54 protein-coding genes and 1 other annotated feature (1 of these 55 only partly in view) are annotated in these 57,671 nt (G+C 41.6%); of the genes, 35 read left to right on the top strand and 19 right to left on the bottom strand.

Going from position 1 to position 57,671, the window contains the following annotated elements; translation table 11 throughout:
• Nucleotides 1–469: the 3' end of an HAAAP family serine/threonine permease gene (locus PTE_RS22390; protein WP_036850913.1), read on the top strand. Its footprint begins 830 nt before the window's first position; 469 of the gene's 1,299 nt are visible here — the last part of the coding sequence; its start codon lies off the left edge, out of view; its stop codon occupies nt 467–469.
• Between the two features lie 106 nt (nt 470–575).
• Here PTE_RS22390 and PTE_RS22385 read toward each other — a convergent pair whose 3' ends face one another.
• Nucleotides 576–1,397: a hypothetical protein gene (locus PTE_RS22385; protein WP_036850910.1), complete on the bottom strand. Its 822-nt coding sequence runs from the start codon at nt 1,395–1,397 to the stop codon at nt 576–578.
• A 902-nt stretch (nt 1,398–2,299) separates the two neighbouring features.
• Here PTE_RS22385 and PTE_RS22380 point away from each other — a divergent pair.
• From PTE_RS22380 to PTE_RS22370, 3 genes are all read left to right on the top strand, one after another.
• Nucleotides 2,300–2,614, top strand: a complete 315-nt coding sequence (locus PTE_RS22380; protein ID WP_036850908.1) for a hypothetical protein — start codon at nt 2,300–2,302, stop codon at nt 2,612–2,614.
• 815 nt (nt 2,615–3,429) lie between these two features.
• Nucleotides 3,430–3,759 carry a hypothetical protein gene (locus PTE_RS22375; protein WP_036850906.1) on the top strand — a complete coding sequence of 110 codons (330 nt, stop codon included), beginning with the start codon at nt 3,430–3,432 and terminating at the stop codon, nt 3,757–3,759.
• 560 nt (nt 3,760–4,319) lie between these two features.
• Nucleotides 4,320–5,174 (top strand): hypothetical protein, encoded by an 855-nt coding sequence (locus PTE_RS22370; RefSeq protein WP_036850904.1) that lies wholly within the window; start codon nt 4,320–4,322, stop codon nt 5,172–5,174.
• 114 nt (nt 5,175–5,288) lie between these two features.
• Here PTE_RS22370 and PTE_RS22365 read toward each other — a convergent pair whose 3' ends face one another.
• On the bottom strand, nt 5,289–6,491 hold the full coding sequence (locus tag PTE_RS22365; RefSeq protein ID WP_051477517.1) for a serine hydrolase: 1,203 nt from the start codon (nt 6,489–6,491) through the stop codon (nt 5,289–5,291).
• A 147-nt stretch (nt 6,492–6,638) separates the two neighbouring features.
• Between PTE_RS22365 and PTE_RS22360 the strand changes: the two genes are divergently transcribed.
• Nucleotides 6,639–7,259 (top strand): glutathione S-transferase family protein, encoded by a 621-nt coding sequence (locus tag PTE_RS22360; protein WP_036850902.1) that lies wholly within the window; start codon nt 6,639–6,641, stop codon nt 7,257–7,259.
• Between the two features lie 6 nt (nt 7,260–7,265).
• Here PTE_RS22360 and PTE_RS22355 read toward each other — a convergent pair whose 3' ends face one another.
• Entirely contained in the window at nt 7,266–8,093 is an 828-nt protein-coding gene (locus PTE_RS22355; protein ID WP_036850900.1) for an SDR family oxidoreductase, read from the bottom strand.
• Nucleotides 8,094–8,383: 290 nt separating this feature from the next.
• On the opposite strand from PTE_RS22355, the gene hisL reads away from it, so the two are divergent.
• The 10 genes from hisL to PTE_RS25910 all read left to right on the top strand — a co-directional run bounded on the left by hisL (nt 8,384) and on the right by PTE_RS25910 (nt 15,816).
• Nucleotides 8,384–8,431 (top strand): his operon leader peptide, encoded by a 48-nt coding sequence (hisL, locus tag PTE_RS25380; protein ID WP_109396654.1) that lies wholly within the window; start codon nt 8,384–8,386, stop codon nt 8,429–8,431.
• Nucleotides 8,407–8,532 (top strand) — a sequence feature (His leader region). (Overlaps the previous gene by 25 nt.)
• Nucleotides 8,533–8,558: 26 nt before the next feature.
• Nucleotides 8,559–9,458, top strand: a complete 900-nt coding sequence (hisG, locus tag PTE_RS22350; RefSeq protein ID WP_036850898.1) for an ATP phosphoribosyltransferase — start codon at nt 8,559–8,561, stop codon at nt 9,456–9,458.
• 5 nt (nt 9,459–9,463) lie between these two features.
• Nucleotides 9,464–10,783, top strand: a complete 1,320-nt coding sequence (gene hisD, locus PTE_RS22345; RefSeq protein ID WP_036850896.1) for a histidinol dehydrogenase — start codon at nt 9,464–9,466, stop codon at nt 10,781–10,783.
• 2 nt (nt 10,784–10,785) lie between these two features.
• A complete protein-coding gene (gene hisC / locus PTE_RS22340) occupies nt 10,786–11,889 on the top strand; it encodes a histidinol-phosphate transaminase (RefSeq protein WP_036850893.1) in 1,104 nt (367 codons plus the stop codon).
• Nucleotides 11,889–12,956, top strand: coding sequence for a bifunctional histidinol-phosphatase/imidazoleglycerol-phosphate dehydratase HisB (hisB, locus tag PTE_RS22335; protein ID WP_036850890.1), 1,068 nt, complete (start codon nt 11,889–11,891; stop codon nt 12,954–12,956). The genes hisC and hisB overlap by 1 nt, the downstream gene beginning before the upstream one ends.
• The gene (gene hisH / locus PTE_RS22330; protein ID WP_036850887.1) at nt 12,956–13,561 is read left to right on the top strand and encodes an imidazole glycerol phosphate synthase subunit HisH; all 606 of its coding nucleotides are present in this window, start codon (nt 12,956–12,958) and stop codon (nt 13,559–13,561) included. The genes hisB and hisH overlap by 1 nt, the downstream gene beginning before the upstream one ends.
• A 5-nt stretch (nt 13,562–13,566) precedes the next feature.
• Nucleotides 13,567–14,304: a 1-(5-phosphoribosyl)-5-[(5-phosphoribosylamino)methylideneamino]imidazole-4-carboxamide isomerase gene (gene hisA, locus PTE_RS22325; RefSeq protein ID WP_036850884.1), complete on the top strand. Its 738-nt coding sequence runs from the start codon at nt 13,567–13,569 to the stop codon at nt 14,302–14,304.
• On the top strand, nt 14,286–15,062 hold the full coding sequence (gene hisF / locus PTE_RS22320) for an imidazole glycerol phosphate synthase subunit HisF (RefSeq protein WP_036850881.1): 777 nt from the start codon (nt 14,286–14,288) through the stop codon (nt 15,060–15,062). Before hisA ends, hisF begins: the two co-directional genes overlap by 19 nt.
• Nucleotides 15,056–15,670 (top strand): bifunctional phosphoribosyl-AMP cyclohydrolase/phosphoribosyl-ATP diphosphatase HisIE, encoded by a 615-nt coding sequence (gene hisIE, locus PTE_RS22315; RefSeq protein ID WP_036850878.1) that lies wholly within the window; start codon nt 15,056–15,058, stop codon nt 15,668–15,670. Before hisF ends, hisIE begins: the two co-directional genes overlap by 7 nt.
• Nucleotides 15,671–15,672: 2 nt before the next feature.
• Nucleotides 15,673–15,816, top strand: a complete 144-nt coding sequence (locus tag PTE_RS25910) for a hypothetical protein (protein ID WP_152962803.1) — start codon at nt 15,673–15,675, stop codon at nt 15,814–15,816.
• Nucleotides 15,817–15,850: 34 nt separating this feature from the next.
• Here PTE_RS25910 and yiaY read toward each other — a convergent pair whose 3' ends face one another.
• Nucleotides 15,851–17,002, bottom strand: a complete 1,152-nt coding sequence (yiaY, locus tag PTE_RS22310) for an L-threonine dehydrogenase (protein ID WP_036850875.1) — start codon at nt 17,000–17,002, stop codon at nt 15,851–15,853.
• A gap of 418 nt (nt 17,003–17,420) precedes the next feature.
• Here yiaY and PTE_RS22305 point away from each other — a divergent pair, with 418 nt between their 5' ends.
• From PTE_RS22305 to PTE_RS22295, 3 genes are all read left to right on the top strand, one after another.
• Nucleotides 17,421–17,912 (top strand): YbaK/prolyl-tRNA synthetase associated domain-containing protein, encoded by a 492-nt coding sequence (locus PTE_RS22305; protein ID WP_036850871.1) that lies wholly within the window; start codon nt 17,421–17,423, stop codon nt 17,910–17,912.
• A 582-nt stretch (nt 17,913–18,494) separates the two neighbouring features.
• On the top strand, nt 18,495–19,115 hold the full coding sequence (locus PTE_RS22300; RefSeq protein ID WP_036850869.1) for a beta/gamma crystallin domain-containing protein: 621 nt from the start codon (nt 18,495–18,497) through the stop codon (nt 19,113–19,115).
• Between the two features lie 322 nt (nt 19,116–19,437).
• On the top strand, nt 19,438–19,770 hold the full coding sequence (locus tag PTE_RS22295; RefSeq protein WP_051477516.1) for a hypothetical protein: 333 nt from the start codon (nt 19,438–19,440) through the stop codon (nt 19,768–19,770).
• Nucleotides 19,771–19,868: 98 nt separating this feature from the next.
• Here the strand turns inward: PTE_RS22295 and gndA are convergent, their stop codons facing one another.
• Nucleotides 19,869–21,275: an NADP-dependent phosphogluconate dehydrogenase gene (gndA, locus tag PTE_RS22290; RefSeq protein WP_036850866.1), complete on the bottom strand. Its 1,407-nt coding sequence runs from the start codon at nt 21,273–21,275 to the stop codon at nt 19,869–19,871.
• Nucleotides 21,276–21,521: 246 nt separating this feature from the next.
• On the opposite strand from gndA, the gene PTE_RS22285 reads away from it, so the two are divergent.
• Nucleotides 21,522–23,093 (top strand): TerC family protein, encoded by a 1,572-nt coding sequence (locus PTE_RS22285; RefSeq protein WP_036850863.1) that lies wholly within the window; start codon nt 21,522–21,524, stop codon nt 23,091–23,093.
• Between the two features lie 109 nt (nt 23,094–23,202).
• On the opposite strand, the gene asmA is transcribed toward PTE_RS22285, so the two are convergent.
• From asmA to apbC, 4 genes are all read right to left on the bottom strand, one after another.
• A complete protein-coding gene (gene asmA, locus PTE_RS22280; protein WP_036850861.1) occupies nt 23,203–25,050 on the bottom strand; it encodes an outer membrane assembly protein AsmA in 1,848 nt (615 codons plus the stop codon).
• A 54-nt stretch (nt 25,051–25,104) separates the two neighbouring features.
• Nucleotides 25,105–25,686 (bottom strand): dCTP deaminase, encoded by a 582-nt coding sequence (dcd, locus tag PTE_RS22275; RefSeq protein ID WP_036850859.1) that lies wholly within the window; start codon nt 25,684–25,686, stop codon nt 25,105–25,107.
• Nucleotides 25,687–25,741: 55 nt separating this feature from the next.
• A complete protein-coding gene (udk, locus tag PTE_RS22270; RefSeq protein WP_036850856.1) occupies nt 25,742–26,383 on the bottom strand; it encodes a uridine kinase in 642 nt (213 codons plus the stop codon).
• Nucleotides 26,384–26,628: 245 nt separating this feature from the next.
• Complete coding sequence (gene apbC / locus PTE_RS22265) at nt 26,629–27,741, bottom strand: iron-sulfur cluster carrier protein ApbC (protein WP_036850853.1); 1,113 nt, start codon at nt 27,739–27,741, stop codon at nt 26,629–26,631.
• A 222-nt stretch (nt 27,742–27,963) separates the two neighbouring features.
• Here apbC and metG point away from each other — a divergent pair, with 222 nt between their 5' ends.
• From metG to PTE_RS22240, 5 genes are all read left to right on the top strand, one after another.
• Nucleotides 27,964–29,991 carry a methionine--tRNA ligase gene (gene metG, locus PTE_RS22260; protein WP_036850850.1) on the top strand — a complete coding sequence of 676 codons (2,028 nt, stop codon included), beginning with the start codon at nt 27,964–27,966 and terminating at the stop codon, nt 29,989–29,991.
• Between the two features lie 132 nt (nt 29,992–30,123).
• Nucleotides 30,124–30,552, top strand: coding sequence for a CidA/LrgA family protein (locus PTE_RS22255; RefSeq protein ID WP_036850849.1), 429 nt, complete (start codon nt 30,124–30,126; stop codon nt 30,550–30,552).
• A gap of 2 nt (nt 30,553–30,554) precedes the next feature.
• On the top strand, nt 30,555–31,250 hold the full coding sequence (locus PTE_RS22250; protein WP_036850847.1) for a CidB/LrgB family autolysis modulator: 696 nt from the start codon (nt 30,555–30,557) through the stop codon (nt 31,248–31,250).
• Between the two features lie 140 nt (nt 31,251–31,390).
• Complete coding sequence (cdd, locus tag PTE_RS22245) at nt 31,391–32,275, top strand: cytidine deaminase (RefSeq protein WP_036850846.1); 885 nt, start codon at nt 31,391–31,393, stop codon at nt 32,273–32,275.
• 340 nt (nt 32,276–32,615) lie between these two features.
• Nucleotides 32,616–34,313: an NAD-dependent malic enzyme gene (locus tag PTE_RS22240; RefSeq protein WP_036850845.1), complete on the top strand. Its 1,698-nt coding sequence runs from the start codon at nt 32,616–32,618 to the stop codon at nt 34,311–34,313.
• Nucleotides 34,314–34,895: 582 nt separating this feature from the next.
• On the opposite strand, the gene PTE_RS22235 is transcribed toward PTE_RS22240, so the two are convergent.
• Nucleotides 34,896–35,708, bottom strand: a complete 813-nt coding sequence (locus PTE_RS22235; RefSeq protein WP_036850844.1) for a 2OG-Fe(II) oxygenase family protein — start codon at nt 35,706–35,708, stop codon at nt 34,896–34,898.
• Nucleotides 35,709–36,399: 691 nt separating this feature from the next.
• On the opposite strand from PTE_RS22235, the gene sanA reads away from it, so the two are divergent.
• Nucleotides 36,400–37,140, top strand: a complete 741-nt coding sequence (gene sanA / locus PTE_RS22230; protein WP_036850843.1) for an outer membrane permeability protein SanA — start codon at nt 36,400–36,402, stop codon at nt 37,138–37,140.
• Here sanA and yeiB read toward each other — a convergent pair.
• The 3 genes from yeiB to PTE_RS22215 all read right to left on the bottom strand — a co-directional run bounded on the left by yeiB (nt 37,112) and on the right by PTE_RS22215 (nt 40,307).
• Nucleotides 37,112–38,257, bottom strand: a complete 1,146-nt coding sequence (gene yeiB, locus PTE_RS22225; RefSeq protein WP_036850842.1) for a DUF418 domain-containing protein YeiB — start codon at nt 38,255–38,257, stop codon at nt 37,112–37,114. The two genes, sanA and yeiB, sit on opposite strands and share 29 nt — an antisense overlap.
• A 21-nt stretch (nt 38,258–38,278) precedes the next feature.
• Nucleotides 38,279–38,938, bottom strand: a complete 660-nt coding sequence (gene folE / locus PTE_RS22220) for a GTP cyclohydrolase I FolE (RefSeq protein WP_036850839.1) — start codon at nt 38,936–38,938, stop codon at nt 38,279–38,281.
• A 175-nt stretch (nt 38,939–39,113) separates the two neighbouring features.
• The gene (locus PTE_RS22215) at nt 39,114–40,307 is read right to left on the bottom strand and encodes a YbfB/YjiJ family MFS transporter (RefSeq protein WP_387631377.1); all 1,194 of its coding nucleotides are present in this window, start codon (nt 40,305–40,307) and stop codon (nt 39,114–39,116) included.
• Between the two features lie 338 nt (nt 40,308–40,645).
• On the opposite strand from PTE_RS22215, the gene PTE_RS22210 reads away from it, so the two are divergent.
• The 4 genes from PTE_RS22210 (at nt 40,646) to moeB (ending at nt 44,169) form a co-directional block, all read left to right on the top strand.
• The gene (locus tag PTE_RS22210; RefSeq protein ID WP_036850836.1) at nt 40,646–41,392 is read left to right on the top strand and encodes an SDR family NAD(P)-dependent oxidoreductase; all 747 of its coding nucleotides are present in this window, start codon (nt 40,646–40,648) and stop codon (nt 41,390–41,392) included.
• A 151-nt stretch (nt 41,393–41,543) separates the two neighbouring features.
• Nucleotides 41,544–41,981, top strand: coding sequence for a GNAT family N-acetyltransferase (locus PTE_RS22205; protein WP_036850829.1), 438 nt, complete (start codon nt 41,544–41,546; stop codon nt 41,979–41,981).
• A 194-nt stretch (nt 41,982–42,175) separates the two neighbouring features.
• Complete coding sequence (gene moeA, locus PTE_RS22200) at nt 42,176–43,417, top strand: molybdopterin molybdotransferase MoeA (RefSeq protein WP_036850826.1); 1,242 nt, start codon at nt 42,176–42,178, stop codon at nt 43,415–43,417.
• The gene (gene moeB, locus PTE_RS22195; RefSeq protein ID WP_036850823.1) at nt 43,417–44,169 is read left to right on the top strand and encodes a molybdopterin-synthase adenylyltransferase MoeB; all 753 of its coding nucleotides are present in this window, start codon (nt 43,417–43,419) and stop codon (nt 44,167–44,169) included. Before moeA ends, moeB begins: the two co-directional genes overlap by 1 nt.
• A 65-nt stretch (nt 44,170–44,234) precedes the next feature.
• Here moeB and PTE_RS22190 read toward each other — a convergent pair whose 3' ends face one another.
• The 4 genes from PTE_RS22190 to PTE_RS22175 all read right to left on the bottom strand — a co-directional run bounded on the left by PTE_RS22190 (nt 44,235) and on the right by PTE_RS22175 (nt 49,122).
• On the bottom strand, nt 44,235–45,830 hold the full coding sequence (locus PTE_RS22190) for an ABC-F family ATPase (protein WP_036850822.1): 1,596 nt from the start codon (nt 45,828–45,830) through the stop codon (nt 44,235–44,237).
• A gap of 322 nt (nt 45,831–46,152) precedes the next feature.
• Nucleotides 46,153–47,310 (bottom strand): iron-containing alcohol dehydrogenase, encoded by a 1,158-nt coding sequence (locus PTE_RS22185; protein WP_036850820.1) that lies wholly within the window; start codon nt 47,308–47,310, stop codon nt 46,153–46,155.
• A 52-nt stretch (nt 47,311–47,362) separates the two neighbouring features.
• Nucleotides 47,363–48,400 (bottom strand): NADP-dependent oxidoreductase, encoded by a 1,038-nt coding sequence (locus tag PTE_RS22180; RefSeq protein ID WP_036850817.1) that lies wholly within the window; start codon nt 48,398–48,400, stop codon nt 47,363–47,365.
• Between the two features lie 122 nt (nt 48,401–48,522).
• On the bottom strand, nt 48,523–49,122 hold the full coding sequence (locus PTE_RS22175) for a TetR/AcrR family transcriptional regulator (RefSeq protein ID WP_036850814.1): 600 nt from the start codon (nt 49,120–49,122) through the stop codon (nt 48,523–48,525).
• A 1,176-nt stretch (nt 49,123–50,298) separates the two neighbouring features.
• On the opposite strand from PTE_RS22175, the gene PTE_RS22170 reads away from it, so the two are divergent.
• Nucleotides 50,299–50,709, top strand: coding sequence for a hypothetical protein (locus PTE_RS22170; RefSeq protein WP_036850811.1), 411 nt, complete (start codon nt 50,299–50,301; stop codon nt 50,707–50,709).
• Nucleotides 50,710–50,835: 126 nt separating this feature from the next.
• Here the strand turns inward: PTE_RS22170 and PTE_RS22165 are convergent, their stop codons facing one another.
• On the bottom strand, nt 50,836–51,399 hold the full coding sequence (locus PTE_RS22165) for an LOG family protein (protein WP_036850806.1): 564 nt from the start codon (nt 51,397–51,399) through the stop codon (nt 50,836–50,838).
• A 476-nt stretch (nt 51,400–51,875) separates the two neighbouring features.
• Here PTE_RS22165 and rhtA point away from each other — a divergent pair, with 476 nt between their 5' ends.
• The 3 genes from rhtA to PTE_RS22150 all read left to right on the top strand — a co-directional run bounded on the left by rhtA (nt 51,876) and on the right by PTE_RS22150 (nt 54,065).
• Nucleotides 51,876–52,766, top strand: coding sequence for a threonine/homoserine exporter RhtA (gene rhtA, locus PTE_RS22160; protein ID WP_036850805.1), 891 nt, complete (start codon nt 51,876–51,878; stop codon nt 52,764–52,766).
• A 350-nt stretch (nt 52,767–53,116) separates the two neighbouring features.
• Nucleotides 53,117–53,623 carry a DNA starvation/stationary phase protection protein Dps gene (gene dps / locus PTE_RS22155; RefSeq protein WP_036850804.1) on the top strand — a complete coding sequence of 169 codons (507 nt, stop codon included), beginning with the start codon at nt 53,117–53,119 and terminating at the stop codon, nt 53,621–53,623.
• A 220-nt stretch (nt 53,624–53,843) separates the two neighbouring features.
• Nucleotides 53,844–54,065, top strand: coding sequence for an alkylphosphonate utilization protein (locus PTE_RS22150; protein WP_036850798.1), 222 nt, complete (start codon nt 53,844–53,846; stop codon nt 54,063–54,065).
• A gap of 61 nt (nt 54,066–54,126) precedes the next feature.
• Here the strand turns inward: PTE_RS22150 and dinG are convergent, their stop codons facing one another.
• Nucleotides 54,127–56,262, bottom strand: a complete 2,136-nt coding sequence (gene dinG / locus PTE_RS22145; protein WP_036850797.1) for an ATP-dependent DNA helicase DinG — start codon at nt 56,260–56,262, stop codon at nt 54,127–54,129.
• 288 nt (nt 56,263–56,550) lie between these two features.
• Here dinG and PTE_RS25905 point away from each other — a divergent pair, with 288 nt between their 5' ends.
• Both PTE_RS25905 and sseA read left to right on the top strand, forming a co-directional pair.
• Nucleotides 56,551–56,712: a hypothetical protein gene (locus PTE_RS25905; RefSeq protein ID WP_165577108.1), complete on the top strand. Its 162-nt coding sequence runs from the start codon at nt 56,551–56,553 to the stop codon at nt 56,710–56,712.
• Nucleotides 56,713–56,757: 45 nt separating this feature from the next.
• A complete protein-coding gene (gene sseA / locus PTE_RS22135; RefSeq protein ID WP_036850789.1) occupies nt 56,758–57,594 on the top strand; it encodes a 3-mercaptopyruvate sulfurtransferase in 837 nt (278 codons plus the stop codon).
• The last annotated feature ends 77 nt before the right edge of the window (nt 57,595–57,671 follow it).

Below are 57,671 nucleotides of genomic sequence, written 5' to 3'. Positions count from 1 at the left end.
TTCAGAGAACCTGGCAGAAGCCAAAGCACAAAATATTTCTATTCTGTCTTATCTGGCTAATCACTTTAATACACCAGTGATTGCCTACATTGCTCCGTTTATTGCATTCATCGCAATTACCAAGTCTTTCCTTGGTCATTATCTGGGGGCTCGTGAAGGTTTTAACGGTATGGTTGTTAAGACACTGCGCGACCAGGGCAAAACCATTGAGCCTAAAAAGCTGAATCGTATCACGTCCATTTTCATGTTAGTAACCACATGGATAGTGGCTACCCTGAACCCAAGTATCCTGGAAATGATCGAAAGATTGGGTGGCCCGGTTATCGCAATGTTGCTGTTCATTATGCCAATGTATGCAATCCGTAAAGTACCTGCTATGCGCAAATATAGCGGCAAACTGAGCAACATATTTATCTTCTTCATGGGGCTGGTTGCTATCTCCGCCGTCCTTTACTCGCTATTTGCATAATAAACACCCGGTTGCTGCTCTCTTCTACGGGCAGCAACCGAATAATGACATGGGCCTCTGACTCTCAGTATCAGAACACCTGGATCAGCTAACGGAAAAATTTAAGCTATACCTCCCACTTCACCCAATCTCCTTTTTGTTCATCGTATTGCCATAGGTCATCTTCGTCAAAATGTCCGCGCTCTTCTATCGGTACCCCTTGCTGTTCCTCCTCTTCCCATTGTTGCCGCAACTTATCTGTTAAAATATAAGGCGTCTTGGTGACAACTTCTCCAGTAAAAGGAAATCTATTTCCGGTTTCCTCCAAGCGGATAAACTTGGCACCAGTGGGAATATTCGAGATGACCACAGCCTTAGTCGCTGAAGGGAAAAGAATATAACCATTAATCAAAGGGAAATATCGCGGTAAACCAGGCTTATGCGGTGGTGGAATGATATCAACGGCATTCCATGAAAGAAGGTAATCCAATCCCTCATCTTTATTAGGCCCCATTGGATAACCCTGGTAAAAATAACGATTTTGAACTGAATAACTACCCGTCAATACATATGCAATATAAAAATAGTAACTAACCAGATCTATTTCTTCTGTTCTGAACTTACCGAATATTGAATGCAAAGGAAACGTTCCCATGCCACCAAGGAGGCCAAGAACCTCAAATTGTTCATCGTGACCATACTGATCAATATATTTTCCCGTATTGATTTTCGATACCTGCATATCCGTCAAAATATTGTCGTGTCCATTACTTGAATTGAATCTATATCGACCGTAAAGAAAATGCAGGCTATCCTCATAAATGTAAGTGAATTGCTCTTGGTTAAGAGTACGGAGAGGATCGGGTTTATCTGTCCATCGCTTATCAGCGCCCAAATTATTGCGATTTCCGAAACGGATAGAAAGCTCTAGCGGATCAAGATATGACATATAACCACCTTTTCATCACAGAATAGTGGGCACATACGCCCATTAAAAAAACGATAATTATCACATTAACAAAAATTTAACCATATATTGTTGTTAAAATTTACAACTTCCTGATCTGTATTATTACCCCCAGATGTATTACTGCAAAAGTGTTAAATAAATGTATCAATTATCTCCCAAAAACAAACAACCCACTGTCCTATCCAAAAAATGATGAATTATAATTATTTCATTTTTAAGAATATTAATTATTTGATAAATATAAAAATAACCTAACATCGTTTAGCCTTAATATTGAAATAGTTAATCATATCTCTATTTTATACGCTAATAAGTTTTTTTAAGAATAGACGAACAATTCACAAAGAAAAGGATTTTTTGTAAAAAAAACATACAACATCTCATTTACATCAATATTTACATAAATTTCAAACAAATAAAGTAACTATATTTACTTACAATAATTAAAAATATAATCTGTATTTTTAATTACCAAACTAATCATTCCAAACAAATACATTATCAATAATATTTTAATTTCGTCTAATTATACACAATGTAGAAAATAACAATTATTTTATATTTTTATCATTGACAATATATTCTCTAATCTTTTAAGAAGATAACTCTGCATATCAATTAATTACATTATTTTTTGAAATTTATTTGACAACATCTAAATGGCACCTATAGTTATATGTGTTAGACAAAATGTTATATGCCAATTAAAACCATTAACTGTCCTATATTTTTAGTGCTAAAAAAATTTCTTATGTAGATTGCTTTTATAGTAGAAGTACCAACCACCTTATATTTCCCAAGAGAACATCTTCTCGTTCTTTACTTTGGGACAATATAAGTTAATTTATCAATTCATTAGATTATATTTTGGAGTTTATATTATGATTAACGACATGCATCCTTCTTTAATCAAAGATAAAGATATGGTAGACGATATGCTCTTACGCGGCTGTAAAATCATTTGCATGAGAGTTATGCCAGATAAAGCTATGCAAGTTATGGTGACAGTATTATTCCATGGTGGCGTATCTGAAGAAATGCTGTTGAAATGGAATCTTATGGACAATAGAGGCATGGCTATTTATAAGGTTCTTATGGAAGCTCTTTGCGCTAAGAAAGATGTGAAGATAGGAATTGTAGGAAAAGTCGGACCTCTCGGCTGCGATTATATTAATTGCGTAGAAATCTCCATGTAAAATGATCGTTTGTTGTTAAATGCTTGGGCTAAATAATAATTCCTAATAGAAAATCGATCTGATTGAAGCGATTTAATGAATCGCAAAATACAATACTGTTGCAATAGGATATTTAGCACAACATTTTCCAGGTAGAATAATGCCGATTTTACAAAGGCGTATTCTATCAAATTCAAGGCAGAACGTAATATTAACGTTCTGCCTGCCATTGTTATATTTAACGCTATTTAATAGAGAAGCGAAAATTTATCATTAAATTAATATTAATTCATCTGACTATATATCTTCCGAACAGAAAATTAAAAAATAATTACTCAAATTTTAATTCTTTCTAATTTCACAACAAAATAATACCCATCAAAAACCACCTGAAAAATAACACACATCATCAAATAAAGCTTTGCAAACAACATAATATAACATTTTCATTTTTATGCGCCGTTAATATTTCATTATGAAATATAATTATACAAACAATATTTTTATATTGTAATTATTAACAATAATATCCTACACCAATCGCATTATATTTAAAATGGATTATTAACTTTATCCTTTCAAAGAAACAGAAATAAATATCAATGTTATTTTTTGATTATCGTTATACCTTTGATTATTATAACTCTAACCCTTTAGAGGAAATATATTATTGGCGACATTTTAACTGCATCAATAATTATATAACACGGATAAACTTTTAATATAGATCACAATTACCAATTACCTTATATTTCTTCGGCGGCCAAATTATTGGTCTGCACATTTGAGTAATAAGAATTTATTTTTCAACTACATTAAACTATAGGATTAATACAATGAACTTTGCACATCCTTCTGCAACTGGTGAAGTGGTAACAGAGAATAAAACTGAGCAAGCTCCTAATTACTATTTCGCTGTTGGTACTGTAACTTCTGTCCAAGCGGCACCTGATCAAAACCAATTGCAGGTTACTGTGACTATGCAATTCCCTAACGGTAAATTTAACTACATCTTATGGTGGAATACTCAAGACTACAGAGGTATAGCACTGTACCATCTTCTTCTGAACGCTTGCAGCAATAACAAACGTGTAAATATAACCTCTTCGTCAGTTGTTTCTCCTGGTGGTTACAATTATATCTACAACGCAACATTACTGGCTTAATATAAAGTTATAAGCCAATAAGTAACTGTGCCAAATACCACATTGTTAAAATAATATTTGGCGCAGTATTTCTCTGGCAGAATAAGGTTTATATTTATTCAAAGCCAAAAGAAATGTGTTACCAAATACTCCTTTCTCCAGGCAGAACCGAGAGATCAAAGTTCTGCCTGTTCTGGCGTTATTTCTTAAAATTCATCGCAATAAGTAATGCTTTATTTTTCAATAATGCCAATTTTAATTTCTTAGTTCAATATTTACTTAATTTAAATATTATGTAAAATAAAAAAAATAACAGTTCACAAACTAATTCCAATATATTTATTCACCATATATTTAATAACGCTAACAACAGTATATTAATGTAATTTCATCAGATCTATTTTACAACTCAGATATTTTAATTTATTAATAATTAATTTCACATCTGACACTATCTATAAAAGAATAAAAAAATTTAAATCTGTTTTCTTGACAAATATCAATAATACTTACTACTATTTTTAGTGCACGAGTATCTATTTTCCTTTTGTTTATTACCCTTTATAATAATAGGTGATTACATGTCAAAAGAAAATCAACGCATTAAAAAACCATCTTCAGGTTATGCAACAGATCATTTCTATGATGGAGCATGGCACAGAGCCGTCAAATTCGTTGAAGGCAGTGTTGAATTTTTTGATGTTTACGACGTCATTTTTGAAGGAATTACTCACCAATCCCCACCGATATTAGTTTCTGAGAATATTATTATTATTCCCTTAGAAAAAGATGAAGTTGCATGGAACAGTAAAATAGAAATATATGGTGCTATTGGCACCGGAGAAAGCGAGAAAATTTTTTCTGATGGTGATGCCATCCGACCTTTTGCCGGTGAACTTGATACTTCAAATCCTCATGAACCACTGGTCATTTTCGAAGGAGGCAACGTTAGCCGTTTTTCCAATTACATAGCCAGTGTCAATGGAGTTGAATATGGCGGCTTGATTATAGATCCACAGAGAAATTCAATATCACTATTGCGTGCTCTTGAGGCTGGGAAATTGCACGTATTTGGTAAAACTGAAACTGGCAAAAATGTCACAGTCTTTGAAAAAGATACTGAAGGTGAAAATAAACCGCTTAATGGATGGGTAGAGCTCCATGATGTAGCGACATGTATTCTATTCAGAAGTGGCGATTTGACTGAATTTGCTGATAGTTATGAACTCAGATATGAAGGAACATCAACCCACGATTATCGCGGTTTATCACCTACGCATATTCGATATCAGAATATTGGTCATCATGTCAAAACTGAAGTTGAATTATGGGCTTACTGGAAAGATAAGCCTAATGGAGTTTTATTATTCAAAGGCCGATATAACGGTTCTTTTGTAAAAAGCAGCGAGCATTGCTCTCTGGAAAAAGATAAATAAATGTAAAATGTGCGCGGCAAAAATGCCGCGCCCTGAACTAACCAGGAAGGATATATCTGCTGCATGTTGACGATCGAACTCACCTTCCCATATAAATCATACACTTAAATTAAATCAACCAAAAATAGCACTAAACCAACCGCTAACTTTCATGACAACCAAATCCCAAATACGGCTGAAAAAACCCCCTTTCTCAACAGCGTCTTTAACAACTAAAGGTCGCTGCTCAATGACTTTATCGCCTAATTGGAAATTAATAACACCGACAACCTGGTTTTTTGTCAAAGGCGCTTCCAATGGTGTTTGATTCAACGTGTAACTGGCTTTCAGATTTTTCAACTGACCACGAGGAATCGTGATCGCTGCGTCTTTTTCCACCCCAAGAGCAACATCTGAGCGATCACCATACCAAACCTTTTCTGAAACAAACGGTTCACTGGCTTTAATTGGTGTCACCGTTTCATAAAAACGGAATCCCCATAAGAGTAATTTTTCGCTTTCAGCGAAACGAACCCGATCACTTGGCGCACCCAGCACAACGGAAATAAGCCGCATTGGCCCCTCTGTCGCTGAAGCAACCAAATTATGACCAGCGCCGCTGGTATAGCCTGTTTTTACACCATCCACATTCATATTCTTATTCCACAGCAACCGGTTACGGTTAGGCTGTCGGATGTTATTAAAGGTGAACTCTTTCTCTTTATGAAGGGCGTACTCATCAGGAACATCACGGATCATTGCTTGACTCAACACCGCCATATCATGAGCGGTACTGAATTGACCTTCAGCATCCAATCCATGAACAGTACGAAAATGGGTATTAGTCAACCCAAGTGCCTTTGCATAATTATTCATCAAACTGACAAATGCATCCTGACTACCTGCCACATGATCAGCTAAAGCAATGCTGGCATCATTACCAGACTGAATAACAACACCTCGATTCAGATCGATCACTTTTACCCTGTCACCGGGTTTAAGAAACATCAGAGAAGAACCTTTCAGTATCGGATTACCCGTCGCCCAGGCATCCTTTCCTACCGTAACCATATCTTCCAGTGTGATTTTTCCGGCTTTTATCGCCTGACCGACCACATAGCTGGTCATAATTTTTGTCAGACTGGCTGGATCAAGCCGCTCATCAGGATTACCAGAAGCCAGAATTTTACCGCTAGCATAATCCATCAACACATAAGCTTTAGCCTCCACCGGAGGAACAACAGGTTCATCCGACGCATAAGCACTGGTATTTACGACTAATATAGCTGACAGCACCGCAGTAACACACTTCATCGTCATAGCCAAACTGTTCTTCATCACCCTTCTCCCTTTTACTTACAAGAAAAATGTCAGATTTCTATTAATATAAAATGTTGTATGACAAGAAACCAATGTAATAGTGCAAAGATTGTTCTGACCATTGGTTTTAATTTAACTAATCCCCCTGAATACAAGGAGAAACCCATGCTGACCGTTTGGGGCCGTAAAAACTCTTCCAATGTAAAGAAAGTGCTCTGGTGCCTGAAAGAGCTGAATGTGCCGTACCACCAGATAGACGTTGGCGGTAAATTTAGCAAACTGGATGACCCGCAATATCTGAAAATGAACCCAAATGGACAAATTCCCTGTTTACAAGAAGGTGATTTTATCCTGTGGGAATCTAACGCCATTGTCCGTTATCTTGCGGCGAAATTTGGTGAACAGGTACTTTATCCACAAGATCTGCAAGAAAGAGCGAATGCAGATAAATGGATGGATTGGGTCGGTTCACATTTATTTCCCTGTATCAGACAGCTAGTGTTAGGTTTTATTCGCACACCTGAAGCCGAACGGGATCAAAAACAGATAGAACAAACACTGACTGAAATCGCAAAACTGATGAAAATAGTAGACAACACCTTGGCAGAACAAGAATTTCTTTCCGGAGACAAATTTGGCATAGCTGATATTGCATTCGGCCCCATGATTTATCCTTGGCTTAATGCTCCCATCCAACGTCCATCTCTGCCAAATATTGAACGCTGGTACCAACTGATGGCAGCAAGACCCGCGTTCAAAGAAATCGTCATGATTGAATTAAATTGATAAAAATCAGCTCATTGGCATCCATCTGGGATCTGGATATTGATACTCAAACCCTAACTGCTTACAAATACGGCTGCCATCAACAATCCTACTCTCCACCTGAGTTCCTTCTCTGGCAAACTCAGGTGGAATTAAGTCAAGCTGATTGCTGGCTTTAGGGTAAAACTCAGCTTTGATTGGATGAACAGGCGCGCATAAATTATAAATATGCCCACCATCAGTCTGCTGAATTAACAGATTAATGGCGGAAATAACATCATCCTGATGAACCAGATTTACCGGTTGATCTCCTCCTTTGACTTCCTTTTTCCCCGCCAGAAAACGCCCTGCGTGACGGCCACTCCCCACCAACCCAGCCAAACGCAAAATATCAACGGAAATATTTGGCAGTTTATGCAACCAATTCTCTAATTCAACCAATGCCTGAGCCGAAGGTGTTTCAGGGCAAAAAGAAGCATCTTCATTCAGGTTACCGGCAACAAAACCATAAACAGAAGTAGAACTGGTGAAAATAATCCTTGGTACAGAATATGATAGGGCAGTATCGACAATTAACTGAACTGCCCTAACATAGTTATAACTGCCCCCCGCCGTGTGGCTTGCCGGTAAAGTGATAATCAGCACATCGGCCACCATCAACTGTTCCAAATCATCAAGCGCACAATTAATCTGGGGTTCCAGTTGTAAAAAATAGCATTCGATGCCAGACATACGCGCAGCCTCTACACCATCTGACGTCGTTTTACTGCCAACAACCTGCATACCACTACGGCTCAATGCCTTGGCTAATGGCATCCCCAACCAACCCAGACCGATAATGGAAACTTTTTTCATCATCACCCCTTCTTTTGCCTGATATTATCTTGATTATGCTGACAATCTGAACATTAAGCCACTGTTATTATTAATACTGTATTTTCCTTATGGAAAACAATATCTCAAGTAAAAACAAGATATTATTGCAATATAAATTTATCGCTAAAAAAATAGATTGCTTTTAGCCTGTCAAATCGTATAGGTTGAATAGCAAGCAGAAAATTTAATCACTGCAGGTTAGCCAGTCAAAGCAACCGGCAGCAAATGGTAAATACTAGAAATAGTCAATGTAAAAAAGAGAAGCCATTATGATCCGCATTCAATTCAACCATTATCATCACCATCATCCTGATTAGTCTTTCAGGCTGTTGTGTGCTGGAAGACGTTTAGCGGGTCTTCCGGTGGCATGAATGCAAATACAAAACCCTCGGAAGAATCCTTCCGGGGGTTTTTTTATGTTTCCAATTTTAAATAGGGATAAAAATGTTAGATAAATCACGTTTACGTATAGCGATGCAAAAATCAGGCCGATTAAGCGAAGATTCACGAGAATTACTGGCCCGCTGCGGGATTAAAATCAATCTGCAACAACAACGCCTGATTGCATTCGCGGAGAATATGCCAATTGATATCCTGCGGGTACGTGATGACGATATCCCTGGGCTGGTTATGGATGGCGTCGTTGATCTGGGCATTATTGGTGAAAATGTGCTGGAAGAAGAGCTGTTAAATCGTCGTGCTCAGGGAGAAGATCCACGTTATTTCACTTTACGCCGTCTTGATTTCGGCACTTGTCGTCTTTCACTGGCCGCACCTCTGGATTACAACTATACCGGCGTCGAATGTCTGCAAGATGCCCGTATCGCAACCTCTTACCCTCACCTGCTAAAACGTTATCTTGATCAGAAAAAAATCCACTTTAAATCCTGTCTGCTAAATGGCTCAGTAGAAGTTGCGCCCCGGGCCGGTTTGGCAGATGCCATCTGTGATCTGGTTTCAACCGGTGCAACTCTGGAAGCAAATGGCCTGCGGGAAGTAGAAGTCATCTACCGTTCAAAAGCTTGTCTTATCCAACGTGATGGCGAAATGCCCGCCGAAAAACAGCAATTAATTGATAAGTTAATGACCCGCATTCAAGGGGTGATTCAAGCCCGTGAATCCAAGTACATCATGTTGCACGCACCAAGTGAAAGACTCGAAGAGGTAATTTCTCTGCTACCGGGGGCAGAACGTCCAACTATTCTACCGCTGGCGGGTGATCAGAGCCGCGTTGCCATGCACATGGTGAGCAGTGAAACCCTGTTTTGGGAAACGATGGAGAAACTTAAATCTCTTGGCGCCAGTTCTATTTTAGTTTTGCCGATTGAAAAAATGATGGAGTAAACAAGATGACTACCCGTTTCGAAACCTTGATTCGTTGGCAGGAATGTAATGCTGAACAGCAAAGCGCTTTGCTGACACGCCCTGCTGTCGCGGCTTCAGAAGAAATTTCCCGCACAGTGGAACAAATTCTGAATGCAGTCAAAACGGATGGTGATAATACCCTGCGGGAACTCAGCCAGCGTTTCGACAAAACCGTGATTGAAAATATCCGTATCTCGTCGGAAGAGATAGAAGCCGCAGAGATCCGCCTGAATAATGAAATTAAACAGGCAATGCAGCAAGCAATGAATAATATCCGTATTTTCCACGAAGCTCAGAAACCTGTGGAGATAAAAGTGGAAACTCAGCCTGGAGTCCATTGCCGACAAATAACACTCCCCATTGATTCTGTCGGGCTGTATATCCCCGGTGGTTCTGCGCCATTACCTTCTACCGTTTTGATGCTCGGAACGCCTGCCAAAATAGCGGGTTGCCGTAAAGTGGTACTTTGTTCTCCACCACCTATTGCCGATGAAATTCTCTATGCAGCCAAATTGTGCGGCATTACGGAAATATTCCAGATTGGCGGAGCGCAGGCCATTGCCGCTATGGCATTCGGAACAGAATCCGTACCCAAAATAGATAAGGTTTTTGGTCCAGGTAACGCTTATGTCACTGAGGCCAAAAGACAAATTAGTCAGCGAATGGATGGTGCCGCTATTGATATGCCTGCCGGCCCATCGGAAGTGCTTATTATTGCTGATGAGGGTGCAAATCCTGTATTTGCTGCCGCCGATTTACTCTCACAAGCAGAACATGGCCCGGATTCACAAGTCATATTGGTCACGCCTAATGAGAATCTAGCCAAAAAAGTTATAGCAGAAATCGAAAAACAGCTTACCCTGCTCCCCCGAAAACAGATTGCCGCCAAAGCACTGGAACACAGCCGCATTATTGTGACAAAAAACCTGCAACAGTGTATGGAAATCAGTAACCGCTATGGCCCTGAACACCTGATTATTCAAACTTGTCAACCAGAACAGCTGGTTGACAAAATCACCAGTGCCGGTTCGGTTTTCCTTGGTGACTGGTCGCCGGAATCTGCGGGAGATTACGCCTCAGGAACCAATCACGTCTTACCAACCTATGGTTACACTTCAACTTATTCCAGCCTTGGTTTGGCTGATTTCCTAAAACGTATGACGATTCAGCAATTAACTCCACAAGGGCTACTGAACTTATCCCATACCATTGAAATACTGGCTCAGGCAGAACAACTAACTGCTCACAAAAACGCGGTTACTTTACGCGTGGCTTCACTAAATATTGCAGATGATAAGGAATGAACATGAATCACGTTTTTGATGCCAATCTATTAGCACGAGAAAATATCCGCAAATTAATACCTTATATGTCCGCCCGCCGCCTCGGTGGCAATGGCGATGTTTGGTTGAATGCCAATGAATACCCATTGGCACCTGATTTCCAATTCACCGAGCAGACACTGAACCGTTATCCTGACTGCCAGCCTGCATCAGTTATCTGCCGTTATGCAGCCTATGCCGGTTTACAACCTGAGCAGGTGCTGGCCTGTCGTGGTGCGGATGAATCCATTGAGCTGCTGATCCGTGTATTTTGTGAACCTGGACAAGATGCTGTGCTGTTCTGCCCTCCGACTTATGGTATGTACAGTGTCAGCGCGGAAGCTTTCGGGGTCGAACAAAAGAAAATTGCCGCACTGAAAAATTGGCAACTGGATATCGAAGCGATCGAAAATAACCTCGACCGGGTAAAGCTAATCTATATCTGTAGCCCTAATAATCCAACAGGGAACTCGATTAACTCTGATTCACTGCGTAAAGTTCTGGAACTGGCAGCTAATCGCGCAATTGTCACTATTGATGAAGCCTATATTGAGTTCTGCCCGGAAAATAGTATCGCAAGCTGGCTAAAAAACTATCCGAATTTAGTCATTTTGCGAACCCTCTCGAAAGCTTTTGCTTTAGCGGGTTTGCGCTGTGGATTTACTCTCTCCTCTGTGGATATCATCACTCTGCTGTTAAAAGTCATTGCGCCTTATCCGCTTTCCACTCCTGTTGCGAATATTGCAGCACAGGCACTGACAGCAGAAGGTATCGCCGTTATGCAAAAACGGGTCGTTGAAATCAGGGAGAACCGCGACTACTTGCAGCAAGCTCTGAATAAATTGACCATCGTTGAAAAAGTATTCCCCAGTGAAACCAACTATATACTGGTGAAATTCTATGATGCCGAAACCGTTTTCAGGACACTATGGCATCAGGGCATTATCCTGCGCGACCAGCGCAAACAGCCTGGATTGGATGGATGCCTGCGGATCACCATAGGCACCCGTAAAGAGTGTGAGCAGGTGGTTGCAGCCATCAGCCCCCTTTCCACTAAAAATGAACAACAAAAGGAAACAACACGCTGATGAACCAGAAATTCCTTTTTATTGACCGGGATGGCACGCTGATCACTGAACCATTAACAGATTTTCAGGTTGATCGCCTGGACAAACTGGCATTGGAAGCTAATGTTATTCCTGCTCTGCTTGCCCTGCAAAAATCAGGTTTCAGGCTGATTATGATCACTAATCAGGATGGCCTTGGTACCAATAGCTTTCCATTGGAACAATTTGAACCACCACACAACCTGATGATGCAGATTTTTAGTTCTCAAGGGATCAGCTTTGATGAAGTTTTAATTTGCCCACACAAGCCAGAAGATAACTGCAATTGCCGTAAGCCAAAAATAAAATTAGTGGAAAAATATCTGGCGGAAGGCTTGATGGATACGACTAACAGCTATGTTATTGGTGACCGGGAAACAGATCTGCAACTAGCTGAAAATATGGGGATTCAGGGGTTACGTTACCATCCGGAAAACTTTGGCTGGCGAACCATAAGTGAACAACTCACCCGTAAAGATCGCCACGCTCACGTTCAGCGAGTAACGAAAGAGACCTCCATCAATATTGACGTTTGGCTTGATCATGAAGGTGGCAGCAAAATCAATACTGGTGTCGGATTCTTCGACCATATGCTGGATCAGATTGCTACCCACGGTGGTTTCCGTATGCATGTCCAGGTTAAAGGCGACCTCTGTATTGATGATCACCACACTGTTGAGGATACCGGTTTGGCTCTCGGCGAAGCGTTAAAGCTGGCTCTGGGAGATAAACGGGGCATCTGCCGCTTCGGTTTTGTGTTACCAATGGATGAATGCCTTGCTCGCTGTGCCCTTGATATCTCTGGTCGCCCTCATCTTGAATATAAAGCCGAATTCAAATATCAGCGAGTGGGTGATCTGAGTACCGAAATGGTTGAGCATTTCTTCCGCTCGCTCTCTTATGCCATGGCCTGCACACTGCACCTGAAAACAAAAGGCAGCAATGATCACCACAGAGCAGAAAGTCTGTTCAAAGTCTTTGGCCGGACGCTACGTCAGGCAATTCGGATAGAAGGCGATACATTGCCAAGTTCAAAAGGGGTTCTGTGATGAAAGTCGTCATTCTTGATACTGGCTGCGCCAATCTGTCATCGGTAACTTATGCCATCCGAAAATTAGGTTATGAACCTGAAATCAGTCTGGATGCCACAGCGGTCCTGGCCGCAGATAAATTACTTCTGCCCGGCGTTGGCACAGCTGGTGCAGCAATGGATCAACTGAAACAACGGGAACTTATCCCGTTAATTAAAAGACTGAACCAACCTGTGTTAGGTATTTGTCTTGGCATGCAATTATTCGCCGCCACCAGCGAAGAAAACGATCATGTCACAGGTGATAACGTCACCCTGCTTGAACTTATTGACTCTCCGGTCAAAAAAATGGCTACCAATGGGCTGCCGTTGCCTCATATGGGCTGGAATCAGGTTCTGCCAAAAGCCGGGTATCCTCTGTTCCGCGGCATTAAAGACAATAGCTATTTTTATTTCGTCCATAGTTACGCGATCCCAGTGAATACATACACAATCGCTCAAACTGAATATAGCGATACTTTCAGCAGTGCAATCGCCAAAGATAACTTCTTTGGGGTGCAGTTTCACCCTGAACGTTCCGGTGCCGCCGGAGCCAGGCTATTAAAGAATTTTCTGGAGATGTAAACGCAATGATTATACCAGCATTAGATTTGATTGATGGCCAGGTCGTAAGGCTACATCAGGGAAATTATGATCAACAGCGGGATTATAAACATGATCCTCTGTCCCATTTTCAGCAATATGCTCAACAGGGAGCAAAACTGCTCCATCTGGTCGATCTGACTGGTGCTAAAGATCCATCAGCCCGCCAGACTCCTTTACTGCGCAAGTTACTTTCGGCTGTTTCCGTGCCTGTTCAGGTTGGTGGCGGCATCCGTACAGAAGAAGATATAAAAACATTGCTTGATGCAGGGGCCAACCGGGTCGTCATTGGTTCTACCGCCATAAAACAACCGGCATTAGTTACGCAATGGTTTGAACGTTATGGTGCAGAAGCCATTGTGCTAGCACTGGATGTACGCATCAATGACGCAGGAATGAAACAGGTTGCTATCAACGGCTGGCAGGAGAATTCAGCGGTCACTCTGGAACAGGTTGTTGAACAATATCTGCCTTTGGGACTGAAATATGTACTGTGTACCGACATCTCCCGCGATGGCACGCTGAATGGCTCGAACATCGAACTATATCGGGAAATTTGCCAATGCTATCCGCAAATTGTGTTTCAGGCTTCAGGTGGTATTGGCACGTTAAATGATATCGCCTCTCTGCCTGCCAGCGGTGTAGCCGGAGTGATTATTGGTCGTGCATTACTCGACGGAAAATTTACACTAACGGAGGCAATTCAATGCTGGCAAAACGCATAATTCCTTGTCTTGATGTTCGTGATGAGCAAGTGGTTAAAGGTGTTCAGTTTCGTCACCACGAAATCATCGGTGATATTGTTCCACTGGCTCAACGCTATGCAAAAGAAGGTGCCGACGAACTGGTTTTCTACGATATTACCGCCTCATGTGATGGACGGGTGGTAGATAAAAGTTGGGTAGCCAGAGTCGCAGAAGTGATTGATATCCCTTTCTGTGTTGCGGGTGGTATTAAAACGGTCGAAGATGCGGGGAAAATCCTCTCATTTGGGGCAGATAAAATCTCCATCAACTCCCCTGCACTTGCTGACCCAACTTTAATTACACGTTTGGCAGATCGTTATGGCGTTCAATGTATCGTCGTAGGGATTGATAGCTGGTTTGATGAAAGCACCGACTGCTATCAGGTTTATCAGTTTACCGGGGATGAAAAACGAACAACCGTTACTCAATGGCAGACCCTGGATTGGGTAAAAGAAGTACAACACCGTGGCGCAGGCGAAATTGTACTGAATATGATGAACCAGGATGGTGTCCGCAATGGCTACGATCTGACACAACTAAAACAGGTACGCGACGTCTGTCATGTCCCTCTCATTGCCTCCGGTGGTGCCGGGGCACCAGAACATTTCCTTAACGCCTTTAAACAGGCAAACGTTGATGGCGCACTAGCCGCATCAGTATTCCATAAACATATTATTAATATTGGTGAATTGAAACAGTACCTTACACAACAAAATGTGGAGATAAGAACTTGCTGACCGAACAACAAATCGAAAAACTGGATTGGGAAAAAGTCGCTTATATGATGCCGGTTATCGTGCAACATGCAATATCCGGTGATGTCCTCATGATGGGCTATATGAACAAAGCAGCACTTAATACCACGATCAATTCGGGTAAAATCACTTTCTTTTCCCGTAGCAAACAGCGTCTGTGGACCAAAGGTGAAAGTTCCGGCCATTTTCTTAATTTGGTCAATATCTATCCTGACTGTGACAATGATGCCCTGTTAGTTCTCGCTGACCCAATCGGCCCCACCTGCCATTTTGGTACAAACAGCTGCTTTGCTCCGGCACAAACTGAGTGGGGGTTTCTCTATCAGCTTGAAAAATTGCTGGCTGGTCGTAAAACAGCAGACCCTGACCACTCATACACCGCAAAATTATATGCCAGCGGTACCAAACGAATCGCTCAGAAAGTCGGTGAAGAAGGGGTAGAAACCGCTTTGGCGGCCACGGTTAATAACAGAGAAGAGCTAACAAATGAAGCGGCGGACCTGATGTATCACCTGATGGTTCTTCTCCAAGACCAAAATCTGGATCTCAGTTGTGTCATTCGCCAACTACGGGAAAGAACAGAAAAATGAATGTGTCTGAAGAAAATTCGCCACTGAGTTTACCCGACATACCACCGAAGAAAGCCTTAACCGGGCCAGTATTGCTGTCAGAAGACTCAGCAAAGGAACTGACCCGGTTAGCCGCAAATATTTTGAGTCAGTTCGACAATATGTAGATACCTATGTCCACACGAGATGAGGGTTTACAAATCACATGGCAGCTTTGAAGATTGCAACGATTTCTTCATGGGTAGCCTGAACTGGATTAGTTAAACAACAGATATCTTTCAGGGCATTCGTTGCCATCATTGGCAGATCTTCTGGTTTGACATTCAGTTCAGCCAAACCAGCTGGAATGCCAATATCTTTTGACAACTTACGAATTTCAGCAATACATGCCGCCGCCCCTTGCTGATCATTCATATCTCTTACATCTACCCCCATCGCAGCCGCAATGTCTTTCAAACGACTAGCAGACCCTTTGGCATTGAATTCTTGAACGTGCGGCAACAAAACTGCATTACATACACCGTGTGGTAAATCATAGGAACCACCCAACTGATGAGACATTGCATGGACATATCCGAGTAATGCGCTATTAAACGCCATACCTGCCAAAAATTGTGCATAAGCCATGTTCTCACGGGCCTTTATGTTACTCCCATCTTCTACCGCGTGACGCAGAGATTGGCTAATCATAGTGATCGCTTTCAATGCACAAGCATCCGTTATTGGGTTAGCCCCAACAGAGACATAGGCTTCAACCGCATGAGCCATTGCATCCATTCCGGTCGCTGCGGTTAAACTTTTCGGCATTCCTACCATCAATTCCGGATCGTTCACGGACATAATAGGTGTGATCTTTTTATCCGCAATAACCATTTTAATATGGCTATCCACATCAGTAATGACACAGAAACGCGTCATTTCTGATGCGGTTCCCGCAGTAGTATTAATAGCAATCAACGGCAAATGTGGCTTAGATGAACGATCAGTTCCTACGTAATCTTGAATATCTCCGCCGTTAGCTGCCAGCAGCATAATAGCTTTCGCACAATCATGTGGCGAACCACCACCTAAAGAAATAATGCAATCGCTATTATGCTGACGCAAAACATCCAAACCTTCAGAAACGTTAACCGTCGTCGGATTCGGATGGGTACCATCGTAGACCGCACTCTCAATACCCACATCAGCCAGCAAAGATTGAACTTTTGCTACTATTCCAATTTCATTTAAAATGCGGTCAGTCACAATCAAGGCTTTCTTGTAACCGTAATCTTTCATCGAACCTATCGCCTCAATCAGACAGCCCACTCCCATCATATTTACCGATGGCATAAAAAAAGTCTTAGTCATCATTAGCAAATCCTTAATATTAAAATAGTTTCAACATAAAAATATATAATAAATTTAAAAAGTTACTTCATGGAAATATAAACAATCCTCTTGCAATAAATATAAATAATAGCTCTATTTAAGTCATGCTACTTAAAAAATATAAACATATACCTCGATATAATCAGATGATATCTACTCAAATACCGACTTTATAATATTTTTGGTTGGTAATATGTCTTGATATAAATATAATAAACTCAATAATTGAAAGAGATCATATACCTAATAGATTTCGAGTGGCAGCGCGGCGGCAAGTGAACGAATCCCCAGGAGCATAGATAACTCTGTGACTGGGGTGAGTGAAAGCAGCCAACAAAGCAGCAACTTGAAAGATGAAGGGGATATATCAATTCATTACACTATTGCTTAGGAGCTTATTGTGCCCTCTAACGAAATATTTAACCGCCTGACTGCATTACTGGATGATAATCATGCCCGTTATCGAGTAATGAAACATCCAACCGCTGGACGTTCTGAAGAGGTTGCAAAAATCCGTGGCACACAACTTGGTCAAGGGGCCAAAGGATTAGTTTGTCATGTTAAAGGGGAAGGGTTCCGCCAATATGTACTTGCTGTACTCCCTGCGGATCAACAAGCTGATCTCTCTGTACTGGCAAAACAGATCGGTGGTACCCGTGCATCCTTGGCAAGTCCTAAAGAAGTTTCTGAACTGACTCAATGTGTATTCGGCTCAATTCCACCTTTCAGTTTTCACCCTGATCTAAAGCTGGTTGCAGACCCGTTATTGTTTGAACGCTTTGATGAACTGGCTTTTAATGCCGGTAGCCTTGAATGCTCTGTCATTCTCAACACCAAAGATTATCACCGGATTGCGCAACCTGAACTGGTAAACTTTCGGCGGACCAAATAAATACAATTGCAGAAAATTAAAGTGATAATAGGCAGATTGAAGAGATGTCATGAATAAATTTCATTGCTAACTTGAGGTAAACAAACAACTCTCAATTCAATAACGAAAAATTAATTAAATAGTCTATAGAAATAGGCTATTTAAGATAATATTTAAAGAATTTTTATTTAAATCAGTAACTATCCCCTCCCGCAAACTCATATTATTAGACGAAATTATCGCTATTGCTACATTATATAAACATTAAACAAGCAGATATAATTATCAAATACCATGAATATCTAATTATTCACTGTTTAGTCATATACAAAAAGTCATCAATTACACTATGGGATAATTCACTACCCAAACAAGGGTGTTTCTTGATAGGAATTTTCAATTATTTTAATTTCAGAATCTTTATTTCGAACATCGGCCACAAAATGACATGTCAATTATATTAGCGTTATATTGGCAACAATTTAATATATCTGTTCATTATATTTTATTAAATACAAAAACCCCATACTCATTGTATTCTAAATCCGCTTTCAGAAAGAAAGATTACATTTTTCCAAAATAAGTTTTTAAGGAGTAAAGAATATGACTAATAAATTAGTTACAGGTGCAACTTTTTTCGATAGAAAATACTTTCTAGGCGAAGGGCATCATTATCCAGAAAATGATAGCATTATTCCACTGCCTTATGATCTCAACGATAGATATCGTTCAGTGAAAATTGGAACGCTATCAAAAGTCTATGCGTGGCGTCATTATAGTAATTGCGAACCAGGCCAACGCTATCGTGAATGGGAATATGATCATCCCGATATTGATAGAGAAATTAAAGGATTATCTAAATTTAAAGTCGCACCAAAAGATACATGCCTGGTTGCATTAAGAGTCATTGATGACACCAATTCAGGTATAAGATTCTCCATGTTCACAAACACAGTCTGTGTAGGACCAGTTGAAACGACGACTGATGATGATTATGCGCTCGTTGGCATACTCCCATATAATATAGAGTTAGTCACTGCTATTGCGATAAGGAATACCAGCACTGGAGTATACATTAATAACGGATCATTCTATTTTCATCGTGATTCAAATGGTGTTGTTACTATTGATGAGAAGGCTAATTTCCCTAAAAATCTGAGAATAGTCAACGCAGGTAATAACCGTTTTGATATTCATATCATCAGTACCGACTTTTCGTTCTAATCCGGGTATGATGTAACAATAATTAACTCTTGTTTCCAGAAAGGCTACGTTCTGAAAATTTAAGTAACACCGTTGCGGATTATTATTAACAACCGCAACGGTGTATTGTAATTTTTTAAAAAGACATGAGACTCAGCCATATTAGCGATAATTAAGAACTCTATTTCCATTCAGAAAAATATTTATCTAACGATTCTCTTATGAATTATCAACAAATCCAACCATTCTACTGCCATATATCTATTTATAGGTATTTTCGTAATATTATTAATGTAAAATAATTCGATAATATTTACTCAAAACACCAAGATGAGTAGAAAAAATGACATCAGATGTAAAATTTTCTATGACCGTTAAGATATTTAACGGAGAAAAGCAGGAAAAAGTCGAGGTTAACACGATAACTGATGATAATTATGCTGTCGTTGATGAACTACTTATGCAGAAAGAGATAGTCACTTCAATATACGTAAGAAACACCAACACCAGAGAATATATTGGCAACGGATCATTCTATTTTTCTTATGATGCACATGGCGTTGCGATCACTGATGAAGGTCTCAATTTTCCTAAGAATCTGAAACTGGTTCATGCAGGAAATAACCGTTTTGATTTTCACATTATTAGAGCCACGCCGTTGCGGCACACCAGTTAAAAAACCGCAACGGCGCATTCCAGAATTATCGCGAAAGCTAACTACATCATACCTGATACAAGCACTTCACTCTCCTGGTCAAGCGGAAATAACAGGATCTACTCCATCCACTCAGTATGGAAAACACCCTCTTTATCAGTACGCTTATAAGTATGAGCACCGAAGTAGTCACGTTGTGCCTGAATCAAGTTAGCGGGTAATACAGCCGAACGATAACTGTCGTAATAAGAAATAGCCGCGGAAAAAGTCGGTGTTGGGATACCATTCTGCACACCATAAGAGACGACATCACGCAACGCCTGCTGATATTCATCAGCAATTTTCTTGAAGTAAGGTGCCAGTAACAGGTTAGCAATATCTGCATTTTCGTTATACGCATCAGTAATTTTTTGCAGAAATTGAGCGCGAATGATGCAACCGGCGCGGAAAATTCCAGCAATCTCACCGTAATTCAGGTTCCATTGATATTCATCAGATACCGCTTTTAATTGCTGAAAGCCCTGAGCATATGAAACAATTTTACCCAAATAAAGTGCACGGCGCACTTTCTCAACAAATTCAACTTTATCACCTTTAAATGGCTGTGCTTGCGGCCCACTCAAAACTTTAGCGGCGGCAACTCGCTGATCTTTCAGAGAAGAGAGATAACGTGCAAATACAGATTCAGTGATCAGTGTCAATGGAATACCCAAATCGAGAGAGCTCTGGCTGGTCCACTTACCGGTCCCTTTGTTTGCTGCTTCGTCCAAAATCACATCAACCAAATATTGACCTGCTTCATCTTTCTTACGGAAAATATCAGCCGTGATTTCAATCAAATAGCTACTCAGTTCACCATTATTCCAATCAGTGAAAATCTCGGATAGCTCTTCATTGCCCAGATTCAAGGCGTTTTTCAGTAAGGAATAGGCTTCAGCAATAAGCTGCATGTCACCGTATTCAATCCCGTTGTGAACCATTTTCACATAATGACCGGCACCATCTGGGCCAATATATGCCACACAAGGTTCACCTTCAGCTTTAGCCGCGATCTCTTGCAGAATTGGCGCAACCAACTCATACGCCTCTTTCTGACCACCCGGCATGATCGATGGCCCCTTCAATGCACCCTCTTCACCACCGGAAACGCCTGTACCGATAAAATTAAAGCCTTGAGCAGAAAGCTCCCGGTTACGGCGGATAGTATCCTGAAAATAGGTATTACCACCATCAATCAAAATGTCACCTTTATCCAGATGCGGAGTCAGTGAAGCGATAGTTTTATCGGTTGCTTCGCCAGCCTTAACCATAAGCAGAATACGGCGCGGTTTTTCCAGTGAATCGACAAATTCTTCGATAGTGTAGCTTGGGACTAATTTTTTCCCTGGATTTTCGGCAATCACTTCGTCAGTTTTATCACTTGAACGATTAAATATAGATACGGAATAACCACGGCTTTCAATATTCAGTGCCAGGTTACGCCCCATCACCGCCATACCGACAACACCAATCTGCTGCTTGGACATGAATAACTCCTGTCTGATGATAATACTTGCACACTAATTATCATTAGTATGCAATTTGTTAATGTGATCACATGTTAACTCAGGATTAGGCTCAGTGGATAGTTATTGCTGCTATCAATACCGCCATAACTTATTTTTTAAAAAAAACTTCCTCAGATGAAAAATCAACTATTGAAATTTGATGAGTCAATGCCCATTATTCATTATTCGGCATGAGCCGTCATATTAAAAGGTAAAACAAACTGTATGGAATGGATCGCAGATCCGACGATATGGGCTGGACTGGTTACTCTTATCGTTCTAGAAATTGTCCTCGGAATCGACAATCTGGTCTTTATTGCCATTCTGGCAGATAAACTTCCTGAAAAACTAAGAGACAAAGCGCGTATCACAGGGTTGACTTGTGCACTACTGATGCGTGTCGTGTTGCTTTTTAGTCTCTCCTGGCTGATAACGTTAACTAATCCATTAATTACGCTCTGGGAACATCCATTCAGTGCCCGTGACTTGATTATGTTGGTAGGTGGCCTTTTCTTATTATTCAAAGCGACGATGGAGCTAAACGAGCGACTGGAAGGCAAGGATGCACACTCAGGGCAACAACGCAAAACGTCTAAATTTTGGACAGTTGTCGCACAGATAATTGTCCTTGATGCCGTCTTCTCTCTGGACTCAGTGATTACTGCTGTCGGTATAGTTGATAACATCGGTATCATGATCGCAGCAGTAACCATCGCGATGTTCCTGATGATACTGGCAAGTAAGCCATTAACAACCTTCGTCAATGCTCATCCAACCATCGTTATTCTCTGTCTGAGCTTCTTGCTGATGATCGGTTTCAGTCTGGTCGCCGAAGGTTTTGGTTATCACATACCAAAAGGTTACTTGTACGCCGCTATCGGCTTCTCAATTATGATTGAATCCCTGAATCAATTCGCTCAGTTTAACCGCCGCAGATTTCTTACTGCTTCCCGATCACTGCGTGAAAGAACAGCGGAGGCCGTTTTGCGTATCCTCAGTGGCAAACATGAAAAGGCAGAATTGGATAACCATACATCTAATCTAATTTCTGATAATCAGGAAGTGTTTGATCCACAAGAACGCCAAATGATTGCCAGAGTTCTGGGCATGGCGCAGCGTAACGTCAACAGTATCATGACCTCACGCCACGACGTGGAATACCTTGATATCAATGCACCGGCAGAAAATCTGACGCAAATACTGAGTAAAAGCCCTCACACACGTATTGTCGTGACAGATGAAAATATCAGTGACGAACCATTAGGTGTTGTCCATGTTATTGATTTACTGAATCAACAACTCAACCAACAGCCTTTTGATTTGCATTCGTTGATAAAACAACCGTTGATTTTCCCTGAGCAGCTCTCACTGCTTCAGGCATTGGAGCAGTTCCGCCAGGCGCAGACTCACTTCGCATTTGTCGTCGATGAATTTGGTTCTGTGGAAGGTGTTGTTACTCTGACCGATGTCATGGAAACTATCGCGGGTAATCTGCCGGTAGATGGCGAAGAAACTGATGCCCGTCATGACATTCAAGCGACTGAAAATGGCTGCTGGATTGCCAATGGTTATATGCCGCTGGATGATTTGATCCTTTATGTTCCTTTGCAACTGGATGAGAAGCGTGAATATCAAACCTTAGCAGGTTTATTGATGGAACATTCACAACATATTCCACAGCAAGGTGAACAATTGCAGATTGATAATTATCTATTTGAACCACTGGAAGTCACTAGTCACCGAATTAATAAGGTAAAAATTACGCCATTGGTTTCAGAAGAAGAGAATAAAGAATAACTCAGTGCGGTGTTGATCACTGAGTGCTTATTTCCCTCTGGAAACAAGATAAAGCCCCGGTCAGCTAATTAAGGCTGCACCGGGCTGGCACATCAGGTAAGTTTCTAATCTACTGATGTTCTTTGTTGTTACTATTACGGATACCCCAATCATTGATGATCTGTTTTGCTTTATTCTCCAGCTCATTACGCAGCAATTGCTCAATATCAAGGTTGTATTTCAGATTGCTCCAACTACCATAAAGCCGCAGCGGTACTTTCAGTTTGCTCAAACGGCGCACCCATTCATCATCTGCATCCCATCCTTGAGTTACCTGCACTTTTAAAGCGACATCAACATCTTGTTTAAGCAGGTTGGCCTCACCCTGACCGTCAATATTTAACAGCTCGGATACGGCATGAAGCTGACTGATTTTTACATCACCCCGATTAAGTACTGCTTTAATATCAAGCCTTTTGGCACGGGTAAAGTTACCCATATCATCAGGGATATTCACTTTATTCGTTGCACGGGCAACGGATTGCTGGATCAATTGGGAGATATTCAATCCATGCATTTTGGCATTAACTAAACTGAAATTAAGATCACCATGCCAAATATGCGCAATAGCATAACCATCATATCCTTTACCAGAAAGATCGCCATTCAGATTGAATTTACCACTAAATGCCTGTGGTAAAGAAAATGCTTTGAGTATTGGTTCCAGTTCTATATCTTGCAGTAAGGGCTTGATATGTAATTTAAGTTGATTACCTGTTGCATCCAGAATGGTTGGAATAGAGAAATGACCGCCAAATAATTTCCCACTCAGAACAGAAATTTCGGCAATACCATCATTACTCGCTGCTTTGAATATCAGGTCATCGATCTCCATTCCCCGATAAATAAATTTGTTCGCATTAACAGTAACACTGGCATTAAAATCATTCAGAAATGCAGCGCTGTAATCAGGCTGCACTGAGCTCGAAACCGCAATCACCGGTTTAGCTGAACTATTCTCTATCCGGTAATGGCGTTTAGCTTCTGAACTATCTTCAGGAAGCAAATCCCATCCCACCAGATTATCTAAATTCAATTTTTGGGAAGATAAATTTATCTGATAATCAGGGTGAGCACCTAATATTGCCTTTATACTGCCATGCAGCTCACTCTCATTAGCCGTGAAACTCAGAGCCTGTAGAGAGATTGTTTGTGGTTCATCTGTCGTTTTTTCCCGATAAACAGCATTCACTTTTCCCGAACCACTAATCCCTCCCGTGGGTATACCTACCCCCTGAAGCTGATAATCGAAAGCATCAATATTACCGGCAACACGATATGGATAACCCGAAATGTCTACATTTGCATTAAGATTAAAAGCCAGTTCTTGCTGATTCTTACTGACCTTACTGCTCAATTCCACACTGATATGGTTTTGATCCCCCCGTTTCATTAGCAGATTAATATCGCGGACATTCAACTGAGCGTGATCATCTCTTTGCCAGATAAGTAAACTGTCAGCGACTTTAATTCTGGCAATATCAAGTTTCCAGCGTTCCCCTTTGGCGACAGGATTTGCTGTATTCCCTTTCGGTGCAACAGGGGCATTCTCTTTTTCCTGAACTTTGCTTTCCGGGGTTAATCGCAACACCGCCCCCTTTAACATCACCTCTTTAACTGCAAGCTGATGAGAAAGAAGTGGCCACAACTCCACATCCAGGCGCATATTTTCTGCCGTCACTGCCGGTTGCGCCGCTCCCGGTGCAGTCAATGACATACGCCCGGTAATAATGCTGAGTTTTGGCCAAACATGCCAACGCATACCGTCTTGCAGAACAAGCTGATAGCCACTCTTTTTTTGCACCTGCTTAACCATATAAGCACGAAAGTCATTCGGGTTCACTAACATGACTAATGCCGCTAAACCGGTAATAATCACGACCAGTAAAATAACCAGTGCCGTCAGTAATCTTTTCATGACTTCCTCAGCTTTATTAAAGCGGTAAATGCGACTCAGTAGCCGATAAAAACATTAATCTTCATCAATACGGCTACTCACCGCACCTTGCTGATTTTTATATTTTGCATCTTGACGACGATTATATGGACGATCAGCCGGGCCAGATAACGGTTCAAAACTCAAAGCACCGATCACCATACCCGGACGCAACGCCAGAGGCAATTTACCAGAATTATAGAATTCGAGAACAATCTGACCATGCCAGCCCGGATCGATGCGGTGCGCCGTCACATGCACCATCAATCCAAGACGGGCAAGAGAAGAGCGTCCGTCAAGCCAGCCCACCAAATCATCAGGCAACGTGACGGATTCCAGAGTGACAGCCAGTGCCAACTCTCCAGGGTGGAGGAAAAAAACCTCATCGTCAGGCAGGATAATTTCATCGCTCATCACACGATCAAGAGCAGCACTGACTTCATCTTTTGGGCCACTCAAATCAATATACGCGGCAGTATGACCACGGAAAACACGAAACTGATTTCCAAGGCGCACATCAGCCGTTGCCCCGTTAATTCGTTCAATCGGCGGACGTGGAGAAATGACCAATTTACCTTCATCAAGCCATTTAATAATGTCACGGTCACAGAGTCGCACTATTTTCCCTCTCAAATACGATGATGCTTATCAATGCCTGACAAGCAAAGTTTTATTATTCGCAGAACTGACCAATTTTGGCTTTCAGCACATCAATCGCTACGCGGTTTTTACCCCCGCGTGGCACAATAATATCTGCATATTGTTTTGATGGCTCAATAAATTGCAGAAACATTGGACGTACAGTTTTATGATATTGCTCAATAACAGAATCCAGAGAACGTCCTCGGTCATTAACATCCCGTTTAATACGACGCATAAGACAAATATCCAACGGTGTATCAATGAAAATAGAGAAGTCCATCTCCTGGCGCAAGCGCTTATCCGTCAATAGCAGAATACCTTCCAGAATAATAACTCTTTTCGGCGCAAAATAAATCGCTTCTGACTTGCGGGTATGAGCGGCATAATCATACTGTGGTAATTCAATCGATTTACCGGCTTTCAGATCTTGCAGATGAGAAAAGAGCAGATTGTGATCCATGGAACTTGGGTGGTCATAATTGGTCTTATAACGCTCTTCCATTGATAGATCGCTTTGGTCTTTATAGTAACAATCTTCTGGGATAATACCGATGTTGTGATCACCAACCTGAGCGCGTAATTCACGGTAAAGTGTATTCGCAATGAGACTTTTACCTGAGGCAGATGCACCGGAAATTCCTACAATTGTGCACTGATGTGCTTCGTCAGCCATAATAGAGATTAACCTGATTCTAGAAAAAATGGGGAACAAAGCACCTAAGAGTGCTAAGTCGGGCAAGATTATAGGGAGTTAATGATATCTGTTCCAGTGTAAACAAGATTAAGTCTCATTTTTTTCGAAGCGTTTCGCATAAAAACCATGCAACAGAGATGAATCTGAAAAGAATTCTTTCTTCGATACGCAAAAAACGGGTTATAAAAATATCATAACCCGTTACTACTCATCGAATATGGATATTAAACAGCGCGGAACGAAATCTCCGTCGGTATCTTCTCACCCTGCCAGTACATCTGCGCAGAAATATTCGCGGCAATTTCCCGGTAAATATCCGTGAATTCACTATCAGGATTGCTGATAACGGTTGGCTCTCCACGGTCAAGATCTTCACGTAACGAAATATGCAGAGGAATTTGTCCCAACAGTTTGCAATGATATTTAGCGGCCAGTTTTTCCGCCCCGCCAGTACCAAAAATAGGCTCCAGGTGACCACAGTTGCCGCAAATATGTGCACTCATGTTTTCAACGATACCCAGTACAGGAACTTTCACTTTTTGGAACATGACAATGCCTTTCATCGCATCAATTAAGGCGATATCTTGAGGCGTTGTCACCACCAGCGCCCCCGTGACCGGGATGTTTTGTGACAACGTCAGCTGAATATCACCGGTCCCCGGTGGCATATCGATAACCAGATAATCAAGATCCGGCCATAATGTATCCTGTAACATCTGCATCAATGCCTTACTGGCCATCGGGCCACGCCATACCATTGCATTGTCATCTGTCACCAGATAACCAATGGAGTTAGTGGCAAGGCCATGAGTCATAATAGGCGCCATATGCTGACCATCCGGGGAAGTTGGGCGTTCTTTGGCAGTTCCCAACATACTCGGAACAGAAGGACCGTAGATATCCGCATCCAGAATACCCACTTTTGCCCCTTCCTGAACCAACGCCAACGCCAGGTTTACCGCGGTGCTGGATTTACCCACGCCACCTTTACCTGAGCTGACAGCCAAAATATTACGAACACCATTAATTCCCGACAAATCGTTAGCGCGGCGTAATGTGCTGATATCATGGTTCAATTTCCACGCAACAGATTTTGCGCCGGTCACTGACTGCAATTTTTGCGTTGTCGCCTCTTTCAGAGTTTCAAAACCACGCCGCCAGACAAACGGCATGATCAATTCAATGTGCAGAACATCATCAAGCATCGTACAGTGATGCAGGGCTTTCAGAACTGTCAGATCGTGTTCTAGTGTCGGGTGTGTAAAAGTAGCAAGTATTTTTGTTACCTGAGATTTCAGCAGGTCAGGATTGGTCTGCTCGGGGGATTTTGCGCTCATCCCGGCTCCTTTGATTATCATGATTAACTATAAAAGCCATCTTTTCATCATAACAGAACCCAATGAGTTCGGATAAGGTCAGCAACAAAAACCCACTTCTCAATCACTGATTCAATTTTTATCCAACAAAACCCGCGAAGATCAAGAGTTACCCTAGCGACAATTTTTTTGATCAGGTAACATCAAACTCCCTTTTCATTTATTGGAAGTCAGATCCTTACTATGTCTCAAGTCGCAAAAAAATTATTGGTGACGTGTGCGTTGCCATATGCTAACGGTCCAATCCATCTTGGTCACATGCTGGAACATATCCAGGCAGATATTTGGGTCCGTTTTCAGCGAATGCGCGGCAAAGAGGTTCACTTTATCTGCGCCGATGACGCTCACGGAACACCAATCATGCTGAAAGCACAGCAAATGGGTATTGCTCCCGAAGAGATGATCGCCGCCGTGAACCAGGAGCATCATCAGGATTTTACTGGCTTTTCAATCGGCTATGATAACTATCACTCTACGCACAGCAGAGAGAACCAGGAATTATCAACTGAAATCTATTTGGAGCTGAAAAAGAACGGCTACATTAAGAACCGCACTATTTCTCAGTTATACGATCCTGAGAAAGGGATGTTTCTACCTGACCGCTTTGTAAAAGGCTCCTGCCCGAAATGCAAGGCAGAAGATCAGTATGGCGATAACTGTGAAGTGTGCGGTTCAACTTACAGCCCAACAGAACTGACTAACCCACGCTCTGTTGTCTCCGGTGCAACGCCAGAAATGCGTGAATCCGAGCACTTTTTCTTCGATTTACCTGTATTCAGTGACATGTTACAAGCATGGACCCGTTCCGGTGCATTACAAGAACAGGTTGCTAACAAGATGCAGGAATGGTTTGAATCCGGCTTACAGCAGTGGGATATCACCCGTGATGCCCCCTACTTTGGTTTTGAAATTCCTGATGCACCGGGCAAATATTTCTATGTCTGGTTGGATGCGCCTATTGGCTATATGGGTTCTTTCCAAAACCTGTGTGACAAACGCGGAAATCTGAGCTTTGATGAGTTCTGGGCAAAAGATTCCACCGCCGATCTTTATCACTTTATTGGTAAAGACATTGTCTATTTCCACAGCCTATTCTGGCCGGCCATGCTGGAAGGCAGCGGTTACCGCAAACCAACAAATCTGTTTGTTCACGGCTACGTCACCGTCAACGGCACGAAAATGTCCAAATCCCGTGGTACCTTTATCAAGGCCAGCACTTATCTGGATCATCTGGATGCAGACTGCCTGCGTTATTACTATGCGGCCAAACTCTCTTCCCGTATTGATGATATCGACCTGAATCTGGAAGATTTTGTTCAGCGTGTTAACAGCGATATCGTTAATAAAGTTGTTAACCTGGCCTCCCGTAACGCGGGTTTCATCAATAAACGCTTTAGTGGCAAGCTGGCGGATAAACTGGCTGATCCGGCGCTTTACCAGAAATTTATTGATGGCACGAAAGTGATTGAAGAAGAGTTCAACAACCGCGAATTCAGTAAAGCAATCCGTGAAATCATGGCATTGGCTGATTTGGCAAACCGTTATGTGGATGAGCAGGCTCCATGGGTTGTGGCAAAAGAAGAAGGCCGCGATGCAGATCTGCAAGCTATCTGTTCAATGGGCATCAACCTGTTCCGCGTTCTGATGACTTTCCTGAAACCCGTTTTACCCAGTCTGGCAGAACGCGCAGAAGCTTTCCTGAATACAGAACTGACCTGGAATGGTATTGAACAGCCTCTGCTGGATCATCAGGTTTCCACCTTTAAGGCCCTGTTTAACCGCATTGATATGGATAAAGTCAATGCGATGGTTACTGCGTCTAAAGAAAGCATCAGCGCACCACAAAAAGTCAGCGGCCCACTGGCAGAAGATCCGATTCAGGATATGATCACTTTTGATGATTTCGCCAAAGTTGATATGCGCGTCGCCCTTATCAAACAGGCTGATTCTGTAGAAGGCTCAGATAAACTGCTGAAACTGACTCTGGATCTTGGTGGCGAAACCCGCCAGGTATTTTCCGGTATCCGCTCCAGCTATCCCGATCCAAAAGCACTGGAAGGCCGTTTAACTATCATGGTTGCTAACCTGGCTCCGCGTAAAATGCGCTTCGGCATTTCTGAAGGAATGGTAATGGCTGCTGGGCCTGGCGGAAAAGATATCTTCCTACTCAGTCCTGATAGTGGCGCACAACCGGGTATGCAGGTTAAATAACAATCAATCTATTATAAATATATCTTGCAAGCGGGGATCAGCAATGGTCCCCGCTTTTTTTGAATGTGATCTATAGCACATTCCCAAGGTTAATTGTATGATGAATTCCTCATTGGAATAAGGAATTTTGTTATGTCGTTTCGTGAAGTACTGATTATAGGTTGGCAGTACCTGCGAGCATTTGTACTGATTTATCTGTGCTTGTTGGCAGGCAATGCCATCTCTGCTCTGTTACCCATCGCAGTTCCCGGCAGTATTATCGGTATGTTGATACTGTTCGTCTTATTGGCTTTCCAATTGATCCCTGCCCACTGGGCAAAACCAGGTTGCAGTCTATTACTGAGAAATATGACCCTGCTGTTTCTGCCTATCGGTGTAGGCGTTATGAATTATTACGATCAACTCAGCCAACAGATACTACCGATTGTCCTTTCATGCCTGATCAGCACCGCAATTGTTATGATTATTGTTGCTTACAGTTCCCATTATGTTCACCGCGCACGTCCAATTATCGGCTCTGTATCAGAAGTTAAGACTGAACAAGAAAAACAAAAGAAATAAATATGTTAAGTCACATTTGGTGGTCACTGCCATTAACATTGATTGTATTCTACGCCGCAAGAAAACTTTCACTAAAATTCAAAATTCCTATTCTGAATCCCTTATTGGTTTCTATCGCTGTACTGATTCCAATATTGTTAATAACCAATACCCCTTATGAACACTATTTCGCCGGCAGCCGAATTCTTAATGATCTGCTTCAGCCCGCCGTGGTTGCGCTGGCATTTCCTTTATATGAACAGTTGCACCAGATCCGCGCCCAATGGAAGTCCATTATCAGTATCTGTTTTATCGGCAGTATTGTCGCTATGGTTACAGGTACTGCTATTGCATTATGGACGGGCGCAACACCTGAAATGGCTGCCTCAATACTGCCTAAATCAGTCACTACACCAATAGCAATGGCAGTCGCAGATGCTATCGGCGGTATTCCGGCAATCAGTGCCGCTTGCGTCATTTTTGTCGGCATTCTTGGGGCAATATTTGGTCATAACCTGTTCGATCTCTTACAAGTGAAAACCAAAGCATCCCGCGGTTTGGCAATGGGAACAGCATCACATGCTTTAGGCACCGCCCGTTGTACAGAAGTCAACTTTGTTGAAGGAGCATACAGTTCATTAGCACTGATGACCTGCGGTATCATTACTTCACTGACTGCCCCTTTTATATTCCCAGTGCTGCTATATCTATTTGGCTAATTACCAGTTGAAAAATTTGACATAAATCTCTCAATTAACAACTTCAATTACATAATTTTCATTATTTATGTGATATATATCACATTATAAATCTGATCAGAGCGTCTAGAATGATCTTAAGTTAATTTGGAGATCATTCTATGCAAGCTCGCTTTCGCTCTATCTGGGCACAATTGCCATCTAAGCTACAAGATGCACTTTTGCCCTATGCAGGAAACGACAACTTCCCTGCCATGCTTACGGCTGCACAAGCTAAATCTGTCAAGAAAACCTGTGGCTTCGACGATAATACGTTGGCTATCGCCCTGTTGCCACTCGCAGCGGCATGTTCCCTGGCTCCGATATCACATTTTAATGTCGGTGCAATTGCCCGTGGTGAAAGCGGAAATCTCTATTTTGGGGCCAACATGGAATTTACCAATGTGCCATTACAGCAAACAGTTCATGCTGAACAATGTGCTATTACTCACGCCTGGTTACGCGGTGAGAAAAAACTGGTATCTATCACGGTTAATTACTCTCCATGCGGTCACTGCCGCCAGTTTATGAATGAACTTAATAGTGGCACACAATTAGAGATCCTCTTGCCAAAACAAGAGCCTTCAACATTAGGTGACTATTTGCCAGGCTCCTTTGGTCCAAACGATCTGGGTATCACAACCCTGTTGATGGATCCAATTAATCATGGTTATAAACTAGAAACCACTGATGAACTTGTACTGACCGCACTGGACGCAGCAAACCGAAGCCATGCTCCATACAGCAATTCATACAGTGGTATAGCACTGCTGGGAAAAGATGGAAAAATCTATCCTGGGCGCTATGCAGAAAATGCCGCATTTAATCCAAGCTTACCCCCATTGCAAGCTGCCCTGATCCTGATGAATATTTCTGGTGGTGATTGTCTGGCTATCGAAAGAGCCGTATTAGTTGAGGGAAAAAACAGCGAGTTGTCCCAACAAAGTGCAACTCAATCCACACTTGCTGCACTAGGCTGTAGTAAATTTGAGTACCACACGTTCTAAATTCAGTGAAAAATGCGCTTTCCCTCTATTCAGATTATATATATCAATTAATGGGGAACACTATGGATACTATTACGGTAGAACTGCAACCGTGCGTATACGAAATTGGTATCGACGGCTTTGCCGGGCATCACGCCCGGCAATAGGAAGTCAAATACACAATGGAAGATTTTCTCCTACAAAAATAGTTAACATAACATTTTATTAGCTAAATCTGGATGTTATCTCTCATTTTTACTCATAATACCTCTAATTAAGTAACATTTGCTGTACATATTTTTCCTATCTCTTAGGATCTATAACTGACCTTGTTATCCATTTAGTTCAAAGAGTAAGATTCATGGAACTGGAACACGAAAGTAAACGTCCATTATATATTCCCTATTCTGGCCCCATCCTGTTGGAATTTCCCCTGCTGAATAAAGGCAGTGCCTTTACTGAAGCAGAACGCGGCAACTTTAACCTTCATGGCTTATTACCGGAAACAGTTGAAACCATCGAAGAACAAGCTGAACGCGCCTATCGGCAGTATCTTGATTTCAAAAATGATGCAGATAAACACATTTATTTGCGAAATATTCAAGACACTAACGAAACTCTGTTCTACCGCCTGCTGGATGCACATTTGAGCGAAATGATGCCAATCATTTATACCCCAACGGTTGGTGAAGCTTGTGAACATTTTTCTGATATTTACCGCCGCGCCCGTGGCTTGTTCATCTCATATCCAAATAAAACGCATATTGATGACATGCTGCAAAATGCGACTAAACAAAATGTAAAAGTTATCGTTGTCACCGATGGTGAACGTATTCTTGGTCTGGGTGACCAAGGTATCGGCGGTATGGGTATTCCTATTGGCAAACTTTCCCTGTATACCGCCTGTGGTGGTATCAGCCCGGCTTATACACTGCCGGTAGTCCTGGATGTGGGAACGAACAACCCCCAGCGCCTGAATGACCCGTTATATATGGGCTGGCGCCATCCGCGGATTACCGGCGCAGAATATGATGAATTTGTTGATGAATTTATTCAGGCCGTCAAGCGCCGCTGGCCGAATGTGCTGCTACAGTTTGAAGATTTCGCACAAAAAAATGCCATGCCTCTGCTCGACCGCTATCGCCACGAAATTTGTTGCTTTAATGATGACATTCAGGGAACCGCCGCTGTGACACTGGGTAGCCTGATCGCAGCCAGCCGTGCTGCCGGTCGTCAATTGAAAGATCAAACTGTCACTTTCCTGGGAGCAGGTTCCGCCGGTTGCGGTATTGCAGAGCAGATTGTCGCCCAGATGAAATCTGAAGGTTTAAGTGAAGAACAAGCTCGCGCCCGTATTTTCATGGTTGATCGTTTCGGTTTACTGACGGATAAGCTGCCAAATTTATTGGATTTCCAGAATAAACTGGTACAAAAAAGCGACTCCTTGGCTGAATGGGATGTGAACAGCGGTTCTATCTCTCTGCTCGACGTTGTTCGTAATGCTAAACCTACGGTACTGATTGGCGTTTCAGGTCAAGCAGGTCTGTTTACAGAAGAGATCATCCGTGAGATGCATAAACACGGTGAACGTCCAATCGTTATGCCATTATCCAACCCAACTTCCCGTGTTGAAGCCCGTCCTGAAGATATTATCAACTGGACTAATGGCGCTGCGCTGGTTGCAACAGGTAGCCCATTCAATCCGGTAAAATACAAAGATCAAGAGTATCCGATCGCTCAATGTAACAACTCCTATATCTTCCCAGGAATTGGCTTAGGTGTTATTGCCTCCGGGGCCAAACTCGTCACTGATGGTATGTTGATGGTAGCAAGCCGGACACTGGCTGATTTTTCACCATTGGCTAAAAACGGTACAGGCCCATTACTGCCACTCATTGATGATATTCAAGAAGTTTCTCGCAAAATTGCGAAACAAGTTGCAAAAGAAGCGCAAATACAAGGTGTTGCAACTGTCACATCCGATGGTGCGTTGGATGAAGCGATTGAACGTAACTTCTGGAAACCGGAATATCGCGTATATAAACGCACTTCATTGTGACAGTTATCCGCCTAAATCGGACAAGGACTTACCCATGTCATCGGCTGTTACTCGTCCCTGGCGAGTCTGACACAAGCCCAGAAGGCAGAAACGACGAGTCCCGCAGCCTTTAAATCCACGATACCTCTATGCCGCATATTCATTGCGGCATTTTAATATCTGAAAACCCTGCAAGATTTTTTCCTTATATCTCTGTCCACATTGACCGAAGGTTTATGGCGATTTTTGCTAAATTATACTTAACCGATATAATATTATTGCGTTGCATACTCACAGCCCCCAAAAAATATTTTACGAATTTATCTGTGTTAAAAATATACCATCAAATAGTTGCCTGTAATCGAGTTTTAATATGATATCTTTATTTTCTTAACTTCTCTCATTCACCAAACATACCATAAATGCGCCTAAAAAACTCATCACAGGCATAAAATAGCATCAAAATAAACACTAAAAACAGTAGTGTAAAGATAATTTACATTCAAGTATTTAAACATAATTTCCATATTTATAGGATTGGGATGTGATACTCCCAATCCCTAAAAAAACATTCCCAATATACTAATTACATCAATAATATCATTAATTCCATAACATTAGATGTTTATTTGGTGATACACCGATGAAACTTTGCAATGATATTCTATTTCCCTCAGAAAAACTACGAATTGCATGAGGTTTCCTGGTGTTTATTATTATTAAATCCCCCAACTCTGGCTTAATAGAAATAGATGGAGGAAGAGAACCCCGCCAATCATGTTCTGAACTATCTTCAATCAACTCGGTAATAGGAATAGCTGGAACATCCCACAACTCTAATTCCCCTCCACTTACAGGTACTTTTATATATATGTTTACAGAAAATTGCCCTAGCAAATTGACAGATTGTTGTTGAAGGCCATCAAAGTGAGGTTGTATTTCAGACATGATAGAGAGTTCTGGTCTTCTCATGACCCTGGCAATCCCTGCATGCATCTTTTTACCTTCAAAATTTGCAATACTGGCACCCGCAGACCATACTTCATCCAGCTCTAAACGAAATTTATCGAAAGGTGCCAGCATTGGAGCACAGAAATTCCTGACGTTTCTTATCGCGGGTAATGCATTCTCAAAATATCTTTTATAACTATCACTATCTTTGGGTTTTCCAAAAGTCATATTATAAGGCACACCAACTCTATCAACACCATAATCGACTAAAACAATTTCATCTCCTTTTTTTAAATCATGAAGATAATGTTCTAAATTTTCATGAGAGAGGAAAAAATCAGAAAGTTTATCTGAAATATGATTATCTACATATTTTTTCACATGGACGGCTAACACTTCATCATTAAATAACTTCTCGAGATCACCTTCTTGCAAAGAATTAGATAAAATCACTTCATTTTTCATAAAAGTCACCTTGTTATACTTAACATGATTTTGGAAAATTCTCCTACATAAAAATACACCAGAAAATGTTAATCCAAATATTCTATCCAATAAAAACACTTTTAATCAACACGATATTAATCACCAAAATAGATATAGATATAGATTTAAGTTATTTTACTAATTCCATATTTAACAATAGAGGCAGTTCTGATGACAATAATTTTATTTTACAAGCTTTACTATCACTTTAAGAACAATCAATTTAATATTTAATGGCAATAATAAATAGACAACATAATCTCTCATAACTTTCTGGCAAATTAGAATGGGCATATCTATCGCAGAAACAGAGCCGGCAATATATTATTATTTAACATCAATATTGAGTATAAAGTAAAACGTGTAAAAATCAAAAATAACATGCCAGAATTCATAAAAAGAATATACATATTCTTAACCTGAATATTGTTAGCGAATTTATCTTAATGTCTTAATCTTCCGATATTTTTTCAATCTCAACATTTGACGGCTCTCTTAGATAACGTCCCCAGATGCGATGCCTGCCGATTGCGGTGGGACAAAACATTAAGAAACAGACAACAAAAAATCACTGTCAGGCTTTTTTCTTATAGAGAAAACTTGCTTCAAAATTTCAGGTAAAGTAGCCTTTAGTCAATATTAGTCATTGATACATATTAAAGGCAAAAGCATGTGGAAGCGCCTGATAATTGGTCTGTTATTCATCGCAGGGATGCTGACGCTCACAGCTATTGCACTTGACCGCTGGATTAGCTGGAAAACGGCCCCTTATATTTTTGATGATCTCAAACAACTTCCCGAACGTGAAGTAGGTATGGTGCTTGGTACGTCTAAATACTACCATTCTGGCGCACCCAATCAGTATTATATATACCGCATTCAGGGGGCAGTTAATGCTTATAACAGCGACAAAATCAAATATCTCTTACTGAGTGGCGATAATGCCCAGCAAAGCTATAACGAACCTGTCACCATGCGCAGGGATTTAGTAAGAGCAGGTATTCCTGCCACAAACATCGTGCTGGATTTTGCGGGTTTCAGAACCCTTGATTCGATAGTCAGAACCCGTAAAGTTTTTGACACCAATGATTTTACGATTATCACTCAACGATTCCATTGCGAACGGGCGCTGTTTATCGCTATGCATATGGGAATTGATGCTCAGTGCTATGCGGTTTCCACACCTAAGAATATGATTATCGTCCGGTTACGTGAAATAATTGCCCGCCTTGGTGCCTTAACTGATCTTTATATTTTGAAACGCGAACCGCGTTTCCTGGGTCCTTTGATCCCAATTCCTGCTCCACATAAAGTACCAGAAGGTATAACCGATTATCCGGCAGTAACTCCGGAAGAATTGCAGGAAATGGACAAAACCCAGCCTAAGAAGAGCGGGCCAATACCGCCGTAAGATTTCGCCACAGCCATTCTGATGGCCCTTGCCGGTGACGGCGTAACCACCAGCATGAAAAAAGCACATTCACTGTCCAAATAAATGGAATAAATGCCAGTAACTCCAGGCGGCTGAATTGACCAAATAATCCAAAGTGATAAAACAACACAGTGCAGATTAAAGTTTGTAGTAAATAATTACTCATCGCCATTCGTCCTACCTGCCTGAACCAGCGATTAATTCGCCAATATGCAATTACCGGCCAGAAACCATAGATCAAAGCCATATAACCCAGTGCCTGAAATGGAATTACCAATTCAGAAAGGATATAGCCAACAATACCTGACCAAAAGTAATCCCAATCATGCGCATATTGGAGCGCCACAGAGAATATCTGGACAGCAACACTGAGTGGTATCAGCAATAGCGCCACATTTCGATAATAGCTCACCGGAAATTCACCTTTCAACCAGCCATTACGCACTAATCCGGCACCACATAACATAATGCCGATCAGTTGCCAGCCATACTGAACAAATAGCATGACCATCATCAACATGACCTGATTGAAACGCTCTTCCACTGCCAGCCATCCACCACCCGTTTTCCAGAATGTTTCGTATAACATATGGAATTCGGTCGGTCGCCAGGCATCGTTAGATTCACCTCTGGAAAAAAAACCAAGAATAAATAACAGCACTAATCCAATCAGATAAAAAACAGCACCTTGCATAAATAACCGGCTACTGGTGCTATTTTGACTAATCAGATGAAAACTAAAAAAACCGGCCAAACTATAAGAGAGTAAAATATCACCATCCCAGAACAGGATGCCATGTATCCCGCCAATCAGGGCAAGTATGATTAATCGTGGATAATTCCAGACTTTTCCCCTTGGTAGTAGTAACTCCAGTGTTGCACCAAATAAGAAGGCAAAAATACACAGGAATTTTCCCTGAGCAAAGATACTGAGCACAGACCAGATAATCAAATCAGTTGCAGAAGCTGAACCATTATATCCTGGGTTCAAATAAGCTGCGGATGGCAAAGCAAAACCGGAGATATTGAGCAACAATATCCCCAGAATCGCCAGACCACGAACACTGTCCAATGAATCAATTCTCTGACGGGTCATTTTTATATCCCGACGTAAAAATTACAAATGGCGTGTCGTGCGTAAAAACTCCTGACGGGTATTTTGACTGGATTTAAACAACCCACCCAAAGATGTCGTTGTCGTGGTACTGGTTGCATCACGGACGCCCCTAGCTTTCACACAGTAATGAACTGCATCAATAGATACGGCAACATTATTGGTACCAAGCAATATCTGTAATGCAATCAGAATCTGTTGGGTCAGACGTTCCTGTACCTGTGGACGTTGCGAAAAAAACTGCACAATGCGGTTAATTTTAGATAACCCAATCACTTTATCTTTCGGGATATAGGAAACAGTCGCCTTACCATCAATAGTCACAAAATGATGTTCACAGGTGCTGGTTAACGTGATATCACGCACCGTCACCATTTCATCCACTTTCATTTTATTTTCTATCAATGTGATTTTCGGGAAATTACTGTAGTCCAACCCTGAAAAAATTTCATCAACATACATTTTCGCAATACGATTGGGGGTTTCCGCTAAACTGTCATCATTTAGATCAAGATTCAACAGTTTCATAATTTCCGTCATATGCTCCTCAATCCGCTCCTTTCGCACTTCCGGCGCCAGCGCCTGACCACGAAGAGGCGTTTCAAGACCACGAGCTTCCAGCGCCGAATGCACAAGCTCGGCTTCTTTACTTAGGGATGACATTATTTTCTCCAAAGGTATTACTTTCCATTATCTGGCGGGAACTAAGACAATCTGATATTTCGCGCCGCGTTAACATCGCGGCTATGATTGGTATAGCACAACCAAGCGTCTGAGCCAACAATTCAGTTTGCTGTGATATGGGATAAACCGACATTTGTATGCGCGTTTCATGGCATTACACACCAGCCTCACCAGCGGATTTATGCCTGTTACAAACCAACAACCCAGCAATCACCAGAGTGATCAATGCCACATACAGCGCAGGCTCCAGTTTCCCGGTTATCGCGGTGGAAACCGCTGACAGCACCGGCCCAACAAGCTGCCCAATAGCGTAACCTGTAGTCAGCAACCCGGCCATATAACGGCTATGTTCTGGCGCCAGTTCACGCCCATACTGAAACGCCATTTGCACCGAGCACATAAAACCACCACCAATCAGCAAAGCGCTTAACGCCAAACCACTTATTCCCGGTACAATCTCAGCGATAAGGATCCCCGCGGCCTGGATCCATAAAGTGATTGCCAGCCGGATTTGGGTTGTCAGTATATGATGGGTCAGAATAGCGAAACCAATGCCGATGACGGCGGCGCCACCAAATATCGGCCAGACAAACTGAGCAAACAAGCTGCCAGGGAAACGATCACTTGCCATTTGCGAAAGAAAAGTGGCAGGTAAAATATAACCAAACCCAGCCAAACTGTAGCTCCATACCAACCGCTTAATTGCTGGTGTCCAAATCAGCTTCTTCACCTCAGTCTGTGGACGATGTAGTTTACCGCTACGGGGCAAATGCTGACTAATATAGATACTAAAAATCAGCGCCACAGTGCCATACAACATCCACGCTTCGGCAGCACTCAGTTGCCATGCCTGAATCCCGACAGCAAGAATACCAGTAACGAATATCCCGACTCCGGGTCCCGCAAATATGGCAACACCCAATGCAGGACGGTTTAAGCTGGCTAACTGCTCATTTACCCATGCCGCTACCAGCACTAATGTCAAGCCACTGGCCCAACCAATAAAAAAACGGGCGACACTGTGTAATATCGGCCCATCCAGCAGTGCAGAGAGCAACGTGATAATGACCACTCCCCATAATCCTGCCCAGAGCCGATATTCAATAAAACGGCGCACCCGCATCGCATCATAGGAACCTGCCAGATATCCCAGATAGTTAAAAGCTGCGACGATACCCGCACCGGTCAGACTAAGCTGGGATTCTGCGATCATTAAGGGAACTTGAGGAGTGAAGGTAAAACGTCCAATTCCCATAGCAACAACCAATGCCAAAAAACCACTCATTGCGATATGAAAAACCTGATAGCTGCGATTCGGCTGGGGAGAAGTTGAATTGTTCATCGTCATGAAAACATCATTTATTAATTTGTTTTTCATAAGCTATAACAAAAATCAAAGGCAATACACTCTTCTTATTAATAAAATTTACAAAAAAACGTAAATTATTTCTTCCCCTTAATAAAGTATTCAGTAAGCCTTAAGTTACAGTATCTGGAACGACAGAGTATTTGAAATCTCGTGCTCCACTCTATTCGTTCACCTTTACTAAGGTTAAATCAGGCTATTACCGCGCAACATAAACTGAGCCTGCTCTCAATAATGCCATAATGATACTGTCAAGCCGCTACCAGAAATGTATGATTTGTCATGTTGTGTGTACCAATATTATTAATAAGGAGCTTTTTATGTATAAAGAATTCCAAGGTAAGACAGCAATTGTTACCGGAGGTGGAACCGGTATAGGACGGGCTATCAGTATCATGCTGGCGAAACAAGGTGCTGCTGTAGCAGTTATCTATTCACAAAGTGAACTTGAAGCTCAGGAAACAACAGAATCAATTATCAGGGACGGAGGGCAAGCCATCGCGATAAAAGCCGATGTTACCGACGAATCTGCTGTACAGGCAATGATCAACACTGTTGCCGAAAAATTTAACGGCATCGACTACCTGATTAATAATGCAGGAACAACAAAGCAACTTCAATTTGATGATCTCGAATCTATATCCGACAGTATTTGGGATACCATTCTTGACGTTAACGTGAAAGGCACATTTCATTGTTGCCGGTATGCAGCACCTTATCTTAGGAAAAGAGCAGGTAGTGCTATCGTGAATGTCGGTAGTATCTCTGGCGAAACCGGCTACGGTTCTTCTATTCCCTATGCGGTTTCCAAATCAGCCATTCACGGGCTCACAAGATCATTGGCCCGTGCGTTGGCACCATCAATAAGGGTTAACTGCGTGGCACCAGGCGCAGTCGAAACCAGGTGGTGGAAAGGGCTGGAGGAGAAAATGCGAACCCTCTGTGCAAATTTGCCTTTAGAACGCATCTCAACACCAGAAGATGTTGCAGAAATAACCTTGATGTTACTAAAAGCAGAAGCAATGACAGGGCAGATCATCAAGATTGACAGTGGTCAAACTTTATAAAATTTACCTGATCACATCGTAAATATTAATAGCTGGATGCCTCCAGATTCAATCGGACTTACTGTGGTAGCCAGCTATTTCTCTCTGAGCAAACATTAGATAATATCTACGTTTATCTTGTAAAAATGAGCTAATTCTCAAAGGATATTGCATGCATATAACCCTTACTGATGTAAATAAGGATAATTATGAAGATGTCTGTGACCTCTCTGTAGCCGATCACCAATATGAATATGTTGCAGAGAATACGTGGTCACTCGTTGAGTCAAAATTCAACCCCTCATACCAAACACGCACAATTTGCTTAGACGATAAACCTGTCGGATTTTTTATGTGGGTACCTGAGACAGACCAGAGAATATCGATTTGGCGGTTTATGGTGGATCAGCACTATCAAAACAAAGGTATTGGACGCAAAGCCATGCTGCTGGCCCTTGATGAAATTAGTCGAACAGATGGATTAGAAGAGATCGAAATCTGTTACAACCCGAATAATCCTGTAGCGCGAAACTTTTACTCCAGCTTTGGTTTCGTTGAAGTCGGTATGGATGAAGACAACGAAGACATGTTGGCAATGATTAAAGTTTAATATAACTATACCCTATAGATTTCAAGATGCATCGCGACGGCAAGGGAGCGAATCCCCGGGAGCATAGCAAACTCTGTGACCGGGGTGAGCGAGTGCAGCCAACAAAGAGGCAACTTGAAAGATAACGGGTATAACGCATATGATGATCTCTGCCATAATAGTGCTATTACAAAATGCTATCTGGGAGCACCATTATGGATCATTGTCACACCTCTGGATTGATCTCTTTGGAACAAGCGCTGGAAAAACTCCTGACGCAAGTTGCACCACTGACTGACACAGAAACCGTCAATCTCACCCAATCATCAGGACGGATTACCGCGGCAGATATTATTTCTCCTATCAATGTCCCACCTTTTGCTAACTCAGCAATGGATGGTTATGCCGTTCGCTATACCGATTTGAATGGAAACATCTCCCTTCCTATGGCAGGAAAAGCACTGGCTGGCGCACCTTTTCAGGGAGAATGGCCTGCAACAACCTGCATCCGGATTATGACCGGCGCTCCTGTTCCCGCAGGTGCTGATACTGTCATTATGCAAGAGCACACAGAAGTTACTGATGAGGGTATTGTTTTCTCTCAACCAGCCAAACAGGGCCAGAATATCCGTCTGGCCGGCGAAGATATCCCCAAAGGCGCGGTGGTATTGCCGGCAGGCAATAAATTATCCACCGCTCAATTACCATTGATTGCCTCTTTGGGCATCGCTGAAATCGAAGTGGTTCGCAAATTAAAAGTTGCCATCTTCTCCACTGGTGATGAACTGCAAGCCATCGGTCAGCCACTTAAAGAAGGTCAGATTTATGATACCAACCGTTTTGCTGTTCGCCTGATGCTGGAAAAACTGGACTGCGACGTTATTGATTTAGGCGTTATCGCAGATAACCCAGAAGCTTTGCGCCATGTTTTCGAAGAGGCAGATCAAAAAGCGGATTTAGTTATCAGTAGTGGCGGTATTTCCGTAGGTGAAGCAGACTACACCAAACAGATTTTGGATGAGCTGGGCGAAATCAGTTTCTGGAAACTGGCAATTAAACCGGGTAAACCTTTTACTTTTGGCAAACTGAAAAACGCCTGGTTCTGTGGTTTGCCAGGTAATCCAGTTTCAGCTGTCCTTACCTTCTATCAACTGGTGCAACCTTTAATCGCCCGTTTGTCCGGTTTTACAGCATGGCAACCACCCATGCGCCTCCATGCTAAGGTGACTACGCCATTGAAAAAAACACCGGGAAGAACAGATTTTCAACGCGGTATTGTCTCTGTGAATGAACAAGGTGAGCTGGAAGTGCGCACTACAGGGCATCAAGGCTCACATATATTCAGTTCATTCAGCCTGGGTAACTGCTTTATCGTTCTGGAGCGAGAACGTGGCCGGGTAGAAGCTGGCGAAATTGTTAAGATCGAATTGTTCAATCATCTATTGAAAAACGAATAATGACCATTGAACTGACAGACGCAGAAGCTCTGCGCTATAACCGACAGATTGTCCTGCACGGGTTTGATTTTGACGGCCAGGAAAAACTGAAATCCTCGAAGATCCTGATAGTCGGTGCAGGTGGCTTAGGCTGTGCTGCATCTCAGTATCTGACAGCAGCAGGCGTGGGAACAATAACACTGCTGGATTTTGATACCGTTTCTCTCTCGAACCTGCAACGGCAGATCCTCCATCGGGATGAACGCATCGGGATGGCCAAGGTACACTCGGCCCAAATAACGCTTCAAGCAATAAACCCGCATGCCACCATCAAAACCGTCGCTGCATTGCTAGAAGATCAGGCGCTGGATGAGCTTATCAGCGAAAATAATGCCGTATTGGATTGCACTGATAATGTGGCGATCCGCGAGCAGTTGAACCGCCTGTGCCTCGTCAGGAAAACGCCACTGGTTTCCGGCGCAGCTATTCGCATGGAAGGACAATTGACCGTATTTACTTATCAGCCGAATTCCCCCTGCTACCGCTGCTTGAACAGACTATTTGGTGAAAATAACCTGACTTGTGTGGAAACGGGCGTTATGGCGCCATTGGTCGGTACTATCGGGACATTGCAAGCCATGGAAACCATCAAATTACTCACTGGATATGGCAAGGTAAGCAGCGGAAAGGTTTTACTGTTTGATGCCATGACGATGCAATTCCGTGATATTACGTTACTAAAAGATCCAAATTGCGAAGTGTGCAGCAGCTAACCATCCACAGATAAAAATAAGTTGCCCCAGTTATCTAAACCGGAGCAACTTATGCTGCAAAGCGCTTACTCAGTAATCCCCTGACTTATCAGGTATTCATCATAAGTCCCTTTAAAATCAATGACTGTATTAGATTTGATTTCCAGAACACGGCTTGCCAATGAACTGACAAATTGCCGATCATGAGAAACAAATATCAAAGTCCCTTTATATAACTCAAGAGCCAGGTTCAGGGATTCAATGGATTCCATATCCAGGTGGTTTGTTGGTTCATCCATTATCAAAATATTTGGCTGTTGCATCATCAGCTTGCCAAATAGCATCCGGCCTTTTTCACCACCAGATAACACCTTAACTTTCTTCTTAATATCATCCTGACCGAACAACAAACGCCCTAGCACACTGCGGACGGCTTGCTCATCGTCGCCTTCTCCCTTCCACTGACTCATCCAATCAAAAACCGTCAGATCGCAGTCAAAATCGCCGGCATGATCCTGAGCATAGTAACCAATGCTGCTGTTTTCAGACCATTTAACCGTGCCACTGTTTGGTTCTGCTTCACCAACCAGTGTTTTCAGGAAAGTCGTTTTACCGATACCGTTAGCACCGATAACCGCCATTTTCTCGCCAACTTCCAGCAACATATTGAGATTTTTAAACAGCGGGCCATTGTCATAGCCTTTCGTCAAACCTTCCAATTCCAGGGCATTACGGAATAATTTCTTATCCTGCTCAAAGCGGATATAAGGATTCTGACGGCTGGATGCTTTAACTTCATCCAACTGGATTTTATCAATCTGACGGGCGCGGGAAGTCGCCTGTTTTGATTTGGAGGCATTGGCGCTGAAACGGCTGACAAAAGACTGTAACTCCGCAATCTGTGCTTTCTTCTTCGCATTATCAGCCATTAAACGTTCACGTGCCTGAGTTGCGGCAACCATATATTCATCATAATTACCGGGGAACAGACGCAATTCACCATAATCCAGGTCTGCCATGTGAGTACAGACTGTATTCAAGAAATGACGATCATGGGAAATAATGATCATGGTACTGTCCCGATCATTCAACACCTGCTCCAACCAGCGAATAGTATCAATATCCAGGTTGTTGGTTGGCTCATCCAATAACAGAACATCAGGATTAGAAAACAGAGCCTGAGCCAGCAAAACACGCAATTTCCAGCCGGGAGCCACTTCGCTCATCAGGCCATAATGTTGTTCCACCGGAATACCCACACCCAGCAACAACTCGCCGGCACGCGCTTCGGCACTATAACCATCCATCTCGCCGTAGGACTCTTCCAGATCCGCAACACGATAGCCATCTTCTTCGCTCATTTCTGCCATCGCATAAATACGGTCACGCTCCTGTTTCACTTGCCACAGTTCCGTGTGTCCCATAATCACTGTATCCAGTACAGTGAACTCTTCAAAGGCAAACTGATCCTGACGCAGTTTACCAATACGCTCATTGGGATCCGTGCTGACGTTACCGGCAGTTGGCGTCAGATCGCCACCAAGGATTTTCATAAACGTGGATTTACCAGAACCATTAGCGCCAATCAGACCATAACGGTTACCGTTGCCAAACTTGACAGAAATATTTTCAAACAGGGGCTTACTGCCAAATTGCATGGTGATGTTGTTTGTACTTAACACTGCATTCGCTCTTAAATTTAGAAACAAAAAGGAAATCGGAAAAATCGATAGCGGCGCATTATGCCACAATAGAACAACAGTATCGCCTATAGTTACATTTGTTCCTCAGTAAAAGACAGGAGTGTAGTAGGTAAGCAGATTAAAATGATTGAAATGACTGAGTAACATCTATATTCCTTCCCTTTTTTCATTAATCCGATAAAGATCATTTTCAGGCTGAATATATGATGATTGCTGATATTTGTTATTTATTTTTCAGGTATTTCTTTCCTATAACGATGTTGCGGGGAGAAGCCCTGGGTTCCCAAGGCATTCCTCCAGCTTAAAGACTTGCTTGCAAAATCTGACGACTAATATCTAAAGTAACATCTCTGTTTTCACCCAGCTGGGTCATTCCGTGAGCTTCCAATTGTTCTATCACACGCTCAATATCATCGACACCAAGATTGTAATCAGACAAGCGGGTCTGGAGTCCCAAACTTTCGAAGAAATTGCGGGTATGTGCAATAGCTTGATCAATACGTTGTTCTTCATTGCCGCTGGTGATGCCCCAAACACGCTCACCGTATTGCAACAATTTGCCACGTTTGCTTTCCCGACGAATTTGCAAGTTTGCCGGCAGGAGAATAGAGAGTGTGCGTGCATGATCAATACCGTAAAGCGCAGTTAATTCATGTCCGATCATATGTGTAGACCAGTCCTGCGGCATGCCTGCACCAACCAAACCGTTGAGAGCCGTGGTCGCGACCCACATCAAATTTGCACGAATATCGTAGTCGTCTGGGAGCTTTATCGCCTGAGAGCCAATTTCAATCAGTGTCTGCAATAATCCTTCAGCAAGCCGATCCTGCACCATACCATTGGCGGGGTAAGTCAGGTATTGCTCTATAATATGCATAAAAGCATCAGCCACCCCGTTAGCCACCTGATGCAACGGAAGCGTATAGGTCTTCGTTGGGTCAAGAATGGAGAACCGGGGGAAAACAAATGAGCTTATAAGGTCCAGTTTGGCTTGTTTCGCCTTATTGGTGATAACAGCAACCTTATTCATCTCTGAACCCGTTGCCGGTAAAGTCAACACTGTACCAAACGGAAGAGCACCCCGAATATTACGACCATGCTCTTCCAAAATACGCCAAGGCTCCCCATCAAAATTCACAGCAGCAGCCACAAATTTAGTGCCATCAATCACAGAACCGCCACCGACAGCAAGCAGAAAATCCACCTCACTATTGCGCACCAATTCAACCGCTTTCATCATAGTTTCATAGGTCGGGTTAGGTTCAATACCACCAAACTCCCAAATGGGCCGATCAGCTAGCGCACACCTGACCTCATCCAATGTCCCGGTTTTTTCAGCGCTGCTACCACCGTAGAGAATCAATACCCGCGCATCCCGTGGCACCAGGTCATCAAGACGCCTAATCGTATCTTTACCGAAAATGATTTTAGTTGGGTTGTAATACTCAAAATTTCGCATAATTACCTCGCTAGATCAATCGGATATAATCCTTTAACGTTCTTCGCAGAATTTAATTATCAAGGCCGACACGGACAACTAATTTGCCAAAATTACGGCCTTGCAATAGTCCAATGAATGCCTCTGGAGCATTTTCCAAACCTGATACCACCTCTTCGCGGTATTTAATCCGCCCTTCGGCAAACCAAGTGGACATATCACGCCAGAACTCACCGAAACGCGAAGCGTAATCATCAAAAATAATAAATCCTTGCATCCGAATTCGTTTTCGCAACAATTTATCCATCAACAGCGACAAACGATCCGGGCCTTCCGGTAAGCTCGTAGAATTGTAACAAGACACCATGCCGCAAACCGGAACACGGGCAGACGTATTTAGCAAGGGCAAAACTGCGTCGAATACCTTGCCGCCGACGTTTTCGAAATAAATATCAATTCCCTGCGGACAAGCCTTGGATAATTGGTCGGCAAAATCTGGATCATGATGGTCAAGACAGGCATCAAATCCCAATACATCAACAGCATAGCGACATTTTTCCGTACTACCCGCCACACCAACGACATAACAGCCTTTGAGCTTACCGATTTGACCAACCGTTGCACCAACCGGACCCGTTGCCGCAGCGACAACCAAAGTTTCACCAGCTTTGGGCTGGCCGATATCCAGCAACCCCATATAAGCAGTAAAACCAGGCATCCCCAGCACACCTAATCTATAGGACGGATAAACCGGAGATTGTCCCAAGTTGATGAGACCACTGCCATCGGAAACGGCATAATCCTGCCAACCGCTATACGCCAGTACCCAATCACCAGGCTGATATCTCCGATGGTTTGAAGACACCACGCGGCTCACTGTTGAACCCACCATAACGTTATTCAGTTCCACCGGCGGTGCATAAGATAGCGCATCACTCATTCGCCCACGCATATAAGGGTCCAAAGAAAGAAAAACAGTGCGTAACAACAGTTCTCCTTCCTTAATTTCAGGGATAGGTTGCTGTTCCAGACGAAAATCAGTGGGTTTCGGGAAGCCATGCGGACGTGAAACCAGTACGATACGGCGATTTATTTGTTGCGTTTGAAACATTTACATTCTCCTTCAACATTAAAGTCAGTATCATCGGGATACCCAAAAAGTAGACCAGTCGTCTAATCATTAAGTATAAAAAAACACTGGTGAAGAGTGATTTCCAACAGTGTTTTTATTCGTTATGCATTCAACAATCGCTTCGTAGTAACCATAGCGCTTTGTAGCGGTGCACTACTTTGTGTAATCTTCGCCATCAAACTCGCCCCTAACCAAGTCTGGTACAACATTTCAGCCAGAGGGAAAGTTTCTTCAGCAGTACACTCCAACCCACCTTCACCAGCAACTCTTTCTACTATAGCAGCAAGACGCATGATGATATTTTTTGTACCATTTTCCAGCACCAAACGCATCGCTACAGAGAGATCACTGACTTCAGCGCCAAGCTTGACAACCAGACACTTCTGCCCACAGAAAGCACCGTCTCCCAAAGGCTCCAACCAACCCTGCCAGTATTGCAGCAGGTTCTCTTTAGCTGTCCATTCTTTACGCACCATGATGTTATCCATTCTTTCGAGATAGTGCGTAAAGTAATCTTCAAGCATAGCCGCGCCAAACACCTCTTTCGACGCAAAATAATGGTAAAACGAGCCTTTCGGCACTTCTGCCGCTTTGAGAATTTCATTGAGTCCGACAGCCGAAAAGCCTTTACATCCAATGACTTGTTGGGCAACTTCCAGGATGTGCTGACGGATATCTTGGGGGATTCTGTTTGTTTGCATTGAGATAACCTATACCTAATTAGACCAGTCGTCTACAATTTAAATAAGAATTTTTCTGTCAGCAAAGAAATTAGAAAATTCTCCTATAAATACAAATTCCTACCATTTTCTTACTGATTTATTACTCGATTCTTAAGCACATGTTGCGACAAAATATCATCAATAGAATAATGTATTATTAAGAATGCGCCATTAACTACGTTGATGACTCACGTTTAATAAGATAGAGAGAAAGTTCTTATTCTATTAACCACGTTGAATCATAAAACGATATCGTTATATCGTTTTATTTAATATCGAATGCATTCTCAAATTAGACACAATAAGGAAATAAGTGAGGAAAATAGTGGCATATTAAACCGCAAATAAACATATTAAGTATTAATGACGTTGAGTTTGCAATAATTTTTTCTTTGTTATGATATTTTCATCAACAATGTGATAATACCAATAGTGAATATAATCTTAGATCATTATCAAAATATCTGTTAATCAATAAGTGAATAATTCAATAAACTTCTGAACAATAATCAAAGTTTATTGAATTAGGATAGACGATTAAAATCATGCAGAAAAAATACAATCCGTCACCAACTCCCCCCATCCAACATTACAATACATTAACATTTCATCAATCCAACGATGAATTAACGCTCAATAAGTAATGAAATCATTATTAGTTAATTATAAACCTGACAATCTATTTTTGTTTGTCATTACAATTATTTTACATATTAACCATTAAAAACATAGACATATTTTATCATCTATATCTATGTTTTTAAGTATAAAGATATAATTAATCACTTATTATTTTATAACAAAACTCAGCGGGCAAAAAAATTGACATTCATCCGAGAGAAAAGGTATCTTTGAAAAACACCGAAATTACAGAAATTTATTTTAACAAATGATTAGTTGTTAATTTCAACTTGTTAAAAAGATAAAAATCGACACTGACATTTGTAATATTGGGTGAAAAACCAAAATATAAATAAATTAATTTTTAGGAAGCGTTATGAAATGGAATTCTAATGAAAGGTAAAAAAACCAGTCATGAAATATGATTAAAAAGTTCGGTTCCACGCCAAAGTGTTTTATATAACCATAATAGGTTAAATTAAGATCTTGGTATTTAATAAGTATTTTTTTAAATTTTTTATAAGAGGTGATATTATGTCAGAGATTGAAGCGATTTCATTAAAAGCACCAATCAGTGTTATTGCAAAAGTAACTAATAAATCAGTATATAAACTTAAACTTATTCAGGATTCTATTCGTTTGGATCAGGGTGAGTGGACAACTCTTCCTCCGCAACTAATTAATAAAAGCAGTGATAATACCCCAGGAAAAGGCATTTGGAGAAGTGATTCAAACAGTCTGCTAGGTGGTGTTGCAGGGCGCTGTACTTATGTATTTGTAGACAGTAAAGGTGAAATTTACAGTATCTATATTACATGGAATAACCCTCTGATCGGAAGCAGCAGCTACTCAATATCAACAGACTATGAAGGTGATGATTTACATTTATCTTACTCAGCAGAGAACGGTAATAATCCAATCGTAGAATATACTATTGTAAGCTAATACTTAATCATTAATATTAACAACCATTCCTGTAGGAAATATTTATCCAACAGGAATGGTTTATTTATTTAAAGAAGTATCTTAATCAAAAATTAATTCTCATTATTCTACTCATTTCTTTATAATTTAATACGTTTTTACAGATGGTGCCCGATAAGTGTTAAAGCGATCAAGTAAGCAGACAGGATCTTGTTCGATGATTGCCATATAGCGATATTTTTCATGCAAGAATTGTTCATCCGCCATTTTATTAATCATGGTAATCAGCGGATCATAAAAGTTATTGATATTCAGAATACCGCAAGGCTTAGTATGCAGCCCAATCTGACTCCAGGTAAATACTTCACTGAACTCTTCCAACGTGCCAAAGCCCCCAGGCAAAGCAACAAAACCCTCAGCTAACTCAATCATCTTATTTTTACGCTGATGCATAGTTTCAACAACGTATAATTCAGTCAGATTTTTATGTGATATTTCACGCTCTTCCAATAATGTGGGAATAACACCAATCACTTTACCACCGGTTTCCAGAACAGTATCAGCAACAGTGCCCATAATACCCACACTGGCTCCACCATAAATCAGCGTAATATCACGCTTAACTAACTCCTTTGCGAAGATAATGGCATTTTCTTTATAGATTTCAGATATCCCCAAGCTTGAACCACAATAAACGGCAATACTTTTCATTATCTAAGCTCCTATTACTTCATCTTTACAGTGAAAGATATGATTATACGTTAGTATTACAGTCATACAACTCACTTATGCACAAAGATAATTTAAATTAAAAAAAACGCCATTAGGAAAAACAAGATAATGTAACAAATGAAAAAGAAAAAACAGCAATGAAGCTTATTTATACTATATTAGTCATAATTGTAATTTATGCTTAACCATTAAAATATAAAATAAATCATAATTTAGATTACAATAAACACTTTCATCATCTTTAACCCATAAGTTATTACTATCTGAAAATAAAATATAATTTTTCAGAACTATATTCCAATACTGAAATATAATTTCACTATCTATATATAATATAGTCTAATAAATAAAGAATATTTCTCTAAAATTATATTCTCTAAACCTATTGAGTTATCTGCATTTCACTGCGAAAATTACCGACCAGATCACTTGATTTTAATTGAGGTTTTGTCCGGATGTCTTCTTCCAAGCTCCAAAAGAATGCCTTTCCATTAATACCTGTAATATTGTTACTACTTGCCATGACATCAATTCAAGGCGGCGCTTCTCTTGCCAAAACGTTGTTTCCGGTTATCGGTGCACCTGGCGTTACCGCTTTGCGGCTGGGCCTTGGAACTATCATTCTGTTCATTATTTTTAAACCCTGGCGCCTGAGATTTCGCCGAAATTCAATTATGCCATTGCTTACCTATGGTATTGCTCTTGGAGCAATGAACTATACATTCTATATGGCACTGACAACAATTCCTTTAGGTATCGCCGTCGCTCTTGAGTTTACCGGCCCACTGGCCGTAGCCATGTTTTCATCGCGCCGGCCAATAGATTTTCTCTGGGTCGCGCTGGTTATCGCTGGTCTGGCTTTCCTGTTACCCATTGGCAATAATATTGATGGGTTGGATCCTATAGGTATTATATATGCACTCAGTGCGGGTGTTTTCTGGGCACTGTATATTATTTTTGGCCAACGCGCTGGAGCAGGTCATGGCGCGGCAACGGTTTCTATCGGTTCATTTATCGCGGCACTGATATTTTTCCCTGTGGGGCTGATACAAACAGGGCCAGAACTGTTATTTGATATGTCAATTATGCCCCTGGCACTGGCAATCGCTATTCTGTCCACTGCATTCCCCTATACGCTGGAAATGATTGCCCTGACCCGTTTACCTGCACAAACATTTGGTACTCTGATGAGCCTTGAGCCAGCCCTTGGCGCTCTATCTGGTATTTTTTTCCTCAATGAACACCTGACCATAATTCAATGGCTGGCACTGTTCTGTATTATTCTTGCCTCTATCGGTTCTACGTCAACGATTAAAGGAAAACCTAAAATCACCGAGATCGATTAATCGCTTTATCTAATCGAAATAGAATAAAAACCGGAGTAATTAATAAAATAATTCTCCGGTTATTTATAAATATAACTATTATCATTTATCAATAAATGAGTCATACATATCTAAGCAAAAATTATATTTTTAACACTATCCGTAAACCGCAAAAAAAATTATCGAAAAAAATCATCCCTCTATTGATATATAACCAAATAAATATATTAAACATAATTATTTTATCTAAAAACTTTATAAAAATGAACTATTGATTTAATAGGAATAATCTATATGATTTAAAACTAATATTGAGTTACATTCATCCCAATAAATGAGAAACTCATTATTAATATTAGGGGAAAATTATTATGGGTACTGCCAAATTAGTCAAAACAGCACCATCCACACTGCTTTATACTCGTAATGATGTCGATAATAGCGTTAAGCAAGAAACAATTGAAATTTTAAACCATATGGTGATTCAATTTATTGATCTTTCCCTGCTGACCAAACAGGCACATTGGAACATGCGCGGCAGAAATTTCATTTCCATCCATGAAATGCTGGATAACTTTCGTGCCACTATTATTGAACATCTGGATATTTTTGCAGAAAGAGTTGTACAACTTGGTGGAATCGCTCTCGGAACGGTACAAGAAGTTAATAAACATACTTCACTGAGAAGCTACCCAACAAATATTCATGACGTGCAAGATCATCTAAAAGCACTGGCTGATCGTTATGCTATTGTCGCTAATGATATCCGCGAAGCAATTGGTGAGGTTGAAGATGAAAATACCACGGACATACTCACCGCAGCCTCCCGTAACCTCGACAAATTCTTATGGCTTATTGAAGCAAACGTTGAGCAATAAAATATAAAGAGCCGTTACATTAAGAGCTCTGCATTACTTACAGGCCCTCGTTAACAACGGGGGCCTGTTTATTACAACCCTTTATCGCCCAATACTCTGGCACAGAAAAATATCATAAAATAGCCTCCATACAGACAAACTTCACTATATCCTTTAAAAACCAGCATTAATTGTCTATAATATATGCTTATTTTCATAAATAACTTGAGGAAATAATAAAATGGATACCGAAGTAAAAGACAGCAATGGTACGGTGCTCAATGATGGCGATTCTGTACAGGTCATTAAAGATCTGAAAGTAAAAGGCACATCAGCGACATTAAAGCGCGGCACTATCATCAAAAATATTCGTCTGAACCATCGCGAAGATGAAATCGAATGTAACGCAGATAAAATCAAAGGATTGGTATTGAAAACCTGTTTTCTGAAAAAAGTAGGATAAATAGCCTTTTTTATCGATTTTATTTATAAAGGATAAATAAATTACAGTTTTTAGTGGTAAGTTATTTATCCTTTTTCAATTGTTTGATTTCCACCTCTGAAAGAATTTCCGGCTGTTCAATAGGGAAAACCGGCAGCGCCTTCAACAACCTCGCACCATATCTTTTGCTCAGTAAACGCCGGTCATAAATAACCACATCACCATAACACTCATGACTACGGATAAGCCTTCCCACTTGCTGAATCAGGCTGAAAGAAGCACTTGGCAAGCTCTGTACTTCAAAAGGATAGCGGTTGAGTGATTTCAACCACTCGCTTTCAGTGATAATGACCGGGTTATTGACTGGAGGGAATGAGATTTTATGAATATGAACCTGGGACAGGTAATCCCCCTTTAAATCCAGCCCTTCAGCAAAAGATTGCAATCCAATCAATACGCTACATTGCCCCTCATTTATACGCTGACAATGTGTTTCAACTAACCGATAACGTGGCTGATCACCCTGTACAAGCAACATCAGGCGTAAATCCGTCACATAAGAGAGGAAGATATCCATCGCCCTTTGGCTACTGAACAAAATCAACATGCCTTTATGTTGCTGACTCAGCAATTGAGTCCTGAAATAACGTGCCATTTCCGCCAAATGAGCAGTTTCATTATCAAGTGTCGGCTCCAATGACATTTTGGGAATAACCAGCCTCCCCTGACTCACATGATCAAAAGGCGATGACAACGTCACAAAACGGTCAGCCATTTTTTCAGTTAACCCAGTTAATTCCTGAATACGGGAAAAACTATTCAAGGAACGAAGCGTTGCCGACGTCACAACCACATGGGGAATATTACGCCAAAGCAGTTGATTGAGCTGTTCACTAACTCTGATACCTGCACAATGGAAGTCGAGGTGTGACTGATTTCTTTCATAACGGCGTTTCAGCCATTTTGACACCGGCGCATTGGATGACTCTTCCAGCGCCGCCAGGTGCCACAGTTTAGTCATATTTTCAAAATATCCCAGTGTACGGCTGGTCTGCAAAATAGACCGATGCAACCGGACAATATCCTGTTTAGCCGTTTGCTCAGTCAGATCATTCAGTATCACTTCTGCTAATCCTCGTAAACCATCGGTCAATTTAAACAGCTGCTGGCAGCAAAGTCGCAAATTATCCGGCAACTTACCCATCTCAAACAGATATTCATCTACTTCATTATTTTCAGGTAAAAGTGCCTGTGCGATAGTAGCGAGCTCTTTAAAGCATTCCCGTAGTTTTTCACTGTGTTCATTGAGACGACTGGCATTAGCCAGACGTGGTGGCTTTGCCGGACGAAATTGCGCCAGATACTGTTCAACATGACGGATAAAAGTATCTAGCTGACCATTAAGCTGAAACAGGGTGATTTCCCCTTCAACTTCCAAAGAATCTCTGGCGACATTCGGTATATGATGTCCTTCATCAAGTACCAATAACAAATTTTTAGCATCAGGGAGTACCGATTCACTCTCTAATGCCGCTATCACTAACGCATGGTTAGCGACCACCACATCTGCATTCTCGATCTCACGGCGAGCAATAAAAAACGGGCAGCGATGATAATACTGACAGTTACGGCCCAGACAATTCGCCTTATCTGTACTGATTTTCGTCCACAAAGTATCGGGCAAAGCCAGTTTATGGTGATCACGCAAACCATCCCAGGCAAACGTTGTGTAGTCACTACGCAACCGGCGACAAAGTTCCCTCTCTTCACTACTGGCAAGTTCTGTTTTGTCCTCAACCAAGAACATTAAATCTATCTGTTCACTATCGTTTGCACAGATAGCTTCGAGATTACGTGGGCAAACATAACGACCACGTCCAAAAGCACCGGTAAATTTCAGATCGGGAATGATTTTGCGCAACAGAGGAAGATCTTTACTGTAAATTTGATCCTGTAAAGCGACATTAGCGGTACTGACGACCAATGGCTTACTTTCAGCCCTGCTGATCGCAATGCCAGGGAGCAAATAAGAAAGGGTTTTACCGATTCCGGTTGGCGCTTCAATAACTAAATGGCGCCCTTCCTGATCAGAGAGCGTTTTTGCAACTTCAGCAATCATTTGCCTCTGTGGAGTGCGAGGAATAAAGCCATTGATATGCTGAGGTAATGCCTTATACCACTGGCTTATCTGATTTTTTATTGAACTGGAAAGTGCCATTGAACTCTGCTGCCATAAAACCGGAGCGCTATTGTCCCACAGAGCAAGAACGAAATCAGCTGTATATCGAGAAACAAAACCAAATTGATAATTTAATCCCAATTTCAGTAAATTATGATGCCAATAAAAACTTAGCGAAAAACTTTATCAACAATAACAGTAAGCTAATTTCATTTACTTAATCAGCTCAAAGGATTATTCATTATCCGTAAAGTAAATTGGTTATTACCTTGTCAGCTATTCAGAACCCGATATACTGCCTATTTTCTATGGCAGTTGAGAACAAAAATGAAAAAACTACTTATCACTTTCATCGCACTTTTTGCATTCGGTTCAATCGGTGGCGTATTCTTGGCAGGTCTTAATATGTATACCCGCTCAACTACACCGATAGAATCACCCGCCAGTCAACAGCAAGAAACAACTATAGCGCCGGTACAGCAACAATAACGGGGCGCAACACTATCTATACTTTTGTATTAAGTGAGGGATCCCATGAATAATGCATACTTTGTCAGCCCACAATGGCTAAAAGATCATCTTGATGATGAAAACCTCGTCATCCTTGATGCGACTGCACCGCCACCACCTCAGCAAATTGATTGCCATCAGCTTTGGCTGAATACACACATTCCCGGTGCCCAATTTTTTGATTTGGATAAAATTGCCAATCATCAAAGCGGGTTACCTCATATGCTGCCAGATCCGCAAACTTTCAGTCAGGCTGTTGGTGAAATGGGGATCAGTGAGAATCATTTGGTCGTGGTTTATGACCAGGGAAATATGTTCTCCGCTCCTCGCGCATGGTGGACATTCAAGGTATTCGGCAGCCGTAATGTCCGTATTCTTGATGGAGGTTTACAAGGCTGGCAACAGGCAGGATTTCCAACAGAATCAGGTGAAGTGAAACGTAATTCTCAGGTTTTTAATACCGATTTCAATGCCGGCAAAGTGAAATCACTGAAACAAATTCTGGATTCGTTAAATGATCCACAAGCTGAGATTGTTGATGCCAGAGCAATAGACCGTTTTCAGGCTAGAGCACCAGAACCACGCCCTGGGTTAAGAATGGGCCATATTCCCGGCAGTAAAAATGTTCCATGGACTATATTAGTAGAGAATGGTCACTTTAAATCAGAAACTGAAATTGCAGATATTTTCCGTAAACAAAACGTTGATTTAAATAAACCGGTTATTGCCAGTTGTGGCTCTGGCATGACAGCCGCTGTTTTAATATTAGGTTTAAATATCATCGGTAAGAAAGATACTTATTTATATGACGGTTCATGGGCTGAATGGGGAGCAGATGATACCCTACCACTTGAGAAATAATTAAATACCCAAGGGCATATTTACCCTATGCCCTTTAATAAACAAATTAATATATTTTTTGGAAGCTACACAAATCT

The sequence above is a fragment of the Photorhabdus khanii NC19 genome (assembly GCF_000517265.1).
GTDB classification, from domain to species: domain Bacteria; phylum Pseudomonadota; class Gammaproteobacteria; order Enterobacterales; family Enterobacteriaceae; genus Photorhabdus; species Photorhabdus khanii.
This window is presented reverse-complemented; position numbering and strand designations above follow the sequence as displayed.

Bases quoted from the DNA above. Each gene is read 5' to 3' on its own strand.
- hisD (WP_036850896.1), top strand. From the start codon at position 9,464: ATGACTACCCGTTTCGAAACCTTGATTCGTTGGCAGGAATGTAATGCT.
- PTE_RS22175 (WP_036850814.1), bottom strand. From the start codon at position 49,122: ATGCAAACAAACAGAATCCCCCAAGATATCCGTCAGCACATCCTGGAA.
- dps (WP_036850804.1), top strand. From the start codon at position 53,117: ATGGGTACTGCCAAATTAGTCAAAACAGCACCATCCACACTGCTTTAT.
- PTE_RS22375 (WP_036850906.1), top strand. From the start codon at position 3,430: ATGAACTTTGCACATCCTTCTGCAACTGGTGAAGTGGTAACAGAGAAT.
- hisF (WP_036850881.1), top strand. From the start codon at position 14,286: ATGCTGGCAAAACGCATAATTCCTTGTCTTGATGTTCGTGATGAGCAA.
- PTE_RS22170 (WP_036850811.1), top strand. From the start codon at position 50,299: ATGTCAGAGATTGAAGCGATTTCATTAAAAGCACCAATCAGTGTTATT.
- PTE_RS22370 (WP_036850904.1), top strand. From the start codon at position 4,320: ATGTCAAAAGAAAATCAACGCATTAAAAAACCATCTTCAGGTTATGCA.
- sanA (WP_036850843.1), top strand. From the start codon at position 36,400: ATGTGGAAGCGCCTGATAATTGGTCTGTTATTCATCGCAGGGATGCTG.
- PTE_RS22355 (WP_036850900.1), bottom strand. From the start codon at position 8,093: ATGAAAAAAGTTTCCATTATCGGTCTGGGTTGGTTGGGGATGCCATTA.
- PTE_RS22360 (WP_036850902.1), top strand. From the start codon at position 6,639: ATGCTGACCGTTTGGGGCCGTAAAAACTCTTCCAATGTAAAGAAAGTG.
- metG (WP_036850850.1), top strand. From the start codon at position 27,964: ATGTCTCAAGTCGCAAAAAAATTATTGGTGACGTGTGCGTTGCCATAT.
- PTE_RS22250 (WP_036850847.1), top strand. From the start codon at position 30,555: ATGTTAAGTCACATTTGGTGGTCACTGCCATTAACATTGATTGTATTC.
- PTE_RS22255 (WP_036850849.1), top strand. From the start codon at position 30,124: ATGTCGTTTCGTGAAGTACTGATTATAGGTTGGCAGTACCTGCGAGCA.
- PTE_RS22240 (WP_036850845.1), top strand. From the start codon at position 32,616: ATGGAACTGGAACACGAAAGTAAACGTCCATTATATATTCCCTATTCT.
- PTE_RS22300 (WP_036850869.1), top strand. From the start codon at position 18,495: ATGACTAATAAATTAGTTACAGGTGCAACTTTTTTCGATAGAAAATAC.
- PTE_RS22180 (WP_036850817.1), bottom strand. From the start codon at position 48,400: ATGTTTCAAACGCAACAAATAAATCGCCGTATCGTACTGGTTTCACGT.
- PTE_RS22285 (WP_036850863.1), top strand. From the start codon at position 21,522: ATGGAATGGATCGCAGATCCGACGATATGGGCTGGACTGGTTACTCTT.
- hisB (WP_036850890.1), top strand. From the start codon at position 11,889: ATGAACCAGAAATTCCTTTTTATTGACCGGGATGGCACGCTGATCACT.
- hisH (WP_036850887.1), top strand. From the start codon at position 12,956: ATGAAAGTCGTCATTCTTGATACTGGCTGCGCCAATCTGTCATCGGTA.
- sseA (WP_036850789.1), top strand. From the start codon at position 56,758: ATGAATAATGCATACTTTGTCAGCCCACAATGGCTAAAAGATCATCTT.
- yiaY (WP_036850875.1), bottom strand. From the start codon at position 17,002: ATGATGACTAAGACTTTTTTTATGCCATCGGTAAATATGATGGGAGTG.
- PTE_RS22205 (WP_036850829.1), top strand. From the start codon at position 41,544: ATGCATATAACCCTTACTGATGTAAATAAGGATAATTATGAAGATGTC.
- PTE_RS22385 (WP_036850910.1), bottom strand. From the start codon at position 1,397: ATGTCATATCTTGATCCGCTAGAGCTTTCTATCCGTTTCGGAAATCGC.
- yeiB (WP_036850842.1), bottom strand. From the start codon at position 38,257: ATGACCCGTCAGAGAATTGATTCATTGGACAGTGTTCGTGGTCTGGCG.
- gndA (WP_036850866.1), bottom strand. From the start codon at position 21,275: ATGTCCAAGCAGCAGATTGGTGTTGTCGGTATGGCGGTGATGGGGCGT.
- rhtA (WP_036850805.1), top strand. From the start codon at position 51,876: ATGTCTTCTTCCAAGCTCCAAAAGAATGCCTTTCCATTAATACCTGTA.
- PTE_RS22210 (WP_036850836.1), top strand. From the start codon at position 40,646: ATGTATAAAGAATTCCAAGGTAAGACAGCAATTGTTACCGGAGGTGGA.
- PTE_RS22365 (WP_051477517.1), bottom strand. From the start codon at position 6,491: ATGAAGAACAGTTTGGCTATGACGATGAAGTGTGTTACTGCGGTGCTG.
- udk (WP_036850856.1), bottom strand. From the start codon at position 26,383: ATGGCTGACGAAGCACATCAGTGCACAATTGTAGGAATTTCCGGTGCA.
- moeA (WP_036850826.1), top strand. From the start codon at position 42,176: ATGGATCATTGTCACACCTCTGGATTGATCTCTTTGGAACAAGCGCTG.
- PTE_RS22215 (WP_387631377.1), bottom strand. From the start codon at position 40,307: ATGACGATGAACAATTCAACTTCTCCCCAGCCGAATCGCAGCTATCAG.
- hisG (WP_036850898.1), top strand. From the start codon at position 8,559: ATGTTAGATAAATCACGTTTACGTATAGCGATGCAAAAATCAGGCCGA.
- PTE_RS22380 (WP_036850908.1), top strand. From the start codon at position 2,300: ATGATTAACGACATGCATCCTTCTTTAATCAAAGATAAAGATATGGTA.
- asmA (WP_036850861.1), bottom strand. From the start codon at position 25,050: ATGAAAAGATTACTGACGGCACTGGTTATTTTACTGGTCGTGATTATT.
- PTE_RS22185 (WP_036850820.1), bottom strand. From the start codon at position 47,310: ATGCGAAATTTTGAGTATTACAACCCAACTAAAATCATTTTCGGTAAA.
- PTE_RS22165 (WP_036850806.1), bottom strand. From the start codon at position 51,399: ATGAAAAGTATTGCCGTTTATTGTGGTTCAAGCTTGGGGATATCTGAA.
- PTE_RS22150 (WP_036850798.1), top strand. From the start codon at position 53,844: ATGGATACCGAAGTAAAAGACAGCAATGGTACGGTGCTCAATGATGGC.
- PTE_RS22295 (WP_051477516.1), top strand. From the start codon at position 19,438: ATGACATCAGATGTAAAATTTTCTATGACCGTTAAGATATTTAACGGA.
- cdd (WP_036850846.1), top strand. From the start codon at position 31,391: ATGCAAGCTCGCTTTCGCTCTATCTGGGCACAATTGCCATCTAAGCTA.
- apbC (WP_036850853.1), bottom strand. From the start codon at position 27,741: ATGAGCGCAAAATCCCCCGAGCAGACCAATCCTGACCTGCTGAAATCT.
- hisA (WP_036850884.1), top strand. From the start codon at position 13,567: ATGATTATACCAGCATTAGATTTGATTGATGGCCAGGTCGTAAGGCTA.
- folE (WP_036850839.1), bottom strand. From the start codon at position 38,938: ATGTCATCCCTAAGTAAAGAAGCCGAGCTTGTGCATTCGGCGCTGGAA.
- PTE_RS25905 (WP_165577108.1), top strand. From the start codon at position 56,551: ATGAAAAAACTACTTATCACTTTCATCGCACTTTTTGCATTCGGTTCA.
- dinG (WP_036850797.1), bottom strand. From the start codon at position 56,262: ATGGCACTTTCCAGTTCAATAAAAAATCAGATAAGCCAGTGGTATAAG.
- moeB (WP_036850823.1), top strand. From the start codon at position 43,417: ATGACCATTGAACTGACAGACGCAGAAGCTCTGCGCTATAACCGACAG.
- hisC (WP_036850893.1), top strand. From the start codon at position 10,786: ATGAATCACGTTTTTGATGCCAATCTATTAGCACGAGAAAATATCCGC.
- PTE_RS22235 (WP_036850844.1), bottom strand. From the start codon at position 35,708: ATGAAAAATGAAGTGATTTTATCTAATTCTTTGCAAGAAGGTGATCTC.